This window comes from Isoptericola sp. NPDC055063 (genome assembly GCF_053608125.1).
Map to the genome: position 1 here is coordinate 1 of NZ_JBSGUW010000006.1, position 56,838 is coordinate 56,838.

General features: G+C 74.6%; 51 protein-coding genes and 5 tRNA genes (1 of these 56 only partly in view). 35 read left to right on the forward strand and 21 right to left on the reverse strand.

Annotation, left to right across the window (positions count from 1 at the left end; all coding sequences use genetic code 11):
* Positions 1-98: 98 nt before the first annotated feature.
* Both rdgB and rph read right to left on the reverse strand, forming a co-directional pair.
* On the reverse strand, positions 99-776 hold the full coding sequence (gene rdgB / locus ACWF41_RS08560) for an RdgB/HAM1 family non-canonical purine NTP pyrophosphatase (protein WP_380325699.1): 678 nt from the start codon (positions 774-776) through the stop codon (positions 99-101).
* Between the two features lie 2 nt (positions 777-778).
* Complete coding sequence (gene rph / locus ACWF41_RS08565; protein WP_380325696.1) at positions 779-1,549, reverse strand: ribonuclease PH; 771 nt, start codon at positions 1,547-1,549, stop codon at positions 779-781.
* A gap of 141 nt (positions 1,550-1,690) precedes the next feature.
* Between rph and ACWF41_RS08570 the strand changes: the two genes are divergently transcribed.
* The 5 genes from ACWF41_RS08570 to ACWF41_RS08590 all read left to right on the forward strand — a co-directional run bounded on the left by ACWF41_RS08570 (position 1,691) and on the right by ACWF41_RS08590 (position 7,124).
* Positions 1,691-3,367, forward strand: coding sequence for an ABC-F family ATP-binding cassette domain-containing protein (locus ACWF41_RS08570; RefSeq protein ID WP_380325693.1), 1,677 nt, complete (start codon positions 1,691-1,693; stop codon positions 3,365-3,367).
* Between the two features lie 109 nt (positions 3,368-3,476).
* A complete protein-coding gene (locus tag ACWF41_RS08575) occupies positions 3,477-5,093 on the forward strand; it encodes a beta-N-acetylhexosaminidase (protein WP_380325690.1) in 1,617 nt (538 codons plus the stop codon).
* Positions 5,094-5,170: 77 nt separating this feature from the next.
* Entirely contained in the window at positions 5,171-6,217 is a 1,047-nt protein-coding gene (locus ACWF41_RS08580; RefSeq protein WP_380325687.1) for a ketopantoate reductase family protein, read from the forward strand.
* Entirely contained in the window at positions 6,214-6,819 is a 606-nt protein-coding gene (locus ACWF41_RS08585; protein ID WP_380325684.1) for a CGNR zinc finger domain-containing protein, read from the forward strand. Before ACWF41_RS08580 ends, ACWF41_RS08585 begins: the two co-directional genes overlap by 4 nt.
* Positions 6,816-7,124: a DUF7677 family protein gene (locus tag ACWF41_RS08590; RefSeq protein ID WP_380325682.1), complete on the forward strand. Its 309-nt coding sequence runs from the start codon at positions 6,816-6,818 to the stop codon at positions 7,122-7,124. Before ACWF41_RS08585 ends, ACWF41_RS08590 begins: the two co-directional genes overlap by 4 nt.
* A 28-nt stretch (positions 7,125-7,152) precedes the next feature.
* Here the strand turns inward: ACWF41_RS08590 and ACWF41_RS08595 are convergent, their stop codons facing one another.
* Positions 7,153-7,725, reverse strand: coding sequence for an NUDIX hydrolase family protein (locus ACWF41_RS08595; RefSeq protein ID WP_380325679.1), 573 nt, complete (start codon positions 7,723-7,725; stop codon positions 7,153-7,155).
* 136 nt (positions 7,726-7,861) lie between these two features.
* On the opposite strand from ACWF41_RS08595, the gene trxA reads away from it, so the two are divergent.
* The gene (trxA, locus tag ACWF41_RS08600; protein WP_380325676.1) at positions 7,862-8,239 is read left to right on the forward strand and encodes a thioredoxin; all 378 of its coding nucleotides are present in this window, start codon (positions 7,862-7,864) and stop codon (positions 8,237-8,239) included.
* Positions 8,240-8,326: 87 nt separating this feature from the next.
* Positions 8,327-8,409, forward strand: a tRNA-Leu gene (locus tag ACWF41_RS08605).
* Between the two features lie 15 nt (positions 8,410-8,424).
* Here the strand turns inward: ACWF41_RS08605 and ACWF41_RS08610 are convergent.
* Positions 8,425-8,931 carry a peroxiredoxin gene (locus ACWF41_RS08610; protein ID WP_380326036.1) on the reverse strand — a complete coding sequence of 169 codons (507 nt, stop codon included), beginning with the start codon at positions 8,929-8,931 and terminating at the stop codon, positions 8,425-8,427.
* A gap of 164 nt (positions 8,932-9,095) precedes the next feature.
* Between ACWF41_RS08610 and ACWF41_RS08615 the strand changes: the two genes are divergently transcribed.
* From ACWF41_RS08615 to ACWF41_RS08660, 10 genes are all read left to right on the forward strand, one after another.
* Entirely contained in the window at positions 9,096-9,392 is a 297-nt protein-coding gene (locus ACWF41_RS08615) for a GroES family chaperonin (RefSeq protein ID WP_380326038.1), read from the forward strand.
* Between the two features lie 20 nt (positions 9,393-9,412).
* On the forward strand, positions 9,413-10,633 hold the full coding sequence (locus tag ACWF41_RS08620) for an acyl-CoA dehydrogenase family protein (RefSeq protein WP_380326033.1): 1,221 nt from the start codon (positions 9,413-9,415) through the stop codon (positions 10,631-10,633).
* 103 nt (positions 10,634-10,736) lie between these two features.
* Positions 10,737-10,812, forward strand: a tRNA-Lys gene (locus tag ACWF41_RS08625).
* Positions 10,813-10,890: 78 nt separating this feature from the next.
* A tRNA-Lys gene (locus tag ACWF41_RS08630) sits at positions 10,891-10,966 on the forward strand.
* A 218-nt stretch (positions 10,967-11,184) separates the two neighbouring features.
* Positions 11,185-15,198, forward strand: coding sequence for a metallophosphoesterase (locus tag ACWF41_RS08635; protein ID WP_380326031.1), 4,014 nt, complete (start codon positions 11,185-11,187; stop codon positions 15,196-15,198).
* Positions 15,195-16,496, forward strand: a complete 1,302-nt coding sequence (locus ACWF41_RS08640) for a HupE/UreJ family protein (protein ID WP_380346992.1) — start codon at positions 15,195-15,197, stop codon at positions 16,494-16,496. The genes ACWF41_RS08635 and ACWF41_RS08640 overlap by 4 nt, the downstream gene beginning before the upstream one ends.
* Positions 16,497-16,548: 52 nt before the next feature.
* On the forward strand, positions 16,549-16,980 hold the full coding sequence (locus tag ACWF41_RS08645) for a pilus assembly protein CpaE (protein WP_380326694.1): 432 nt from the start codon (positions 16,549-16,551) through the stop codon (positions 16,978-16,980).
* Positions 16,981-17,015: 35 nt separating this feature from the next.
* Positions 17,016-17,795: a tRNA (guanosine(46)-N7)-methyltransferase TrmB gene (gene trmB, locus ACWF41_RS08650; RefSeq protein ID WP_380326697.1), complete on the forward strand. Its 780-nt coding sequence runs from the start codon at positions 17,016-17,018 to the stop codon at positions 17,793-17,795.
* 143 nt (positions 17,796-17,938) lie between these two features.
* A complete protein-coding gene (locus ACWF41_RS08655) occupies positions 17,939-18,286 on the forward strand; it encodes a DUF485 domain-containing protein (protein ID WP_380326700.1) in 348 nt (115 codons plus the stop codon).
* Positions 18,286-19,944 (forward strand): solute symporter family protein, encoded by a 1,659-nt coding sequence (locus ACWF41_RS08660; protein WP_380326703.1) that lies wholly within the window; start codon positions 18,286-18,288, stop codon positions 19,942-19,944. The genes ACWF41_RS08655 and ACWF41_RS08660 overlap by 1 nt, the downstream gene beginning before the upstream one ends.
* An 85-nt stretch (positions 19,945-20,029) precedes the next feature.
* Here ACWF41_RS08660 and ACWF41_RS08665 read toward each other — a convergent pair whose 3' ends face one another.
* From ACWF41_RS08665 to ACWF41_RS08675, 3 genes are all read right to left on the reverse strand, one after another.
* Positions 20,030-21,073 carry a glycine betaine ABC transporter substrate-binding protein gene (locus ACWF41_RS08665; protein WP_380320684.1) on the reverse strand — a complete coding sequence of 348 codons (1,044 nt, stop codon included), beginning with the start codon at positions 21,071-21,073 and terminating at the stop codon, positions 20,030-20,032.
* Positions 21,074-21,175: 102 nt separating this feature from the next.
* A complete protein-coding gene (locus ACWF41_RS08670) occupies positions 21,176-21,901 on the reverse strand; it encodes an ABC transporter permease (protein WP_380320681.1) in 726 nt (241 codons plus the stop codon).
* Complete coding sequence (locus tag ACWF41_RS08675; protein WP_380320678.1) at positions 21,898-22,578, reverse strand: ABC transporter permease; 681 nt, start codon at positions 22,576-22,578, stop codon at positions 21,898-21,900. The genes ACWF41_RS08670 and ACWF41_RS08675 overlap by 4 nt, the downstream gene beginning before the upstream one ends.
* Positions 22,579-22,674: 96 nt before the next feature.
* Here ACWF41_RS08675 and ACWF41_RS08680 point away from each other — a divergent pair, with 96 nt between their 5' ends.
* Entirely contained in the window at positions 22,675-23,751 is a 1,077-nt protein-coding gene (locus ACWF41_RS08680) for an ABC transporter ATP-binding protein (RefSeq protein ID WP_380320675.1), read from the forward strand.
* Positions 23,752-23,760: 9 nt separating this feature from the next.
* Positions 23,761-24,666: an ATP-grasp domain-containing protein gene (locus ACWF41_RS08685; protein ID WP_380320672.1), complete on the forward strand. Its 906-nt coding sequence runs from the start codon at positions 23,761-23,763 to the stop codon at positions 24,664-24,666.
* 1 nt (position 24,667) lies between these two features.
* Here ACWF41_RS08685 and ACWF41_RS08690 read toward each other — a convergent pair whose 3' ends face one another.
* The 6 genes from ACWF41_RS08690 to ACWF41_RS08715 form a co-directional block, all read right to left on the reverse strand.
* Entirely contained in the window at positions 24,668-25,420 is a 753-nt protein-coding gene (locus tag ACWF41_RS08690; RefSeq protein WP_380320669.1) for an ankyrin repeat domain-containing protein, read from the reverse strand.
* Positions 25,417-26,709, reverse strand: coding sequence for an MFS transporter (locus ACWF41_RS08695; protein ID WP_380320666.1), 1,293 nt, complete (start codon positions 26,707-26,709; stop codon positions 25,417-25,419). The genes ACWF41_RS08690 and ACWF41_RS08695 overlap by 4 nt, the downstream gene beginning before the upstream one ends.
* Before the next feature lie 132 nt (positions 26,710-26,841).
* A tRNA-His gene (locus tag ACWF41_RS08700) sits at positions 26,842-26,914 on the reverse strand.
* A gap of 56 nt (positions 26,915-26,970) precedes the next feature.
* Positions 26,971-27,609 carry an oligoribonuclease gene (orn, locus tag ACWF41_RS08705; protein ID WP_380320663.1) on the reverse strand — a complete coding sequence of 213 codons (639 nt, stop codon included), beginning with the start codon at positions 27,607-27,609 and terminating at the stop codon, positions 26,971-26,973.
* A gap of 157 nt (positions 27,610-27,766) precedes the next feature.
* Complete coding sequence (locus ACWF41_RS08710) at positions 27,767-27,946, reverse strand: hypothetical protein (RefSeq protein ID WP_380320660.1); 180 nt, start codon at positions 27,944-27,946, stop codon at positions 27,767-27,769.
* Between the two features lie 205 nt (positions 27,947-28,151).
* Positions 28,152-28,225 (reverse strand) — tRNA-Arg (locus tag ACWF41_RS08715).
* Between the two features lie 99 nt (positions 28,226-28,324).
* Here ACWF41_RS08715 and ACWF41_RS08720 point away from each other — a divergent pair.
* Positions 28,325-28,756 (forward strand): group I intron-associated PD-(D/E)XK endonuclease, encoded by a 432-nt coding sequence (locus tag ACWF41_RS08720; protein ID WP_380320657.1) that lies wholly within the window; start codon positions 28,325-28,327, stop codon positions 28,754-28,756.
* A gap of 36 nt (positions 28,757-28,792) precedes the next feature.
* On the opposite strand, the gene ACWF41_RS08725 is transcribed toward ACWF41_RS08720, so the two are convergent.
* Positions 28,793-29,173, reverse strand: coding sequence for a winged helix-turn-helix transcriptional regulator (locus ACWF41_RS08725; RefSeq protein WP_380320654.1), 381 nt, complete (start codon positions 29,171-29,173; stop codon positions 28,793-28,795).
* Positions 29,174-29,308: 135 nt separating this feature from the next.
* On the opposite strand from ACWF41_RS08725, the gene ACWF41_RS08730 reads away from it, so the two are divergent.
* From ACWF41_RS08730 to ACWF41_RS08760, 7 genes are all read left to right on the forward strand, one after another.
* Complete coding sequence (locus tag ACWF41_RS08730; protein WP_380320651.1) at positions 29,309-30,214, forward strand: NAD(P)-dependent oxidoreductase; 906 nt, start codon at positions 29,309-29,311, stop codon at positions 30,212-30,214.
* Positions 30,211-31,077 (forward strand): NAD(P)-dependent oxidoreductase, encoded by an 867-nt coding sequence (locus tag ACWF41_RS08735; protein WP_380320649.1) that lies wholly within the window; start codon positions 30,211-30,213, stop codon positions 31,075-31,077. Before ACWF41_RS08730 ends, ACWF41_RS08735 begins: the two co-directional genes overlap by 4 nt.
* Before the next feature lie 96 nt (positions 31,078-31,173).
* Positions 31,174-32,835 (forward strand): GTPase, encoded by a 1,662-nt coding sequence (locus ACWF41_RS08740; RefSeq protein WP_380320646.1) that lies wholly within the window; start codon positions 31,174-31,176, stop codon positions 32,833-32,835.
* Positions 32,832-34,421, forward strand: a complete 1,590-nt coding sequence (locus tag ACWF41_RS08745; protein WP_380320643.1) for a GTPase — start codon at positions 32,832-32,834, stop codon at positions 34,419-34,421. Before ACWF41_RS08740 ends, ACWF41_RS08745 begins: the two co-directional genes overlap by 4 nt.
* 49 nt (positions 34,422-34,470) lie before the next feature.
* Positions 34,471-34,983 (forward strand): single-stranded DNA-binding protein, encoded by a 513-nt coding sequence (locus tag ACWF41_RS08750; RefSeq protein ID WP_380320640.1) that lies wholly within the window; start codon positions 34,471-34,473, stop codon positions 34,981-34,983.
* A 111-nt stretch (positions 34,984-35,094) separates the two neighbouring features.
* Positions 35,095-36,777 (forward strand): energy-dependent translational throttle protein EttA, encoded by a 1,683-nt coding sequence (gene ettA / locus ACWF41_RS08755; protein ID WP_380320637.1) that lies wholly within the window; start codon positions 35,095-35,097, stop codon positions 36,775-36,777.
* Between the two features lie 117 nt (positions 36,778-36,894).
* The gene (locus ACWF41_RS08760) at positions 36,895-37,872 is read left to right on the forward strand and encodes an aminoglycoside phosphotransferase family protein (RefSeq protein ID WP_380320634.1); all 978 of its coding nucleotides are present in this window, start codon (positions 36,895-36,897) and stop codon (positions 37,870-37,872) included.
* Between the two features lie 12 nt (positions 37,873-37,884).
* On the opposite strand, the gene ACWF41_RS08765 is transcribed toward ACWF41_RS08760, so the two are convergent.
* Complete coding sequence (locus ACWF41_RS08765) at positions 37,885-38,451, reverse strand: carboxymuconolactone decarboxylase family protein (RefSeq protein WP_380320631.1); 567 nt, start codon at positions 38,449-38,451, stop codon at positions 37,885-37,887.
* 161 nt (positions 38,452-38,612) lie between these two features.
* Here ACWF41_RS08765 and ACWF41_RS08770 point away from each other — a divergent pair, with 161 nt between their 5' ends.
* Genes ACWF41_RS08770 through ACWF41_RS08780 form a run of 3 tightly spaced genes read left to right on the forward strand, consistent with a single transcriptional unit; the run spans position 38,613 to position 42,896 of the window.
* The gene (locus ACWF41_RS08770) at positions 38,613-40,619 is read left to right on the forward strand and encodes a dynamin family protein (RefSeq protein WP_380320628.1); all 2,007 of its coding nucleotides are present in this window, start codon (positions 38,613-38,615) and stop codon (positions 40,617-40,619) included.
* Entirely contained in the window at positions 40,616-42,343 is a 1,728-nt protein-coding gene (locus tag ACWF41_RS08775) for a GTPase (protein WP_380320625.1), read from the forward strand. The genes ACWF41_RS08770 and ACWF41_RS08775 overlap by 4 nt, the downstream gene beginning before the upstream one ends.
* 49 nt (positions 42,344-42,392) lie before the next feature.
* The gene (locus ACWF41_RS08780) at positions 42,393-42,896 is read left to right on the forward strand and encodes an acyl-CoA thioesterase (protein ID WP_380320622.1); all 504 of its coding nucleotides are present in this window, start codon (positions 42,393-42,395) and stop codon (positions 42,894-42,896) included.
* 141 nt (positions 42,897-43,037) lie between these two features.
* Here the strand turns inward: ACWF41_RS08780 and ACWF41_RS08785 are convergent, their stop codons facing one another.
* From ACWF41_RS08785 to ACWF41_RS08795, 3 genes are all read right to left on the reverse strand, one after another.
* Positions 43,038-44,009 carry a DNA topoisomerase IB gene (locus tag ACWF41_RS08785; RefSeq protein ID WP_380327198.1) on the reverse strand — a complete coding sequence of 324 codons (972 nt, stop codon included), beginning with the start codon at positions 44,007-44,009 and terminating at the stop codon, positions 43,038-43,040.
* A 99-nt stretch (positions 44,010-44,108) separates the two neighbouring features.
* The gene (locus ACWF41_RS08790) at positions 44,109-45,032 is read right to left on the reverse strand and encodes an acyl-CoA thioesterase (RefSeq protein WP_380326469.1); all 924 of its coding nucleotides are present in this window, start codon (positions 45,030-45,032) and stop codon (positions 44,109-44,111) included.
* Between the two features lie 2 nt (positions 45,033-45,034).
* On the reverse strand, positions 45,035-45,442 hold the full coding sequence (locus ACWF41_RS08795) for a globin (RefSeq protein WP_380326466.1): 408 nt from the start codon (positions 45,440-45,442) through the stop codon (positions 45,035-45,037).
* 103 nt (positions 45,443-45,545) lie between these two features.
* On the opposite strand from ACWF41_RS08795, the gene ACWF41_RS08800 reads away from it, so the two are divergent.
* Complete coding sequence (locus ACWF41_RS08800) at positions 45,546-45,794, forward strand: glucose PTS transporter subunit EIIB (RefSeq protein ID WP_380326463.1); 249 nt, start codon at positions 45,546-45,548, stop codon at positions 45,792-45,794.
* 31 nt (positions 45,795-45,825) lie between these two features.
* Here ACWF41_RS08800 and ACWF41_RS08805 read toward each other — a convergent pair whose 3' ends face one another.
* Positions 45,826-46,875, reverse strand: a complete 1,050-nt coding sequence (locus tag ACWF41_RS08805) for a mechanosensitive ion channel family protein (protein WP_380326461.1) — start codon at positions 46,873-46,875, stop codon at positions 45,826-45,828.
* 341 nt (positions 46,876-47,216) lie between these two features.
* Between ACWF41_RS08805 and malQ the strand changes: the two genes are divergently transcribed.
* Complete coding sequence (gene malQ / locus ACWF41_RS08810; protein ID WP_380326472.1) at positions 47,217-49,361, forward strand: 4-alpha-glucanotransferase; 2,145 nt, start codon at positions 47,217-47,219, stop codon at positions 49,359-49,361.
* A gap of 85 nt (positions 49,362-49,446) precedes the next feature.
* Here malQ and pepN read toward each other — a convergent pair whose 3' ends face one another.
* The gene (gene pepN, locus ACWF41_RS08815; RefSeq protein WP_380322057.1) at positions 49,447-52,029 is read right to left on the reverse strand and encodes an aminopeptidase N; all 2,583 of its coding nucleotides are present in this window, start codon (positions 52,027-52,029) and stop codon (positions 49,447-49,449) included.
* Positions 52,030-52,253: 224 nt separating this feature from the next.
* Between pepN and ACWF41_RS08820 the strand changes: the two genes are divergently transcribed.
* On the forward strand, positions 52,254-53,285 hold the full coding sequence (locus tag ACWF41_RS08820) for a hypothetical protein (RefSeq protein ID WP_380322060.1): 1,032 nt from the start codon (positions 52,254-52,256) through the stop codon (positions 53,283-53,285).
* A 198-nt stretch (positions 53,286-53,483) separates the two neighbouring features.
* On the opposite strand, the gene ACWF41_RS08825 is transcribed toward ACWF41_RS08820, so the two are convergent.
* Complete coding sequence (locus tag ACWF41_RS08825; protein ID WP_380322063.1) at positions 53,484-55,496, reverse strand: M13 family metallopeptidase; 2,013 nt, start codon at positions 55,494-55,496, stop codon at positions 53,484-53,486.
* A gap of 63 nt (positions 55,497-55,559) precedes the next feature.
* Between ACWF41_RS08825 and ACWF41_RS08830 the strand changes: the two genes are divergently transcribed.
* Positions 55,560-56,027 carry a ribose-5-phosphate isomerase gene (locus ACWF41_RS08830; RefSeq protein ID WP_380322066.1) on the forward strand — a complete coding sequence of 156 codons (468 nt, stop codon included), beginning with the start codon at positions 55,560-55,562 and terminating at the stop codon, positions 56,025-56,027.
* Between the two features lie 14 nt (positions 56,028-56,041).
* On the forward strand, positions 56,042-56,838 hold the 5' portion of the coding sequence (locus tag ACWF41_RS08835) for an Fpg/Nei family DNA glycosylase (protein WP_380322069.1). It continues 220 nt past the right edge of the window; 797 of the gene's 1,017 nt are visible here — the first part of the coding sequence; it begins with the start codon at positions 56,042-56,044; its stop codon lies beyond the right edge, outside the window.

The following is a 56,838-nucleotide window of genomic DNA, read 5'->3' on the forward strand; positions in this document are numbered from 1 at the left end:
CTTTCTTTCTTACGCCGCGGTCATCCTCCGTGGTGGTGGCGAGTGCTGTTTTGCCTTTTTTTTGCGCCCAACCCCTCCCAAACCCCCCCTCCACAACGTCAGGACAGGGCTTCGGCGATCTCCGGGGCGAGGGCGCGGAAGGCCTTGCCGCGGTGGCTGATCGCGTTCTTCTCCGCGGGCGTGAGCTCGGACGACGTGCGCGTGCCGGGCGTGCCGTCGGCGGCCGGGTCCTGCTCGACGGGCACGTGGATCGGGTCGTAGCCGAAGCCGTGGGACCCGCGCGGGGCGCGCACCAGGGTGCCGGGCATCTCGCCGAGGCACACCTCCTCACGGCCGTCCGGGGTGACCAGCGCCGCCGCGCAGACGAACGCCGCCCCGCGGTGCTCGTCGTGCACGTCGCCGAGCTGGTCCAGCAGGAGCCGGAGGTTCGCCTCGTCGTCGCCGTGCTTGCCGGACCAGCGGGCGGAGAAGATGCCGGGCGCGCCCCCCATGACGTCGACGCTGAGGCCGGAGTCGTCCGCGACGGCGGGCAGGCCGGTCGCCGCGGCCAGGGCGCGGGCCTTGATGAGCGCGTTCTCGACGAACGACACGCCGTCCTCGACCGGCTCGGGGGCGCCGACGTCGGCCGCCGACACCACGGCCTCGTCGGGCAGGGCGTCCAGGCCGGGCTGGGCGCGCAGGATGGCGCGCAGCTCGACGAGCTTGCCGCGGTTGTGCGTCGCCAGCACCAGGCGGGCGCCGGCGGGGACGCTCACGCCCGAGGTGTTTCCGGTCATCGTCACAGCTCCTGGGCCAGCGCGGCGCGCTGGATCTCGGTGAGCTCGGCCGTGCCGGCGACGGCGAGGTCGAGCAGGGCGTCGAGCTCGGCGCGGTCGAACGGCGCGTGCTCGGCGGTGCCCTGCACCTCGACGAACGTGCCGGCGCCCGTCGTCACGACGTTCATGTCGGTCTCGGCCCGCACGTCCTCGACGTAGGGCAGGTCGAGCATCGGCGTGCCGTCGATGATGCCGACGCTGACCGCCGCGACCGAGTCCGTGAGGACCTTCTTGCCGCCGGTGACGTGCCCGTGGCGGGTGCCCCACGCGATCGCGTCGGCGAGCGCCACGTACGCGCCGGTGATCGCGGCGGTGCGGGTGCCGCCGTCGGCCTGGAGCACGTCGCAGTCGAGGACGATCGTGTTCTCGCCGAGGGCGGTCACGTCGACGACGGCGCGCAGCGCGCGTCCGATGAGGCGCGAGATCTCGTGCGTGCGGCCGCCGATCTTGCCCTTGACCGACTCGCGCTGGCTGCGGTCGTTGGTGGCGCGGGGGAGCATCGCGTACTCGGCGGTGACCCAGCCCTCGCCGGAGCCCTTCTTCCAGCGCGGCACGCCCTCGGTGAACGACGCGGTGCACAGCACGCGGGTCCTGCCGAACTCCACCAGCACGGAGCCCTCGGCGTTCTCGGTCCAGCCGCGGGTGATGGTCACGGGGCGGAGCTGGTCGGGCGTGCGGCCGTCGGCGCGGGGTGCCACGTCAGGCGTGCCGGCCTGGGAAGCGGGGGAAGTCATGCCGCCACCCTATGCGAGCGCCCACCGGCCCGGCCGAACAGGCAGCTGACACCGTGATGAGCCGTCCGTGGGCCCGATCACGGTGTCAGGTGCCTGTTCGGCGCCGCGGGCCGGGGGTGGGGCGGCACGTAGGGTTGTCCGGTGCAGCTCACCGCCACGGACCTCGCGTTCGCCTACCCCGGCCGCCCGGTGCTCGACGGCGTGAACCTGCGCGTGTCGGACGGCACCCGGCTCGGCGTCGTGGGGGAGAACGGCTCCGGCAAATCGACCCTGCTGCACCTGCTGGCGGGGGACCTGCGCCCGTCGCGCGGCGGGGTGCGGCGGCGCGGGAGCGTCGCGCTGGTGGAGCAGGAGCTCGCGGCGTCCTCCGGCGAGACGGTGGGCGACCTGGTGCGCGGCACGCTCGCCGGGCTGCGCGCGCTCGCCGCGGAGATCGAGAAGGAGGCCGCCGGCTTCGACCACGAGACGGGGGACCTGCGGCGCCTCTCGGGGCTGCTCGCCCGCGCGGAGCACCTCGCGGCGTGGGACGCGGACCGCCGGGTCGACGTCGCGCTCACCCGGCTGGGCGCCGTCCGCGACCTCGAGCGCCGGCTGGACACGCTGTCCGTCGGGCAGCGCTACCGGGTGCGCCTCGCCTGCCGCCTGGCCGAGCGCGCCGACCTGCTGCTGCTCGACGAGCCCACCAACCACCTCGACGACTCCGCGATCGAGTTCCTCACCGGCGAGCTCGTCGCGTGGCAGGGCGGGGTCGTGGTCGTGACGCACGACCGCGAGCTGCTCGACGACGCCGCGACCGCCATCCTCGACCTCGACCCGTCGATGGACGGCAAGCCCGTGCTCTACGGGCAGCCCGGCTACCTCGCCTACCGGTTCGCGAAGAACCAGGCGCTGCACCGGTGGCGGCAGCGCTACCGCGCGGAGCAGGAGCGGGCCCGCGTGCTGGCCGAGCGGCTGGACGCGTCCTACGAGGGGCTCTCCGACGAGTGGCGCCCGGAGAAGGGGTCGCAGAAGCACCGCCGCGCCACCCGCGCCCGGATCCACGTCAAGGCCGCCGACCGGCTGGTGCAGCAGCTCGAGGCGGAGGCCGTCGAGGTGCCGGTGCCGCCGGCCCGTCTGGCCTTCCCGGACCTGCCGTCCATGTCGCCGGGGTGGGACCCGGGCGACCCGCTCGTCGAGGTCCGCTCGCCGCGGGTCCTGGCCGACGACGGCGGCGTGCGGCTCGACCTGCCCGGCACCCGCGTCGCGGTGCCGCCGTCGGGCCGCCTGCTCGTCGTCGGGCCGAACGGCGCGGGCAAGTCGACGCTGCTGGCCGCGCTCGCGGGCCGGGTGGCGCTCGCCCGCGGCACGCGGACGGTGACTCCCGGCGCGCGCCTGGGCGTCGTGGCGCAGGAGACGGCGCTCGCGGGCGCTGGCGCGGCCCCCGCGCAGGCGCCCGGCGCCGAGGGCGAGGAGGCGGGGCCGCCGACCGGCTTCGACGCGTACGCGGCGGAGGCGCTGGAGCTGCTGGACCGCGGCGAGCTCGACCCGGAGCACGTGGTGCCGGTGGCCGCCCTGGGGCTGCTCGGCGAGGAGGACCTGGAGCGACCGCTCGCCGAGCTGTCGGCGGGGCAGCGTCGCCGGTTCGAGCTGGCGCGGGCGCTCCTGCACGCGCCCCACCTGCTGCTGCTCGACGAGCCCACCAACCACCTGTCCGTGGACCTCGTGGACGAGCTGACCCGGGCGCTGATCGCCACGCCCGCGGCCGTCGTCGTCGCCACCCACGACCGTCGCATGCGGGCCGACCTGGCCGACTGGCCGGTCCTCGACCTCGGGGCCTGAGCGCCCGGCCGTCGCGACGACGGACGGACCGGACCGCTCACAGGTCTAGACCACTCTCAGGATCTCTGGCAGGGTGCGACGTGCATCGAAGACGATCGAGAGGGTCACCATGTCAGCGCTGTCTGTTTCCCACCCGTCGCGCCGGTCCGTGCTCACGGCCGGTGTCGCCGTCCCCCTGCTCGCCGGGCTCGGCGTCCCGGCCGCCTCCGCGGCCTCCTCACCGGCCACCATGGCCCCGCCGCTCCTGCCCGCGCCGCAGAGGTACCGGCCCGGCGGGCCGGGGCTGCCGATCACCGCCGCCCGGCGTATCGCCCTCGTCGGCGAGCGGGCGGACGACCTGCGGTCCGACGCCGAGCTGCTGGCACGCGACCTCCGCCTCGCGGGCGCGCTCGACCGCCGCCTGGAGGTCGTGGCCACCACCCGGCCCCGCCGCACCGACATCGTCCTCGAGGTCGCCGACCTCCCGGAGGTCCCGCACCCCGAGGGGTACGTGCTGAGCGCCGACGGAGGGATCCGGATCTCCGCGCCCTCGAGCACCGGCGTGTTCTGGGGGACCCGCACCCTGGTCCAGCTGCTGCGCTCGGGTCGTCGGCCGAGCGGCGTCGTCGTCGACTGGCCGGAGCTGGACGAGCGGTCCCTCATGCTCGACATCGGGCGCAAGTACTTCAGCCCGGACTGGATCAAGGCGCTGATCGGCGAGATGTCCTACCTGAAGATGAACACCCTCCAGCTGCACATCTCGGAGGGGCTCGGGTTCGGGATCGAGTCCGAGACGCACCCGGAGATCGTGTCCCCGCAGCACCTCACGAAGGACGAGGTCCGCGACATCCTCGACTTCGCGCGGGCGCACCACGTGCGCGTGTACCCGGACGTGGACACCCCCGGCCACCTGGACCACGTCCTGTCCCTCCATCCCGAGCACCAGCTCGTGCTGGCCGACGGCACCCGGCACGCGGGATACCTCGACATCAGCCGGCCGGCCGGCAGGGCGCTCGTGCACGAGATCATCGAGGAGATGTGCGAGCTCTTCGACCCCACGGTGTTCCACATCGGCGGCGACGAGTACTTCCCCGCGCCCTGGCAGGGCACCGGACCGGACGTCATCTCGGACGCGTCCGCGCCGCAGCTGGTCGAGTACGCGCGGGCCGCCACGGGCAGCCCGTCGGCCACGGCCCTCGACGGTTACGAGGTCTACCTGAACGAGATCGGCGACCTGGTCCGCTCCCACGGGTTCACGGCCCGCATGTGGAACGACGACATCCATCCCGGTGAGGGCGTGTCGCGGATCGACCCGCGGACCCAGGCGGACGTCTGGATCCGGTGGAACACCAGCAAGCCGACCGCCGTCGACTATGCGGAGGCCGGGCACGCCCTCATCAACTCCAACGGCGACTACCTGTACTTCATCCTGACGTCGGAGGGGCTGGGGCAGGGGCCCTACAAGAACCCCCGCGGCATCTACGAGCGGTGGACCCCGCGCACCTTCATGGGCGCCGCGGGCAGCGCCGGCGACTTCGAGCTGCCGGAGTCGGTGCCCCTGCTCGGCTCCCACCTCTCCGTGTGGTGCGACTCGCCGGGCTCCATGACACAGGCGGAGGTCGCCGCGCAGCTGCAGGAATGGCTCCAGGTCTTCGCCCAGCAGGTCTGGGGGTCGCCCCGTCCGGTCGGCACGCTGGACGAGCTGCGCGCCCGCGTGATCTCGGCCGTCGGGGCGGCTCCGGCCTGACTCGCGGTAGGTCGCCCCCTCGTCGTTGTCACGGATATGCTGCCTGATATCCGTGACATCGACGAGGGGACGACGACGTGCCGCAGCAGGACCAGCCGAACGACCAGCCCAACGACGGGACGACGGGCGACGGGGGCGACCGGCTGCGGGTGCTGGTGCACGGCGCCGGCGGCATCGGGCTGTACGCGGCCGCGCGCCTCGCGGGCGCCGGCCATGACGTGACCCTCAAGGGGCGCGCGTCCACCGTCGCCGCCCTGGTCGACGGCGACCACGACGGAGGCCACGACGGAGGCCGGGGCGAGCTGCGCGTGCTGCGCGACGGCGCGGTGACCGCCGTCGCCGGAGTCCGGGTGACCGACCGTGTCCCGACGGGGGAGCCGTTCGACCTCGTGGTGGTCGCGACGAAGTCCTGGCAGGTGGCCGACGCCGCGCGCGAGCTGGTCCCGGCGGTCGGCCCGGGCACCCGCGTCCTGACGACGCAGAACGGCGTCGACGCGCCCGACCGCCTGGCCGCGCACCTGCCGGCGGAGGCGGTGCTGGCCGGGACCGTCGTCGTCATCGCCCAGCGCGTGGGGCCCGGGGAGGTCGAGGTCGTGGGCGGCGAGGCGACGCTCACGGTCGGGGCGCCGGGCCGCGGTACGCCCGACGACGCGGACCGGCGGGTCCTGGCCGCCCTCGAGGGCGCGAGGGTCGGCGCGCGCTGGACCGACGACGTGGCGAGCGCGCTCTGGAAGAAGCTCGCGCTCGTCGCGTCCTACGGGGGCGTGGGCGCGCTGGCGGGCGCGACGGTCGGCGAGACCCGCTCCACCCCCGAGACCCGGGACCTGGTGGAGCGCGCGATGCGGGAGGTGCTCGCCGTGGGCAACGCCGAGGGCGCCCACCTCGGCGACGCGGACCTCTCCGACATCCTGCGCACCTACGAGTCCGGCTTCGCGCCGGGCACCACCACCTCGCTGCAGCGCGACCTCGCGGCGGGCGTGCCGTCCGAGCTGGCCGACCAGAGCGGCGCCGTCGTCGCGCACGCGATCGCCGCCGGCGTGGACGCGCCCGTGCACCACGCCATCTACGCCTCCCAGCTGCCGCGGGAGAACGCCGCCCGCCGGGCCACGGCGGGGTCGTCGTGACGGGCGCCCCCGTCGTCGTGGCGGCCGGGTATCGCGCCGCGCGGACGCACCTCGTCCCGGCACTCTCCCTCGCGTGCGTGACCACCCTCGTCAACGAGTGGGGCACGGTGCCGCGCGAGACTTCCCCGCGGCCGTGGGCGGGCCACCCCGGGACCGGCTCGCCGGAGCGGCGGCTGCTGGCCGCGGAGTGGGGGTCGCGGCCGCCGTCCGACGCGGCGATCGCGGCGGCCGCGGACACCGTGCACCCGGTCTTCGCCGCCGCGTCGCCGGCCGAGCGGGCGCGCCGGCTCGACGCGCTCGTGGCAGCGCTCGGCGTCGTCCCCCGGGTGACGACGGCGCCGGCCGGGCCGGTGCTCGACTGGGCCGTGCACCGGCGGGCCGACCTCCTCGCGGCGGCACTGGCCGTGGCGCTGCTCCCCGCGCCCGTGCCGCCGGTCCGGGCCCCGCGGCTGGGCACCTGCGGGGCGGACGACTGCGCCGACGTGTTCGCCGACGTCTCGCCCCGGCAGGACCGCGCCTACTGCTCCACGCGCTGCCAGACGCGCCAGCGTGCGCGGGCGCACCGCGCCCGGCGGCGCACCGACGTACAGTCGCGCCCGTGACCACCTCTCTGTCCCCGGGCGCATCCGGCGCCCTCCGCAGGTTCGCGGGCTGGGTCGCCCGCGGCTCCGTCGGGTATCCCCTGCTCAAGGACGTCGAGTACTGGGACGTCCTGCGCGACGAGCCGAGCGCGATGGAGACCCTGTTCGCAGTCTTCGCCAACGTCCTCGAGCTCGACGGCGACGGCGAGCCGATGAACGAGAAGCACGCGGAGCGTCGCGCCGCGGCGTGGCTGCACCGCTACTGCACGGGCCGGATGCCGGAGGGCGAGGCGGAGCTGGAGGGCTGGGAGGTCGCGCTTCACTGACCGCAGCCACCGACCGCAGCCCGCCAGCTCACGAGACGCGGCCCACCCAGGCCATCGCCTGCTTCACGATGGTCCCCTGCCCGTGGATCATCTCCGCCTGCACGGTGTCGCTGCAGGCCTCCTCGGGCGTCATCCAGGCGAGGTCGAGCGCGTCCTGCTGGGGGCGGCAGTCGCCCGTCACCGGCACGACGTACGCCAGGGACACCGCGTGCTGGCGGGGGTCGTGGTAGGCCGTGATGCCCGGGGTGGGGAAGTACTCGGCCACCGTGAACGGCTGCGGTGAGGCCGGGACCTGGGGCAGCGCCACCGGCCCGAGGTCCTTCTCGATGTGGCGGAGCAGCGCGTCGCGCACCCGCTCGTGGTAGAGCACGCGGCCCGAGACCAGCGCGCGCGTCATCGTGCCGAGCGGGGTGACGCGCAGCAGCAGCCCGACGGCGACCACGTCGCCCGAGTCGTCGACGCGCACCGGCACCGCGTCGACGTAGACGAGCGGGAGCTGGGCGCGCACGGCCGCGAGGTCCTCCGGGGTCAGCCAGCCGGCGGGCTGCGGCTCGTCGCGGTAGAACTCGTCGTCACCAGGGAACTCGGCCGTGTCCGTCACAGGTCGTTTCTACCAGCCCGCACCCCGCCCCACCCCGCCGCAGCGTGCCGGCCCCGGTGCCCACGACGGGTGCCCCGGGAATACTGGGGAGCGTCCCGGCGCTGTGCGCAGGAGACCCCCTGATGGAAGGACACACATGGCCACCGTCGAGCTGACCGACGACACGTTCGAGAAGACCGTCACCGACAACGACATCGTGCTCGTCGACTTCTGGGCCGAGTGGTGCGGCCCGTGCAAGCAGTTCGGACCCGTCTTCGAGGCGTCGTCCGAGGAGAACGCGGACGTCGTGCACGCGAAGATCGACACGGAGGCGCACCAGCGCATCGCCGCCGCCGCGGGCGTGAGCGCCATCCCGACGCTCATGGCGTTCCGCGAGGGCGTGCTCGTCTTCAACCAGGCCGGCGCGCTGCCCGCCCCCGCCCTCAAGCAGGTCGTCGAGGCCGTCAAGGGCCTCGACATGGACGAGGTGCGCGCACAGATCGCCGCCGCGAACGACGGCGCCCCGCAGGCCTGAGCGCCGCGATGCCCCGCATCACCGACGACGGCCGCCCCGGGACTCCCGGGGCGGCCGTCGTGCGTCGCCTAGACTGACCCGCGCTCGGCCGGAGTGATGGAATTGGCAGACATGCGGCGTTTAGATCGCCGTGCCCCCAGGGCGTGCGGGTTCGACCCCCGTCTCCGGCACTCTCGCGACGACCCTCAGTCCAGCCCGAGGGTCTTGCGCACCCGGGCGACGTGCCCGGTCGCCTTGACGTTGTACTGCGCCACGGCGACGGTGCCGTCGGGGGCGACGACGACGGTGGAGCGGATGACGCCCACGTACGTCTTGCCGTAGTTCTTCTTCTCGCCCCAGGCGCCCCACGCCTCGAGCGCGGCGTGCTCGGTGTCGGCGAGGAGGGGGAACGTCAGGGCGTCGCGCTCGGCGAACGTCGTGAGCTTGTCCACGCCGTCGGGGGAGACGCCGACGACGGCGTAGCCGGCGCCCTGCAGGGAGGCGAGCGAGTCGCGGAAGTCGCAGGCCTCGGTGGTGCAGCCCGGCGTCATGGCGGCGGGGTAGAAGTACACGACGACGCCCTTGCGGCCCGGCTCGGCGAGCGCGTCGGCCAGCGAGAAGGTGCCGGTGGTGTGGCCGGTGCCGGCGGGCTCGGGCAGGACGGCGGGCAGCTCGAGGGCGGGGGCGGCGTCGCCGACGGCGAGACGGGTCACGGGGGCTCCTTCGGGGTGCGTGCTTCGGGCGGCGGGCGGTGCCCGACGACGGGTCGCGGGCGCGGGCTCGGCGTCGAGCCTAGACGCCCGGGTCGTCTAGCGTGGGGCCCGTGACCGACGCCACGCCCCGCACCACGTCCCCCGGCAAGCCGCTGCCCATCCGGATGCTCCACGACCGGCTGCTGGTGCAGCCGGAGGTGGACTCGTCCGAGCGGCAGTCGACGGCGGGGCTCGTGATCCCCGCGACGGCGTCCGGGCCCAAGCGGCTCGCGTGGGCCCAGGTGGTGGCGAAGGGCGAGCACGTGCGCCAGGTGGCCGTCGGCGACCGCGTCCTGTACGACCCGGAGGACCGTGCCGAGGTGGACCTCGGGGGCACCGACTACGTGCTGCTGCGCGAGCGCGACGTGCACGGCGTCACCGAGACCGACGACGACAGCGGGGCCACGGGCCTCTACCTCTGACCTCTGGGACAGTGGGGCGCATGACCGGCGACGACGCCCGACCCGCGGACCCCCTGGACCTCCTTGCGCTCGACGACGAGCTGAGCCCTGGGGAGCGCGACACCCGCGACCGCGTGCGGGCGCTGGTGGACGAGCACGTCCGCCCCCACGTCGCGGGGTGGTTCGCGGACGGCGTCTTCCCGCGCGACCTGGTGCCGAGGCTCGCGGAGGCGGGCCTGCTCGGCATGCACCTGCAGGGCTACGGTTGCGCCGGGCGCTCGGCGGTGGAGTACGGGCTCGCCATGGCCGAGCTCGAGGCCGGCGACTCGGGGATCCGCACGTTCGTGTCCGTGCAGGGCTCGCTGGCCATGTCGGCGATCGCGAAGCACGGGTCGCCCGCGCAGCGCGAACGGTGGCTGCCGGGGATGGCGGCGGGGGAGACGATCGGCTGCTTCGCGCTCACCGAGCCCGGTTCCGGCTCCGACCCGGCCTCGATGACGACGACGGCGACGCGCGTCGGGGACGAGTGGGTGCTGTCCGGCCGCAAGCGCTGGATCGGGCTCGCGTCGATCGCGGACGTCGCCGTGGTGTGGGCGCGCGCCGTGGACCCGGCCGAGGACGGCGAGAACGGCGAGGAGGCGAAGCCGCGGGTGCGCGGGTTCCTGGTGCCGACGTCGACGCCCGGGTTCGTCGCGACGCCGATCGAGCCGAAGCTCTCCCTGCGGGCGTCCGTCCAGTGCGACGTCGTGCTCGACGACGTGCGCCTGCCGCCCGACGCGATCCTGCCGCTGCACCCGGGCCTGGCCGGGCCGTTCGCGTGCCTCGACGAGGCGCGGTACGGCATCGCGTGGGGCGCGACCGGGGCGGCCCGCGACTGCCTGGACGCCGCGCTGCGCCGCGCCGGGGAGCGGGTCCAGTTCGGCCGCCCGCTGGCGGCCTTCCAGCTCACCCAGGCGAAGCTGGTGGACATGGCGCTCGAGGTCTCGCGGGGGCAGCTCCTCGCGCTGCGCCTGGGGCGGCTCAAGGACGCCGGGCGGCTGGAGCCGCACATGATCTCGGCGGGCAAGCTCGCCAACGTGCGCGGCGCGATCGAGGTGGCGCGGACCGCGCGCACCGTGCTCGGCGGCGACGGGATCACCCTCGAGCACTCGCCCATGCGGCACGCCGCCAACCTCGAGTCGGTGCGCACCTACGAGGGCACCGACGAGGTGCACACGCTGATCCTCGGGCGGCACCTGACGGGCGTGCAGGCGTTCCGCTGAATGCTGACAGCCCGCCAGGGCGGCTGTCACCGAGGTCACAGCGCTGACCGGGCACGACGGTTTCCCGGCACGTGCCGACGGCTGGTAATGTTTCTCACCGCCGGCGCCATTAGCTCAATTGGCAGAGCAGCTGACTCTTAATCAGCGGGTTCGGGGTTCGAGTCCCTGATGGCGCACCAGCAACGAGGTCCTCGCACCGCGAGGGCCTCGTCGTGCGAGGACCGTCCGGGCGCGAGCCGCGGGCGTCCTCTGGCCACGCGCCATTAGCTCAATTGGCAGAGCAGCTGACTCTTAATCAGCGGGTTCGGGGTTCGAGTCCCTGATGGCGCACCACCCAGCCCCGTCCGGCATCGCCGGGCGGGGCTTCGTCGTCCCTCCGTCCGTCGGTCCCACCCCGAGTCGGCGTCCAGACGTCGTCCAGTGTTCTCCCGGTCGCCTGCGGCACGCACCGGAGAGTTCACCCGGCCTGGGAAACCTGGTGCCCCGGGTGAGCCCGGGCTGCCTGCGGGAGCGCCCTTCCCTTCATCGACGACAGGAAGGACGGCACGCTGATGCGGCCGAACCCCTCAGGACGCGTGCGCGCGTCCACCGTCGCCGCGTGCGTCGTGGCGGCGTCGCTGGCGATACCGAGCGCCGGCCTCGCGCCGGCGGCGGCGCAGCCCTCGAGCCCGCCCGAGACCCCGGCCGCGAGCCGGGCGACGGACGTGGCGGGCGGCACGGACGACGGCCGGTTCCCCGGCTTCCCCGGCTGGCCCGACGCCCCGTCGTCGGACGGGGTCGCGAAGCACGGCACGCCGGGCAAGCCCGGGAAGCCTGGCACGCCGGGAACGGCGCCCACGCTGACGCCGCAGGACGGCGCCCACCTCTCGGGCACCACCCGGGTGGCGGCGGGCCCGACGACGGCGGGCGATCCCGTCGGGCGGATCACGGTGGACGGGGCGGACCTGCCCGGTACCGCCGCGACGACCGGCACGTCCGCGCTGACCTTCGACGTCGGCAGCAACTCCGCCGACGTGGCGTTCGGCAACTACCTCGTGGTCAACGGGCACCGCGTCGCGCAGGAGCGCACGTGGGTGTCGGAGCGCGTCGAGGTGCCGGTGCCCAACGATTGGCTGGTGCAGGGCACCAACACGGTCGAGATCCACGCCGGCGGGATCGACTCGTCGTGCGGCGTGAACTTCGACGACTTCGTGGTGTCGGAGGTGCAGCTCGAGCTCCTCGGCGAGACCGCGGGCGACACCGGGAACGCGTTCACCTACTCGATGGGCGACGGCTCCTGCGGCACCAACACCTCCTACGTCAAGGAGGCGACGGTGACGTTCGAGGTCGACGGCGTGCCGGGGGCCACCACGGGCCTCGCCGCCGACGTCGACACGACCGCGCTGGCGAACGGCGCGCACGAGATCGTCGCGACCACCCGGTCCGGCGCCACCGCGACGCACACCGTGCGGGTCAACAACTCCCCGGTCGGTGCGCCCGCGCTCTCCCCGGAGGACGGCGCGCTGACGCGCGGGGTCCGGACGGTCACCGCCTCCGCGGCCGCCGACCGCGAGGGCGGCACGGCGTCGCTCACGGTGGACGGCGAGCCCGCCGCCGGGCCGCGGACCCTCGGCGACGGCGTCTCGGTGTTCTCGTTCGACGTCGGCGCCAACTCGATCGAGACGCGTTACCAGAACCACCTGCTCGTCAACGGCACGCGGCTCGACCTGCGGGGGGAGGGCGGCCGCGACCTCGTCTCCGAACGGGTCCGGGTGGGCGTCCCGAACCGTGTGCTGCGCCCGGGGAAGAACACGATCGCGCTCGTCGCGGGGGACGTGTCCTCCTCGTGCGGCGCGAACGTCGACGACTTCACGGCGTCGGACCTCGCGCTGAGCGTCGCGGACGGCACGGTCACACCTCCGGCCGACCTTAAGGCGTCGTACGCCATGGGCGACGGGAGCTGCGGCTCCAGCGCCACCGCGCTGCCGAAGATCGAGCTCGACTGGACGATCGACGCGGCCGGCGAGACCGCGTTCCCGGCGCTGGGCCACGGCGAGGCCACCGTGTCGTTCGCCGTCGGGTCCAACTCGCTCGACGGGTCCGCGCACAACCTGCTGCGGATCAACGGCATCGAGCGCCGCATCGACCAGACGATCGTCGGCGGCCGCGGGGAGATCACGTTCCCGAACGAGTGGCTGCTGCCCGGCTGGAACGAGGTCGACGTCGTCGCCGGGGCGTTCGAGAACGACTGCAACCTCGACGACTTCACGGTCTCCGACGTCGTCCTCACGCCGGCCGCCGGCACGGCGCAGCAGCAGAACGCCGCGGCGTCGTACGCGCTCGGCGACGGCACCTGCGGGTCCAACCTCAACTCCTTCCGCCAGGTCGACCTGCACTTCCTCGTGGACGCCCCGGCCCGCGGCCTGCGCGCCGACGTCGACACCGCGGACCTCGAGGACGGCGAGCACGAGCTCGCGGCGGCCTCGACCACGGGGGAGCGCGCGACCCGCGTGCTGGAGACCGACAACACCGCGCCGAAGATCGCGTCCTCGACGCCGGCCGTCGGCGCGACGATCACCAGCGCCGTCCCGCTGGCGGTGGAGCTCGCCGACCCGCGCGGAGTGGTCGGCGACCCGCAGGTGACGCTCGACGGCGAGGCCGTCGCGCTCGGCGCGCCGGTCGGGCCCGGCCTGCCCGCCGGTGAGCACACGCTGCAGGTGGCGACCGCCGACTCGCTCGGCAACAGCGCCACGCGCGAGATCTCGTTCACGAGCGCCGGCGTCCCCGACGTCCCGTCCGACCTCGCCCCGGCCTCCGGGACGACGGGCGCCGGGACCTCGGTGAAGCTCTCGGCGCGCGTCGCCGGCCCGGACGGGGGCAGGGTCACCGCGACGTTCGGGCAGGCCGACGTGCTGCCGCCCGGCGAGGTCCGGCAGGGGACGGCGGCCGACGTGCCGGCCGAGCTGAACCCGCGCGGGGCGAGGAAGGTCTCGGCGAAGGGGATGGCCGCCGGCGACGGGAGGACGCTCGCGTCCCCGCAGGCCGACGACGTCGCCTACCAGCGCTTCGACGTGCGGCTGAAGACCTCCGAGGAGCACCCGGTGGTGCGCTGGAGCGGCACCGCCGACCCGGCCCGCGAGGTCTCCCTGCTGGTCTGGGACGTGCGGGCGAAGGCCTGGGACACGATCGCGGCGTCGCGCGGGCAGGCCGAGGGGGACACCGTCCTGGTCGCGCCGGCCGGCCCCGAGCACCGCGACCGCGGCGTCGTGCACGTCATGGTGGCGGCCACCGACCCGTTCGCGGACGACCTCGACGCGGGGCCGGAGGGCTTCGCCGACCCGGCCGACTACGACTTCTCCATCGCGCACATGACCGACACCCAGTACCTGTCCGAGGGCGCGGTCGAGCCGGACAGCGCCGAGGAGCGGGCCGTGTGGGAGTCCGCGTACGCGGGGGTCACCGACTGGATCGCCGAGAACGCCGACGAGCGCAAGATCGCGTTCGTGTCGCACACCGGCGACCTCATCGAGAACAACATCCGCGAGCCGAAGGACGACGCCACGCGCGACGAGGTGACCGGAGAGTTCGAGGTCTCCTCCCGCCAGCAGGCGAAGATCGACGGCATCCCCAACTCGGCCGTCGCGGGCAACCACGACAACTGGTCGGGGGCGGCGGGCGGCGCCGACACGTACAACCGGTACTTCGGCCCCGACCGCTACCAGGCCGCGGCCGAGTCGTGGGAGAACGCCGAGTACGGGTCGTGGCGCGAGGGCGACAACTCCAACCACTACGTCCTGTTCTCCGCGGGTGGGCTGGACTTCGTCGCCGTCGGCATGGGCTACGGCGTCACCCGCGAGGAGGCCGAGTGGGCCGACGGGATCTTCGAGCGGTACTCCGACCGCAACGGCATCCTCATGACCCACGCGTACCTCGCCGCCAGCACGCAGAAGGACGGCCGGGACGCGGGCTTCGCCGCGCCGGACGGCTCCCCGCTGTTCAAGTACGTCGTCCAGCCGAACGACAACGTCTTCCTCGTGCTCGCCGGCCACGTCCACGGCGTCACGACCAACGTGAAGCCGCAGGTCGGGCAGATCGCGGACGGCGTCGTGGAGCTCCTCGCGGACTACCAGGCGTTCACCGTGCCCGCCCAGCGGGTCGGCCTCGCCGGCATCGGCGGCCACGACCCGGCCGAGCGGCTGCGGTTCGGGGCGTCGTACTTCCGCCTGCTGCAGTTCGACGTCGACCGGGCCGAGATGAACGTGGACACCTACTCGCCGTTCCTCGACGACTTCGGCGCCGACGAGTGGGACCCCGACGCCCGCTACGACTCCACCGCGGACAACATGGTGCTGCCCGTGGACCTCACCACCCGCACCACGTCGTTCGTCACGGACTCGCTGGCCGTGTACGCGCCGACGCGGGTGATCGGCCGCGAGACGGTCGCCTCCGGCGAGGTCGCGTCGGTGCGCTGGGACCGCCTGAAGCGGGGCACCCAGTACGCCTGGATCGTCACGGCCACCACCCGCGGGGGCGGCGTCACCGCCGCCGAGCCGGCGATCCTCACCACCGGGGGCGGCACGCGGTGACCCTCCGCACCCGGGCCAGGACGGCGTCGCGTCGCGGCGCCGTCCTGGCGGCCCTCGCCGTCCTCGGCCTCACGGCCCTGGCGGCCCTCGCCGCCGTGGCGTCGGCGCCGGCCGCCGCCGCGCACGACGCCACCACCGACGCGTACGCGCGGGTCACGGCCGGCGACGGCGGCCACGTGCACGTCGAGCTCGACCTCGAGTACGACCTGCTCATGAAGTCCGCCTGGCTCACCGCCGAGGCGTACGACGCGCGCGGCGCCTCCGCGCAGGGCGCCCAGCTCGCGAAGCACGCCGACGAGGTCGCCGTCTACGTCGCCGAGCGGTTCCAGGTGGCGGCCGGCGACGACCGCTGCACCCCGGCCCTGGCCGGCGACCCGACGGTGGGCGACCGCGGCGGGACGTCCTATGCCACGGTGGTGCTCGACTACGCCTGCCCGGCCGGGACCGACGACGGCTCGGGGACGCACACGCTCTTCAGCGCGCTGTTCCCCGACTCCGAGACCTTCGTGCACACCACGGAGACGATGGTCGCCTTCGACCTCGACGACGAGCAGGGGTCCGCGGTGCTCACGCCGGCCGACCCGACCGTCACGACGGGGGAGCACCGCACGGCCCACCGGCTCGGCGCGTTCTTCGTGCTCGGCGCGGAGCACCTGCTGCTCGGCCCCGACCACCTGCTGTTCCTGCTGGCCCTCGTCGTCGGCTCGCGGCGCCTGCGCGACGTCGTCCTGGTGGCGACGTCGTTCACCGTGGCGCACTCGGTCACGTTCCTGCTCGCGGCGACGGGCGCCGTGAGCGCGCCCGGCGCGGTGGTCGAGCCGATCATCGCGATCTCCATCGCCGCGGTCGCGGCCGGGCACCTGTGGGCGCTGCGGCCCGGCGCGCCGCCGCAGCTCGATCCTCGGCTCGATGCCCGGCACGGCACCGGGCCCGACATCCTGCTCGGCACCCTGCGCGACGCGGCGCGCGAGCCGCGCGCCCGCTGGTACGACCTGAGCCGGGCGGACGTCGCCCGCCTGGCCGTCGTGTTCGCCTTCGGGCTGGTGCACGGGCTCGGCTTCGCCGGTGCGCTGGGGCTCGACGAGCCGTGGTCGTGGGGGCTGCTCGGGTCCCTGCTCGTGTTCAACGTGGGCATCGAGGCCGTGCAGCTCGCGCTGATCGCGGTGGTGTTCCCGCTGCTCGTGCTGCTGCGGCGCCGGACGCCGGGCACCGCGCGGTGGGTGACCGCGGTCGTCGCCGCCGGGGTCGCGGTCGTGGGGCTGTTCTGGTTCGCGCAACGGGTGCTCGGGCTGGGCTGACACGCCCGGCGACCGGCGCGCGCCGGGCCGCGAACGGGCGGACGATGGCCCGATGATCTCCACCGAGCTCGCGGCCCGGCTGCGCGACGCAGGGCTGGTCTGGCGCCCCGCCGACGGGGACCGGTTCCGGATCGACGCCCCCGAGCTGTCCGACGACGTCTTCACCGTCAGCACGATGACGATCCAGGCGCACGAGTTCCCGACGGGCACGATCCTCGGGTTCAACGGGACGACCGAGTGGGCGCTCGACTCCGTGGCCATCGAGGACGCCCTCTGGCTGCCGCGCGAGGACCAGCTGCGCGACCTGCTGCGCTCCACCTTCCTCGGGCTGCGGCGCACGACACGGGACGATGCCCAGGACGGCGCGCGGGACCGGTACGAGGTGGACGTCGAGCTGCTCGGCGAGCGGCGGACGTTCGCCGACGACGACCCTGCGGAGGCGTACGGCGCAGCGCTGCTCGCCCTCGTGGAGCTCAGCTCCTGACCGGTCTCCCGCCGGCGTCCGTCTACCCTTGAGCCGTGCCCGATCCCGTGACGTCCGAGTCCGTCGACCCGCGCTACCACCGCCAGCCGGTCAGCTTCGTGCGGCGCAGCGCGCGCCTCACGGCCGCGCAGCGCAAGGCCTGGGACACCCGGCGTGACCGCTACCTGGTCGACGTGCCCCGCGACCTCGCGGTGACGTCCGTCGACCCGGCGTGGCGGCTCGACCCGGCGCAGGTCTTCGGCCGGACGGCGCCGCTGGTCGTGGAGATCGGCTCGGGGCAGGGCGAGGCGATCGTGGCGGCCGCGGCCGCGCACCCCGAGCGCGACCACCTGGCCGTCGAGGTCTACACGCCGGGACTGGCGCAGGCCATCGTGCGGGCCGGGCACGCCGGCGCCGACCCGGGCCGCGACGGGGGCGCGCCCGGCAACGAGCTCGACAACCTGCGCCTCGCGCAGGCGAACGCCGCCGAGCTGCTCGCCACCGCGCTGCCGGAGGCGTCCGTCGACGAGCTGTGGGTGTTCTTCCCCGACCCCTGGCACAAGTCCCGCCACCAGAAGCGGCGGCTGGTCACCCCCGAGTTCGCCCGGCTCGCCGCGCGGGTGCTGCACCCCGGCGGGGTGCTCCGCCTGGCCACGGACTGGGTGGAGTACGCGGACCAGATGGTCGAGGTGCTCGACGCCAGCGGCGACCTTCGCAACGCGCACGGGGCGGGCACCCCGGCGCCGCGCTTCGACGGCCGCGTGCTGACCAGCTTCGAGAAGAAGGGCACGGCGGCCGGGCGCGTCGTGACGGACCTGGAGTACGTGCGCCGCTGACCCTCCCGCGGTCCGGCGAGTCCCCGACGCGCCGTTTTGTGGCTTGCGCCACATGCGCCCCCTCTAGCAAGGTGTGCCACGCGAAACGTTCTCGACCGGGGCAGCGTGGCCCCGGGCCGATCGCATGAGCCAACGGAGGCATCATGAGCGACCTGTCCACGGCGGAGCCGCCGCCAGGGGAGACCGAGTACCAGCGGGTGCAGCGGTCCGACGAGTTCCAGGGGCTGCGGCGCGCGTTCCGGAACTTCGTCTTCCCGATGACGGCCCTGTTCCTCGTCTGGTACTTCGTCTACGTCCTGCTCGCCAACTACGCCCACGACTTCATGAGCATCCGCCTGAGCGGGAGCAACATCACGGTCGGCCTGCTGTTCGGGCTCGGCCAGTTCGTCTCCACGTTCGTCATCACGATGCTCTACGCCCGCTGGGCCAACAAGAAGTTCGACGCGCGGGCGGACGCGCTGCGCCGCGAGATCGAGGAGGGCGAGCTGTGATCGGCATCCTGTCCACGTCCGTCGCGGGCGTCGCGGGCGCCCCCGTCGTCTCCGCGGCCGAGGCCACCGACGTCGGCAACCCCTGGGTGAACATCGGCATCTTCGCCGCGTTCGTGCTGGTCACGCTGGTGATCGTGTTCCGTGCCTCGCGGCAGAACAAGTCCGCCGCCGACTTCTACGCCGGCGGGCGCAACTTCACCGGGCCGCAGAACGGCACCGCGATCGCCGGCGACTACCTGTCGGCCGCGTCGTTCCTCGGCATCTGCGGTGCCATCGCGATCAACGGGTACGACGGCTTCCTCTACTCGATCGGGTTCCTCGTCGCGTGGCTCGTCGCCCTGCTGCTGGTCGCCGAGCTGCTGCGCAACACCGGCAAGTTCACGATGGCGGACGTGCTCTCCTTCCGGCTGCGCCAGCGGCCGGTCCGAATGGCGGCGGCGCTCGCCACCCTGCTCGTCGTCTTCTTCTACCTGCTCGCCCAGATGGCCGGCGCCGGCGGCCTCGTCGCCCTGCTGCTGGGCGTCGACAGCCGCGCCGGGCAGAGCCTCGTCATCGCCGTCGTCGGCGCGCTGATGATCCTCTACGTGCTGGTGGGCGGCATGAAGGGCACCACCTGGGTGCAGATCATCAAGGCGGTGCTGCTCATCGTGGGCGCCGCGATCATGACGTTCTGGGTGCTGGCCAAGTTCGGCTTCAACCTCTCCGACGTGCTCGGCGGCGCCGTCCAGGCGGCCGGCGAGGGCGGCGAGGCGCTGCTCGAGCCCGGCAAGCAGTACGGCATGACCGGCACCAGCAAGCTGAGCTTCCTGTCCCTCGCGCTGGCCCTGGTGCTCGGCACGGCGGGCCTGCCGCACGTGCTCATGCGCTTCTACACGGTGCCCACCGCCAAGGAGGCCCGCCGCTCGGTGGTCTGGGCGATCTGGCTGATCGGCATCTTCTACCTGTTCACCCTGGTGCTCGGGTACGGCGCGGGAGCGCTGGTCGGCCCGGACGCGATCCTCAACGCGCCGGGCGGCGTGAACTCCGCGGCACCGCTGCTGGCGTTCGCCCTCGGCGGGGAGATCCTGCTCGGCCTGATCTCGGCGGTGGCGTTCGCGACGATCCTCGCGGTGGTGGCCGGCCTGACGATCACGGCGGCGGCGAGCTTCTCGCACGACATCTACGCCAACGTCATCAAGAAGGGGAAGGTCAAGCCCGACTCGGAGGTGCGGATCGCGCGCTGGACGGTCGTGGTGATCGGCATCATCGCCATCGTGGGCGGCATCTTCGCCCAGAACCAGAACGTCGCGTTCCTCGTGGCGCTCGCGTTCGCGGTGGCCGCCTCGGCCAACCTGCCGACCATCGTGTTCTCGCTGTTCTGGAAGCGGTTCAACACGTCGGGCGCGCTGTGGAGCATCTACGGCGGCCTGATCTCCTGCATCGTGCTCATCGTCCTGTCGCCCACGGTGTCGGGCGACGAGAAGGCGATGTTCCCGTCCGCGGACTTCGCCGTCTTCCCGCTGACGAACCCCGGCCTGGTGTCGATCCCGCTCGGCTTCCTGCTCGGGATCGTCGGCACCTTCCTGTCCAAGGAGAAGCCGCACCCGGAGAAGTTCGCCGAGATGGAGGTCCGGTCCCTCACCGGCGCCGGCGCCGAGAAGGCCGTCGCCAAGCACTGACCGAGCACCGGGCAGCCGTCCCGGCGGCGACCACGACGAAGGGCCCCGAGGAGACCTCGGGGCCCTTCGTCGTGCCTGGGGCAGGTCAGCCCGCGGACGTCGCGAGCGAGCCGTCGGAGCTGAACACCAGGCCGAGCGTGATCTCGCCCTTCTGCAGCGCGGCCTTGGTGAGCGGGCCGCCGGCGTCCAGCGAGCGGAACTCGGAGAACGTCAGACCGTAGGTGTCCTCGAGGCCCGGCTGGCAGAACGGGCGCTCCGTGCACTCCGGCCCGGCGCCGAGCACCAGCCCGCCGCACGCGGCGGCCAGGTCGCTGAGGGTGGTGAGGTCGTGCTCCTCGGCGAACCCCTGGGTGACGGCGAAGGCGTTCTGGTCCTGGGCGGGCGACGGGGTGCCGAACTTCAGGCCCGCCGCGTCGCCGAGCTCGGTGAGCGCGGCCACGGTGGAGTCCAGGTCGCCGCTCGCCTTCGGCTCGGCGTCCGCACCGTTGGCGTCCTTGTTGAGGAACTCGGTGAGCGTGCCCACGTACTCGGGCACCATCTGGATCTGCTCGCCCTTCAGCAGCGCGGGCAGGTACGTCTCGCGGTTGCCGATGGTGGTGACGGTGGCGTCGTAGCCGGCGCTCTTGAGCACGTCGGCGTAGATGTTGCCCAGGGTGGCGCTCTCGGCGAAGTCGGCCGCGCCGATCGCGACCGTCACGCCCTTGCCGGCGGAGTCGTCCTGGGCGGCGATCCCGGCGTCCTGCACGAACTGGGCCGCGACGTCCTCGGACGTCTTGCGGTCGATGTCGACCGCCTTGTTCAGCCCGATCAGCGTGTCGGTGTCGAGCGCCGCGGACACCGTGTCGAGCAGCGGGATCAGGTCGGGCGCCTGGGACGCGAGGTCGGCGTTCACCGCCGGGATGATGTTGTCGACGGTCTGCAGCTTCTTGTCGTCCTCGAGCACCACGAGCGCGTCGCCGGGGACGGCCTCGCAGCTCGCGGCGGCGGCCGAGCCGGTCGCGGTGGACGTCGATCCGCCGCCCCCGGCCGAGCCGGGGTCGCCGCAGGCGGCGAGCAGCCCCGTCGCGCCGACGAGGGCGGCGAGGGCGGCCGTCGTGCGTCGCAGGGTGGTCGTGCGGTGGGAGGTCATCGTGCTCTCCGTCCGTGGGGGGACCAGCGTGGGATTCGGGTGAACCGCCCTATTCGACCGCGAGGGTCCGGGTCAGGCAACCGGTTTGCAGGACCCGCCCGCTCACCGCCGGGCGGCGGCGCGCAGCGGAGCGGGGGTGACGACGTGCTGCACGACGGCGAAGACGCCGTCGAGCACGAGGGCGAGGGCCGCGACCAGGAGGCCGCCGGCGAGCACCTGCCCGTACCGCTGCGTGCCCATGCCCAGCGCGATGATCTGACCGAGGCCGCCGCCCCCGGCGAGCGCCGCCAGCGGCACGGTGGCGCTGACCTGCACGACGGCGGTGCGCACGCCCGCCGCGACCAGGCCCGTGGCGAGCGGCAGCTCGACCCGGGTGAGCACCTGGCGGCCCGGCATGCCGAGGCCGATCGCGGCGTCGCGGGCCGAGGGGTCCGCGCCGCGCACGCCCTCGTACGTGTTGACCAGCAGGACCGGCACCGCGAAGAGGGCGGCGGCCACCACCGTCGCGCCGTCGCCGAACAGGCCCGCCGTGGCGAGCAGCAGGATGATGCCGAGCGTGGGGACGGCGCGGCTGGCGTTGGTCAGCCACACGGTGACGCCTCCGCCCCGGCGGCCGTGCCCCAGCGCCGCGCCGACGGGCAAAGCGACCACGGCGGCCACGAGCACGGCCGCGGCGGTGAGGGCCAGGTGCTCGCGGCCCAGCTCGAGGATGCCCCCGGGGCCCGTCCAGCTCAGCGGGTCGTTGAGGTAGGCGATCGCGTCGCCGACGACGCCGTTGCCCTCCGCCGCGACGACGGCCCCGACGACGGGTGCTGCCGCGGCGCTCATGCGGCCCTCCCGCGCAGCCAGGGCGTGAGGGCGCGGCCGGCGACCCACAGCACGAGGTCGAGGACGAGGGCGAGCAGGACGCAGGCGATCGTCGCCGTCATGATCTCCGCGCGGTAGAAGTTGTTGCGGAACCCCTGGAACATCAGCTGCCCGAGCCCGCCGTAGCCCACCACGACGCCCACGGTGACGAGCGCGACGGTGGTGACGGTGGCCAGCCGCAGCCCGGCCACGATGCTCGGCAGGGCGTTGGGCAGCCGGACCCGCGCCAGCACCTGCAGCGGGCCGTGCCCGACGCCCCGGGCGGCGTCCACGGCCGCCGGGTCCACGCCGTCGAGCCCCGTCACCGTGTTCCGCAGGATGACGAGCAGCGCGTACAGGACGAGGCCGAGCAGCACCGGCTGGCGGCCGATCCCCATGATCGGCGCGAGGATCGCGAACAGCGCGAGCGAGGGCACCGTGTACAGGATGGCGGCCGTGCCGAGCAGCGGGCCGGCGAGCCAGCGGACCCGGGAGGCCAGGAGCCCCAGCGGGATCGCGACGAGCGCGGCGATGGCGACCGCCTCGATCGTGAGGAGGGCGTGCTCGGTGGTGCGCGCCCACAGGACGTCGGCGTTGTCGGTCACGTACGACCAGGAGAACCACGGGTTGTCCGCGGCGGTGGCGACGGCGGTGACCATGGGCTCGACCGTAGCGGGCGCCCCCGACGCCGCGGCGGCCCACGCCCCGGCGCGCCGCGGGCCGGGGTGTCCGCGGCCCTCGATAGCCTCGCAGCCATGCCCGACCTCGCCCTCAGGCCCGCTCAGCAGCCCGCCCGGCTGTCCGCCGGCATCGAGCTCGACGCCGTCCGCAAGGCCTACCCGGACGGCACCGTCGCGGTCGACGGTCTGAGCCTGAGGGTCGAGCCGGGGGAGGTGCTGGCGCTGGTGGGCCCGTCGGGCTGCGGCAAGTCGACCACGCTGCGGATGATCAACCGCCTCGTCGAGCTGACGAGCGGGCGGGTCCTGGTGGACGGCGAGGACGTCACGCAGGTGGACCCCGTGGCGCTGCGCCGGCGCACCGGCTACGTCATCCAGGACGTCGGGCTGCTGCCGCACCGCACGGTCGAGGCCAACGTCGCCACCGTGCCGCGCCTGCTCGGCTGGGACCGGTCGCGCGTCCGCTCCCGTGTGGCCGAGGTGCTCGACCTCGTCGGCCTGCCCGCCGGGCAGTACGGCCGGCGCTATCCCCACCAGCTCTCGGGCGGCGAGCGGCAGCGCGTGGGCGTGGCACGTGCGCTCGCCACCGACCCGCCCGTGCTGCTCATGGACGAGCCGTTCGGCGCCGTCGACCCCGAGCGCCGCCGCGACCTGCAGACCCAGGTGGCGCGCATCCTGGGCGAGGTGGGCACCACCGTCGTGCTGGTCACCCACGACGTCGACGAGGCGGTCCGGCTCGGCGACCGGGTCGCGGTGCTGTCCCAGGGCGGCCACCTCGAGCAGGTCGCCTCGCCGTTGACCGTCCTCGCGCACCCCGCCACGGACCGCGTGCGGGACTTCGTCGGCGCGGGGGCGCACCAGCGGATGCTGGCGCTCGCCGAGGTGCGGCGCGAGGACCTGGAGGACGCGTCGCTCGTCGTGCAGCCCGCGCCGACGCCGGTCCCGCTCGGCGCGAGCCTCGCCGACGCGTTCGAGGCGGTGGCGGCCCTGCCGACGTCGTCCCAGGGGCGGGTCCCGGTGACCGCCGACGGCGGGGCCGTCGTCGGCTCGCTGACCGCCGCCGGGATCCTCGGGGGGCTGCGGCGCGCGGCCGACGCCGCGGCGCCCGACGCGCCCGAGGCGAGCGGCGCGCACCTGGGCGGGCCGGAGAACTAGGCTCGCCGCGTGACCACGAAGCGCATCGGCCTCGCCACCTGCTCCGCCCTGCCCCGGCTCGACAGCGACGACCGGCCGCTCCTCGACGCGCTCCCCGAGCTCGGCGTCGTGGCCGAGGCCGTCGTGTGGGACGACCCGGAGGTCGACTGGTCGGTCTACGACCTCGTCGTCGTCCGCTCCACCTGGGACTACTCGCCCCGCCGCGACGAGTTCCTCGCGTGGGCGCAGCGCGTGCCGCGCCTGGAGAACCCGGCCGACGTGCTGCGCTGGAACACCGACAAAGGCTACCTGCGCACCCTCGAGGAGGCGGGCGTGCCCGTCATCCCGACGATCTGGCTCGACCCCGACCGGCACCTGTCCAAGCGCGCCGTGCACACGCGCATGCCCGCCTTCGGCGACTTCGTGGTCAAGCCCGTGGTGAGCGCGGGCGCGCAGGACGCGGGCCGCTACCAGCCGGTCTCCGCGCAGTCGCGGGCGCTCGCGATCACCCACGCGACCGACCTGCTCGACGCCGGCCGTGCCGTGATGATCCAGCCCTACGTGACGTCGGTCGACACCGCGGGGGAGACGGGCCTCGTCTTCGTCGACGGCGAGCTGCGGCACGCCGTGCGCAAGCACGCGCTCCTGACCGGGCCTGCGGAGGCGAGCGAGGCGCTCTATGCGGCCGAGCGGATGGAGCCCGCCACCGCGACCCCCGACCAGGTGGACGTGGCCGAGAAGGCCCTCTCCGTGGCGCGCGAGCAGGTCGGCGGCGAGCGCCCGTTCCTCTACGCCCGCGTGGACCTCGTGACCGGCGACGACGGCACGCCCATGGTCATCGAGCTCGAGCTCACCGAGCCGTCGCTGTGGATGCAGCACTCGGGTACGGCCGCGACCCTGGACGCCTTCGCTGCGGCGATCGTCGCGCGGGCCTGACTCAGCGCTCCCGGTCGATCTCCGCGACGATCGCGTCGTAGCCGCGGTCGGCGGCGAGGTCGCGGGGGAGCACGCCCTGCCCGTCGCGGATCATGGGGTCGGCACCCGCGTCGAGCAGCAGCCGCACGACGGCGACCTGGTCGGCGGACCCGTCGCCGAGCACGATCGCCTCGTGCAGCGCCGTCCACCCGAGGTTGTTGACGTGGTCGACGGGCACGCCGGCGTCGAGCAGGAGGCCCACCGTCGAGACGTGCCCGTGCTCGCTCGCGGGGATGAGCGCGGTGCCGCCGTACCGGTTGGTGCTGGTGACGTCGGCGCCGTGCGCGATCGTCAGCGCGAGGATGTCGTCGAGGCCCTCCGCTCCCGCGTACAGGAACGCGGAGTCGGACATCGCGTCCTTCGCGTCCGGGTCGGCGCCGGCCTCCAGCAGCTCGCGCACGACGTCGAGCGCGCCCTGGCGCGTGGCGGTCACGACGGCGGGGCGGTCCGCGCCGTCGCGGGCGTCGGGGTCCGCGCCGTCGCGCAGCGCGGCTGCCACGGCCTCGACGTCGTCCCGCTCGACGGCGCGCAGGAGCTCGGCGTCCGTGGAGCCAGGCCGTGCGGGGGTCGAGGGACTGGACGACGGACGGGACACGGAGGCCTCCTGCGGGGCGGTGGAGTCGGGTGCCGCGCACGCGGCGAGGGACGCGGCGAGGGCCCCGACGGCGAGGGCCGTCAGGGCCGAGGGGAGGCCACGGCCCGGGCGGGGCGTCATGCCGCCTCCTCGGCGGCGGGGGCGCCGTCGTCGGCCCGGCCCAGGCGCAGCAGGTCGGGCACGGCGATCATGAGGATCCCGAGGGTGACGACGAGCGCGATCGCGGCGCCCAGCGCGGTGTGCTGCACGCCGACGCGCTCGGCGACGGTGCCGATGACCAGGGTGGCGGCGGGCATGACGCCGATCGCGAGCTCCTGCAGGCCCAGGGCCCGGCCGTGCACGGCGGGCTCGGTGGTCATGAGCAGCAGGGTGGTCTGCAGCACGCCGAAGGCGGCGCTGGCCAGGCCGATGACGACCATCAGCGCGAACGCCGTCGTGGGCTCGGTGACGAGCGAGAACGCCACCCAGGCCAGGCCCCACACGGTGGTGCCGACCACGAAGAGGGCGCCCTTGAAGCGGAAGTCGCCGAGCGCGGCGATGACGAGCGAGCCGATGAGCCCGCCCACGCCCGCGCAGGTGAGCAGCGCGCCGAGGCCGGCGGCGTCGAGCCCGAACGACTCCGAGGCGAAGACGGGCATGAACGACTGGTAGACGGGCCACAGGAAGACGTTGGCCGCCAGGGTGACCAGCAGGACGGCGACGGCCAGCCGGTGGCCGGCGATGGCGCGGAAGCCGCTGGTGACCATGCGCAGCACCGACGTCGACGCGTGCCCGCCCGGCCCGGTGCGGGTACGGAGCCGGCGCAGCGGCAGCAGGAGCAGGAGCGACGCGACGTACCAGGCGGTCGAGACCCAGAGCGCGGCGGGGGCACCGATCGCGGCGATCATGGCGCCGCCGAGCGCGGGGCCGATCACCTGGGTCATGTTCATCGCCATGGAGTTGAGCGCGTTGGCGTTCGAGAGGTTCTCCCGGCCCACGAGGTCGAGCACGAGCGACATCCGGGCGGGCTGGGAGGGCGACTGCCCGATGCCGATCGCGAACCCGCCCATGACGAGGGCCCAGTAGGGGAGCAGGCCGGCGGTCGCCAGCGCGGCGACCACGGCGACGGCGCCGGCGGCCCAGACGCAGGCGACGAGCAGCAGCCGGACGCGGTCGTAGCGGTCGGCGAGGGCGCCCGCGACGGGACCGAGGAGCATCGGGGCCAGGCGCGCCGCGGTGTAGACGGCGACGAGCAGCTCGGAGTGGGTGAGCTCGAAAGCGAGCCACCCGAGCACGAGGGTCTGCGTCCACACCCCGCCGAAGAAGAACAGGTTCGATGCCCACAGGAGCTGGAAGGGGCGGTTGCCGCGCAGGGAGGAGAACGCGGCGGCGGGGCCGGACGTGCGGGCGGGGGCGGCCTGCTGAGCCACGACGGGATGGCCTCCTTCTGCTCGAGGGCGGTCGCGGGGACCGTGTTCGACGGCCGGCTCGATGGTATACCGGATGCAGAGGGGCGTTGCTGGGCAAAAGAAAAAGCGCCCTGTCTCCAGGGCGCTTCTCAGGGTGGCTAACCGGGCTTGAACCGGCGACCTCCTGGACCACAACCAGGCGCTCTACCGACTGAGCTATAGCCACCATGACCGGACGCGAGCGACCGGCCGACCAGAACTATACCCGCTCCGCGGGGCTGGTCAGGACTTCGCGGTCCGTCGGGTGACCGACGTCTCCTTGATCCGCTCGGCGACGGCCCGCGCCGTCTTCGTGTCCGGCCCGGGCTGGGGCACGAGCAGGGCCTCGCGGTAGTAGCGCAGCTCGTCGATGCTCTCGAGGATGTCCGCGAGGGCACGGTGGCCGCCCTCCTTCTTGGGGGAGGCGAAGTAGACGCGCGGGTACCAGCGGCGGGCGAGCTCCTTGATCGACGACACGTCGACGATCCGGTAGTGCAGGTGCCCCACGAGCTCGGGCATGTCCCGGTCGAGGAACATCTTGTCCGTGCCCACGGAGTTCCCCGCCAGGGGGGCCTTGCCCGGGTCCGGCACCCACTCGCGGACGTAGTCGAGCACGGCCTGCTCGGCCTCGGCGAGCGTCGTGCCGGCGGGCAGCTCCTCGAGGAGGCCCGAGGTCGTGTGCATGTCGCGCACGAAGTCGTTCATCTGCTCGAGCGCGGCCGCGGGCGGCGCGACGACGACGTCGACCCCCTCGCCGAGCACGTTCAGCTCGGAGTCGGTGACCACGGCGGCGACCTCGACGAGCGCGTCGGCGCGCAGGTCCAGGCCCGTCATCTCGCAGTCGATCCAGACGATGCGTTCGTTCGGGTTCGCGGGGCTCACGAGGGTCAGCCTACGGTCCGTGGGCCGGTGGGAGGTCGGGGAACACGGCGAGGGCCCCGGTGCTCCGGACGGTTCGGAAGGAACGGTCCGGGCCTCGGGGCCCTCGTGGTCGCGGCGTCGGCGCGCCTGCGGCGTGGCGACGGTCGCGCGTCGGGTGTCATGCGGTCAGCCAGTCGAACAGCCACCGGGCGATGCTGGTGCGCTGCTTGCGGGCGTGCGGCTGCGTGCGCAGCTTCTGCTGCTGGTGCAGTCGGTGGACGGTGCGTCGGCGCTCGGCGTCGTCGAGACGCTCGCGCTGGATCGCCTGCACGAGAAGCAGGCTGTCCGTGGAATACATGGTGATGGTGTCCTTCGTGACGTGGGTCGTCGGTCCGGGCCAGGGACCACCCCCGCGACCGGTAATCCGACCGGCCGCGCGTCACCGCGGTGCATGAAGGAGTCTGCCGGGAAGCACTCGCCGGGCGCACGGCTTTTTCCCAGGTCACCACGTCGGCAGGGTGGCGCGACGTCGGTGTCGGCCACCTGCCGCGGTTGCAGATCGGTGCCCCCGGCAGGATTCGAACCCGCGACCCGGTCATTAGAAGTGACCCGCTCTGTCCAGCTGAGCTACGGAGGCAAGCGAGCCGAGTTTAGCCCAGGGCGTGTCGGCCCTGACCAGGTTCGACAAGGTAACGTCGGGTCGAACGACGGAAGACCCATCCACTAGTCTTGGCCGATGGCACCGCACCACACCAAGGACAAGGGCGACCTGGGCGTGGCCAAGGCGCACGCCGACATCGTGGGACAGGGGTTCGTGGTCCTCTTCCCTGCGACGGAGCACGCTCCGTTCGATCTCGTGGCGTATGCGGACGGTGCATTCCACCGGCTGCAGGTCAAGTACCGGGCGGCCCGTTCAGGAGCCATCACGGTCCACTTCAGGTCGGTGTGGAACGACCGTCAGGGCACCCATGCCGTGCCGACCGACAAGAGCGCGGTCGACGTCGTGTGCATCTACTGTCCGGACACGGACGAGTGCTACTACATCCGCCCGGACGACCATCGGGCGTCAGTGACCCTTCGGGTCGCGCCGAGCCGCAACGGGCAGACGAGCGGTGTCCTCGATGCTGCGACGTTCCGGAGCCTCGGGGACCTCGCTCGACGTCCTTGACGTCAGGGCGGCACGGCGGGCGACCGCACACGTCCGTCAGGGCCGGGGCATGGCCGCCGCGTCGGGGTGCTCGACCAGCTCGCGACTCTCGCGCCGGACGCGGTCGGAGCCCCATCGGCCGAGGGGCGCGAGGGCCTCGTTGAGCGCCCGCCCGTGCTCGGTGAGGGCGTACTCGACCCGCGGGGGCACCTCGGCGTACACGGTGCGGACGACGAGTTCGTCGGCCTCCATCTCGCGCAGGTGCTGCGTGAGCATCTTCTCGCTCACGCCGGGCAGCCCGCGCCGCAGCTCGGCGAACCGCCGCACCCCGTGCGCGTCGAGCTCCCAGAGGATGAGGCCCTTCCACTTGCCGCTGACCACGTCAAGTGCGGCGTCGATGCCGCAGACGTAGGGCCCGCTCCGCGTGCTGGCGGTCATGGTGCTCCCCGGGGCTCGGGCACTTACTTTTTGGCAAGTACCGCAGTTCTTAGTGCGTACTTCACGGTCTCGTTGTACCCCCTGAGCATGGAGGTGTCCGGTCCGAAGGACAACCCCCACCTGGAGGAGAGACGTATGACGCAGCACCTCGCGCCGGCCGGCCCGGCGCCGGTCACGGTGATCGGCCTCGGCCCGATGGGGCAGGCGATGGTCCGCAGCCTGCTCGCGGCCGGCCACCCCGTGACCGTCTGGAACCGCACGCCCGCCCGCGCCGACGGCGTGGTGCGCGCCGGCGCCGTCCTCGTCCCGACTCCTCGGGCCGCGCTCGCGGCCGCCGAACTCGTCGTCCTCAGCCTCACCGACTACGCCGCCATGGACGAGATCCTCGCGGGCGCGACCGACGAGCTCGCCGGCCGCACCCTCGTCAACCTCAGCTCGGACACGCCGGAGCGCACCCGTGAGGCCGCGGCCTGGGCGTCCGCGCACGGTGCCGGCTTCCTCACCGGCGGCGTGATGAACCCGGCGCCGGCCGTCGGCACGGAGGCTGCCTCCGTGTACTACAGCGGGCCGCGGGAGCTGCTCGACCGCCATCACGACGTCCTCGGGCGCATCGGCGAGCCCCGGTACGTGGGTGCCGACCCCGGGCTGGCGCAGCTGATGTACCAGGCGCAGCTCGACGTCTTCCTCACCGCGCTGTCCGCCCTGATGCACGCCACCGCGCTGGTCGGCACCGCCGGCGTCACGGCGCGCGAGTTCCTCCCCGAGGCGCTGGCCACCCTGACCGGCATCCCCGCGATGCTCGCGGCGGGGGAGGGCGAGGACGCGGGGTCGCGCATCGACGCCGGGCAGCACCCCGGCGCCCTCAGCTCCACGACGATGATGGGCGCCACCGCCGACCACGTGGTCGCGGCCAGCGAGGCGGCGGGGATCGACCTCGAGCTGCCGCGCGCGGTCCAGGCCCACTACCGCCGCACGATCGACGACGGCCACGGGGCCGACGGCTGGACGCGCATCCTCGACGGCATCCGGGACCCGCGGTGAGCCGCGGGGCGGAGACGGTCGCGGTGCTCGGCCTCGGCCACATGGGGCGCGCGCTGGCCGGTGCGCTGCTCGACGCCGGTCACGACGTCATCGTCTGGAACCGGTCGCCCGGCCGCGGCGCGGGGCTCGTGGACCGCGGTGCGCGCCGGGCGGGGAGCTCCAGGGACGCGGTCCTCGCCGCGCCGACGGTCGTCGTCTGCCTCTACGACCACGCGTCGGTGCACGCCACGCTCGACCCGCTCGCCGAGGAGCTGCGCGGCCGCGACCTCGTCAACCTCACCACGACCACCCCGCAGGAGGCGCGGGAGGTCGCGGCCTGGGCGGCGGCGCGGGGCGTCCGGTACCTCGACGGCGCGATCATGGCGACCCCTCTGATGATCGGTGCGCCCGGTGCGGAGGTCCTCTACAGCGGGGACGAGGACGTGTTCGACCGGTCGCGCCGCGTCCTCGACACATGGGCGACGAGCACGTTCGAGAGCACCGACCCCGGGCGGGCGTCGCTGCTGGACCTGGCGATGCTTTCGGGGATGTACACGATGTTCGCGGGCTTCCTGCACGGCGCTGCGATGGTCGGCGTCGACGGCGTGGACGCGCGGACCTTCGCGCGCCGCGCGGGCCCGTTCCTCGCCGCGATGACCGCGGCGTTCGCCCTGGACGCCGAGGTCGTCGACCGCGGCGACTACACGGCCCCGGTCCAGAGCCTCGACTGGTCGGACCTGGGACACCTGGTGCGGGCCAGCGAGGAGCAGGGCGTGGACCCGGCACCGATCGCGATGGTGGAGGAGCTCCGCCGTCGCCAGGTGGACGCGGGGCACGGGGCGGAGGGGTTCGAGCGCATCTACGAGAGCCTCCGTCGGCGCTGACGGCCGGGGGACGGATCGGGCGCGCGCCGCGCGGGGATCAACCTCGCGGCGGCGCGCGCGTTTGGCACGACCGGCCCCAGCGGGAAGGATGTGCCCGTGACTCCTTCCCTGGAAACCCGTGCCTCGCGCCGCGCCGCGAGCAGGAAAGACGCGGGGGCGAGCGAGGAGATCGGCGTCACCGTCCACGACGTCGCCCGCGACCTGCGCCGCGACGTCGCGGCCGTGGAGCTGCCCCTGCCGATCGACGGCGCCGAGGAGGCCGCGGCCTCCCGCGACCGGCTGCTGGCGCAGCTCGACGAGCACCTGCTGCCGCGGCTGAAGGAGCTGTCGTCCCCGGCGGTCGTCGTGGTGGCGGGGTCCACCGGGGCGGGCAAGTCCACCCTGTACAACTCGCTGCTCGGCGAGGCCGTCTCCGAGGCCGGCGTGCTGCGCCCCACGACGCGGGAGCCCGTGCTCGCCCACCACCCCCTGGACGCCGACGTCATGTCGTCCGGGCCGGTGACGGAGCTGTCGCGCGTCGTGCAGCACGAGGGCGTGCCGCGCGGCACCGCCCTGCTCGACGCCCCGGACCTCGACTCCTTCGTCCAGGCGAACCGGTCCACGGCGCAGCAGCTGCTCGAGGCGGCCGACCTGTGGCTCTTCGTCACGACCGCCGCCCGCTACGGCGACGCGCTGCCCTGGCAGGCGCTGGGCCGCGCGACCGAGCGCGGCGCGTCCGTGGCGATGGTGCTCAACCGGGTGCCGAAGGAGACGCTCACCACGGTGCGCGGCGACCTCCTGCAGCGCCTGCGCGAGCACGGGATGACCGACGTGCCGCTGTTCGTGATCCCGGACGTCGGCCCGCACGAGGGCCTGCTCGACCCCGCGGTCGTGCAGCCCGTGCGGCGCTGGCTGAGCATGCTCGCGGGCCCGGACCGTTCGCGGGCGGTGGTCGTGCGGACCCTCAAAGGCGCGCTGGGTGCCCTGCCCGGCTGGGTGACGTCGCTCGCGGACGCGCTCGACGCCCAGCAGGAGGCCGCGCACGTGCTGCGCCGCCGCGTCAGCGAGGAGATCCCCGCCGCGGAGCGGCTGGCGCGCGACGCCGTCGCCGCGGGGGTGGTGGCGGGGGCGTCCGTCGAGGCGCGGTGGCGCGAGCTGTCCGGCACCGCGGGCGTGGACCGGGTCAAGGTGCGCGGCGACCGGGCCCGCAGCACGCGCCGCGCCGGCCGTGCGCGCGAGGTCGCTCTCGACGGCCTGCGGTCCGACGTCGTGGACGCCGCCGCGCGCACCCTTGCCGCCTCCGGCTCGCGCGTGGAGGAGCGGCTGCGGGCGGTGCTCGCCGGGCCGGGCGCGCCCGCCGGCGGCGAGGCCGTGGCGCCGGACGGGGCGGTCCGCGCGGCGGCCCGCGAGGCGGACGTGCCCGGCCGGGTCGCGGCCTGGGCCGAGAGCGCGGACGCCGCCGTCGCGGACCTCGCGGGCGGGGCCCCGTCTCCCCGCGTGGAGGCCGCCGTGAAGGCGTTCGGCGCGCGGGGCGTGGCGACGCTGCTCCTGGCGTCGGCCGCCGGCAGCGACGACGCGGCCCGCCTCCTGGACCGCGTCCTCGGGGACGCGGCGAACGACCCGGTCGTGGCCCTGCGCGAGGACCTCGGCGACCGCGCGGCCGCCGTCGTCGACGCCGAGGTGCAGGCCGTCCTGGACGACCTCGCGCCGTCCGAACCCGCCGACGACGCGGCCGCGGGGCTGCGCGTGCGACTCGCCGAGCTCAGGAGGCTGACATGACCGAGGGCCCGACCCACGACGCGACCCTGCGTGCGCGCACCGAGGACCTCGCCGAGGCGTTGACGATCGCCGGCCCCCGCCTGGACGACGCGACGTCGAAGCGCGTCACCGCCGCGGTCGAGGGGGTGCGCGAGCGGCTCGCGCTCGGCGTGGACCACACGGTGGTGGCGTTCGCCGGGGGCACCGGGTCGGGCAAGTCGAGCCTGTTCAACAAGGTGTCGCGGCTGAGCTTCGCCGACGTCGGCGTGAAGCGCCCGACGACGGCCCGCGTCACGGCCTGCTCGTGGTCGGACGACGCCGAGGCGCTGCTCGACTGGGTCGGCGTGGACCGCGAGCGGCGGATCACGCAGGGCGGCGAGCTCGACGGCGAGGACGAGGAGAAGCTGGCCGGGCTGGTGCTGCTCGACCTGCCCGACCACGACTCGGTCGAGCCGGCGCACCGCGAGGTCGTGGACCGCGTGCTGCCGCTGGTCGACCTGCTGGTGTGGGTCGTGGACCCGCAGAAGTACGCCGACGACGCGCTGCACTCCGGCTACCTGCGCGAGGCCGTGGGCTCGGAGTCCTCGATGGTCGTGCTGCTCAACCAGGTCGACACCGTGCCCGACGCGCAGCGCGAGAACCTCCAGGCGGACCTGGCGCGCCTGCTCGAGGACGACGGGCTGCGCGGCGTGTACGTGCAAGGGGTCTCCGCGAAGACGGGCGAGGGCATCGACCAGGTGCGGAGGCTCCTGGAGGAGGCCTGCGCGCGACGGTCGGTGGCGGCCGGGCGCGCGGCCGCCGAGCTCGACGCGGCGGCCCGCCTCCTGCTGGCGCAGACGCCGGCCGAGGTGCCGTGGCAGATGGGCCCGGCGGTCGAGCGCGAGCTCGACGCTCTCGTCGCCGCCACGGGCCTGGACGCGGTGGCGACCCAGGTCGGCAACGCCGTGCGCAACGGGTACGGCCGCCCCGAGGTGCCGCCGCCGGACCGCGACGCGGTGGCGCTGTCGCGGGCCCGCTGGCTCACCCGCGCGGGTGCCTCGCTGCGCCCCGGCTGGCAGCGGTCGCTGGCGGCCTCGGTCGCGGGGGCGGACCAGCTGCGCACCTCGGTGGCGGGGGCGCTGCGGGGCGTCGTGCTCGACACCCGCGGCCCGTCGTCGGCGCGCACCCTGCGCCGCACGTCGTGGGTGCTCGGCGGGGTGGCCGTGGTGGCGGCCGTCGTCGCGGTGCTCGCCCTCACCGGCGTGCTGGACCTCGGCGACCCCTGGGGCGGCGTGCTCCTCGGGGGCGCGGCGGTGCTGGCGGTCGCCGCCGTCGCGGTGGCGTTCGCGGCGACGGGTGCGCGGCGCGCCCTCGCGCGCAAGCGGGAGCAGGCGGTGGCCTCGGCCGGCCGCGCCGCGCTCGAGCGGGTGCTGTCCGAGGGGCTCGGGGAGCCCACGCAGAAGCTGCTCGTCGAGCACCGCCGGGTGCGGGAGCTCGCCCAGGCGGCGACCGAGCTTCCGACGTCGCGGCCGCTCACCGGGTCTCTGAGGCTGCCCACAGGCGGCGAGCTGGCGGCGTCGTCCACAGATGCCGCCCCGAGGGGCGCGCACCGGGCACCGCGCGACTGATCCTGGGCGCACCGCCGGCGACCGTCGGCGCCGAGCCCAGGAGGAGCGCATGAACGAGGTCAGCATCACGGTCAACGGGTTCGTCGGGACGAAGCCGACGCTCCACCGGTCGCCGAACGGCGTGGAGTGGACCACGTTCCGGGTCGCGAGCACCCGCCGCGTGCGGGACGCCCGCAGCGGGGACTGGTCCGACGGCCAGACGCTGTGGTTCACCGTGAAGTCGTTCCGGACCGGGGCGCGGAACGTCGCCGAGTCGCTCGGTCAGGGCGACCCGGTGGTGGTCACCGGCCGGCTCTCCACCGAGGAGTGGACCGACAAGGACGGCAAGGAGCGCTGGCAGCTCGTCATCGACGCGCAGGCCGTCGGCCCGGACGTCACGCGCGGGCTGGCCCGGTTCACGCGCGTCGTCGACCGCGCCGCGGAGGACCCCGCGACCACGGGCCCCGGGCGGGACGACGAGGGGGACCGCGAGCGGGACCAGGAGGGGGAGCGAGCCGGGACCGGAGCCGGAGCTCGAGGAGGATCGGATCCCGGTCGGCGTGTGAGCGCGCCCGTCGCGTAGGCTGGTGGACCGGCCGCCATGCCGGTCCTCCAGCGTGCCCGCTGGAGCCTCGAACCTCTCGGACCCGACGCCTCGGGTCCGCCGCGCGATCGAACGGTGGAAGCAGAGCCAGTGGCTGAGTTCATCTACTCCATGTACAAGGCGCGCAAGGCGCACGGCGACAAGGTCATCCTCGACAACGTCTCGCTGAACTTCCTGCCCGGCGCCAAGATCGGCGTCGTCGGCCCCAACGGCGCCGGGAAGTCGACGATCCTCAAGATCATGGCGGGCCTCGAGCAGCCGTCGAACGGCGAGGCGCGCCTCTCCCCGGGGTACACGGTCGGCATCCTCATGCAGGAGCCGCCGCTCAACGAGGACAAGACGGTGCTCGGCAACGTCGAGGAGGCGGTCGGCCCGCTCAAGGCCAAGATCGACCGTTTCAACGAGATCTCCGCCCTCATGGCGGAGCCCGACGCCGACTTCGACACGCTGCTCGCGGAGATGGGCACGCTGCAGGAGGAGATCGACGCCGCCGACGCGTGGGACCTCGACTCCCAGCTCGAGCAGGCGATGGACGCCCTGCGCTGCCCGCCGCCGGACGCCGACGTCAAGGTCCTGTCGGGTGGTGAGCGCCGCCGCGTCGCGCTGTGCAAGCTGCTGCTGGAGAAGCCCGACCTGCTGCTGCTCGACGAGCCCACCAACCACCTCGACGCCGAGTCGGTGCTGTGGCTCGAGCAGCACCTGGCCACCTACCCGGGTGCCGTCCTCGCCGTCACCCACGACCGCTACTTCCTCGACCACGTCGCGGAGTGGATCTGCGAGGTCGACCGCGGCCGCCTCTACCCGTACGAGGGCAACTACTCCACCTACCTGGAGAAGAAGCAGGCCCGCCTCGAGGTGCAGGGCAAGAAGGACGCCAAGCTCGCCAAGCGCCTCAAGGACGAGCTCGACTGGGTGCGCTCCAACGCGAAGGGCCGCCAGACGAAGTCGAAGGCGCGCCTGGCCCGCTACGAGGAGATGGCGGCGGAGGCCGAGCGGACCCGCAAGCTCGACTTCGAGGAGATCCAGATCCCCGCGGGCCCGCGCCTGGGCAGCGTGGTCCTCGAGGCGAAGAACCTGCAGAAGGGCTTCGACGGGCGCCAGCTCATCGACGGCCTCAGCTTCACGCTGCCGCGCAACGGCATCGTCGGCGTCATCGGCCCCAACGGCGTCGGCAAGACCACGCTGTTCAAGACCATCGTGGGCCTGGAGCCGCTCGACGGCGGCGACCTCAAGGTCGGCGAGACGGTCAAGATCTCGTACGTCGACCAGTCGCGCGGCGGCATCGACCCGAAGAAGACGCTGTGGGAGGTCGTGTCCGACGGGCTCGACTTCATCAAGGTCGGCAACGTCGAGATCCCGTCCCGCGCCTACGTCGCGTCGTTCGGCTTCAAGGGCCCGGACCAGCAGAAGCCCGCGGGCGTGCTGTCCGGCGGCGAGCGCAACCGCCTCAACCTCGCCCTGACGCTCAAGCAGGGCGGCAACCTGCTGCTCCTGGACGAGCCCACCAACGACCTCGACGTCGAGACGCTCGGCTCGCTGGAGAACGCCCTGCTCGAGTTCCCCGGCTGTGCCGTCGTGGTCTCCCACGACCGGTGGTTCCTCGACCGGGTCGCGACGCACATCCTCGCGTACGAGGGCACGGAGGAGGACCCGGCGAACTGGTACTGGTTCGAGGGCAACTTCGCCTCGTACGAGGAGAACAAGGTCGAGCGCCTGGGCGCCGACGCCGCGCGCCCGCACCGCGTGACGTACCGCAAGCTCACGCGCGACTGACCCGCGCCCGCTGCGCCTCTCGACGCCCCCGGCCCCCGCGCGGTGCCGGGGGCGTCGTGCGTCCGGGGCGCGGGAAAGGGCTTGGGTCGCCGGACCGGCGGCGGGGATACTCCTGCGATGACCGCGACGACCTCCCGCAGCCGCCCCACCTGGCCCGACCTGCCCGCCGCGGTACGCGCGGGGATCGAGGCGCGGCTGGGGGCACCGGTCACGGGCTGGACGAGCCACGACGGCGGCTACTCCCAGGGCCTGGCGTCCACCCTCCGCACCGCGGAGGGTGCCGTGTTCGTCAAGGCGGTCGGCGCCGAGCACCCCTTCACGGTCGGCCTGTACCGGGAGGAGGCGCGGCGCGCCGCGCTGCTGCCGGACGGCGTGCCCACGCCCCGGTTCCTGTGGTCGGCGGACGTCGCGGGCGACGGCGGGGACGACTGGGTGGCCCTCGGGTTCGAGACACTGGCGTCGCGCGCGCCGCGCATGCCCTGGGTCGACGACGACCTGCGCGCCGTCCTCGACCTCGCGGGCCGCCTGGCCGAGCACCGGGTGGCCGCGGGTCTGCTGCCGGACTTCGAGACCGAGCTGCCGGCGGACCGGACGCAGCGCCTCGCCGCGGAGCTGCCGCGGGGGCTCGCGTCGTACGACCCGTGGCTCGCGGCGCACCTGGACCGGCTCGCCGACCTCGAGCAGGGTGCGCGGGCCGCGGTGGCGGGCGACGCGCTGGTGCACGGCGACCTGCGCGGAGACAACGCGCTCCTCGTCGACGCGCCGCTCGTCGATCGCCCCGGTGGCGCCGCGGGCACCCGCGCGCTCGCGGTCGACTGGCCGAACGCCGCCCGCGGCGCGGCGTTCTGCGACCTGGTGGGGATGCTGCCCGCCATCCGGCTCGAGGGCGGGCCGACCCCGGAGGAGGCGCTCGCCCTCCGCCCGCTGCCCGCGGGGACCGCGGAGGGCGCCGTCACGGCCTACCTCGTGGCGCTCACGGGGTACTTCGTGCACTCGTCGCTGCAGCCGCCGGTCCCCGGCATCCCGCACCTGCGCGCGTTCCAGCGCGCCCAGGGTGAGGTGTGCGTCGCGTGGCTGCGCCGTCGTCTGGCCTGAGACGGCGGGGCGTCAGGAGGACGCGAGCGGCAGCTCGCAGACGTCCGAGTACCCCTGGCTGCGCACCCCCGCGGCGGAGAACGAGCGCGACCGCATGTTCTCCACCGCGACCATCTCGGTGAGCTCGACCAACGCCGGCGCCCCCAGGCGCGCGAGCAGGGCGGCGACCATCTCGTCGGTGACGGTCGGCGGGGTGGCGGTCACCGCCTCGGCGTAGGCCATGACGTCGCGCTCCAGCTCGGTGTACACGTCGGCGTCACGCCACCGCGGCACCTGGCTCACCTTGCGCGGGTCGAGCCCGTCCTCGCGCGACAGGAAGTAGCCGAAGTCGAGGCACCAGCTGCAGCCCACCGCGGCGGCCGTGGCCATCTCCGCGAGGGTCTTGAGGGTCGGGTCGAGCGCCTTCCAGCGGGCGACCTTCATCTCCAGCCCGAACATCGCCCGCATCGCCGGCCGATGATGGGCGAGGACGTACGCGCTGTCGGGGACCTGTCCGAAGGTCCGCCTCGCGTACCACGCGATCGCGCGGCCGTAGAGGCCCGAGAGCTCCTTGCGGGGGATGCGGAACGTGCTGGACACCTGACGCCTCCAAGGACGGCCGTGGGTGGTGCGGTCCCGGCGTGCGCGGCACGCCGTCGTGCCCTCCCATGGGACCACCGATCGGCGCCCGGGGCGCCGTCGTGTGCGCATCGTCACAGGTCAACCCTGCACGGATCGTCGGCGGTGGGCACACTGGGCTCATGACCGACCCGGACCCGACGCCCCCTGCACCGCGGGACGAGGCGACCGCCCGGGAGCTCGTGGACGCGCTGGAGGTGCTGCGCGCGCGCCTGGGTGGCGTGCGGCTGCCGCTGGAGACCCCGGGCGTCGCTGCGGCGCGCACGGACCGGCGCCGGGCCCTCGACCAGCTCGACGACTACCTGCTGCCGCGCCTGCGCGCCGAGCGGGCGCCGCTGCTGGTCGTGGTCGGCGGGTCCACCGGTGCGGGGAAGTCGACGCTGGTCAACTCCCTGCTGGGCGAGCCGGTCTCCGCACCGGGGGTGCTCCGGCCGACCACCCGTGCCCCCGTGCTGGTGCACCACCCGCTCGACGCGCGCTGGTTCACCACCGACCGGGTGCTGCCGGGCCTGGCGCGCGTGACGTCGTCCGGCGATGCCCGCGACGGCGGGAGCACCCCGGCGCACGCCGAGCGGCCGGTCGAGGGCGCCGCGGCGCTGCGGCTGGTCGCGAGCGACGCGCTGCCCCAGGGCCTGGCCCTGCTCGACGCGCCCGACGTCGACTCGGTGGAGGTCGCCAACCGGGAGCTGGCCGCGCAGCTGATGGGCGCCGCCGACCTGTGGCTCTTCGTCACGACGGCGGCCCGGTACGCCGACGCCGTGCCGTGGGACCTGCTGGGGCAGGCCGCCCGCCGCCGCGCGCAGGTCGCGATCGTCCTGGACCGGGTGGACCCGGGTGCGGAGGTCGTGGCCGAGGACCTGCGCCGCATGGTCGCCGAGCACGGGCTCGAGGATGCGCGCGTCTTCGTCCTCGGCGAGGCGGCGGAGCAGGGGCCGGACGCGCTCGTCGACGGCCTGCTGCCGGAGCCGGCCGTCGCGGAGATCGCGACCTGGTTGTCCGGGCTGGGCGGCGACCCCGAGGCGCGGGCCCGCGTCATCGCCGCCACCCGGGACGGGGTCGTCGACGACCTGGTGCGCCGCGCGGTCGCCCTCGCCGAGGCGGCGGACGGGCAGGAGGTGGCCGACGCCCGGCTGCGCGACGCCGCGCGCCGCTACCACGCGGAGGCGCTGGACCAGGTGGAGGCGGCGACGTCGGACGGCGCGCTGCTGCGCGGCGAGGTGCTGGCCCGCTGGCAGGACTTCGTCGGCACCGGGGAGTTCTTCCGCGCCGTCGAGGCGGGCGTCGGGCGGGCCCGCGACGCCGTGGTGCGGTTCTTCCGCGGCCGGCCCAAGGAGGGCCCGCAGGTGGAGCAGGCCATCGCGCACGGCCTGGAGTCCGTGATCCTCGACGCCGCGGAGCAGGCCGCCGAGCGGACGTACGCGGCCTGGCGCGGCGACGCGGCGGGCGCCGCGCTGCTGGACGGCCTCGACCTGGCCCGGGTGCCCGCGGCGCTGCGCACCGAGGTCGCCGAGCAGATCCGCGGCTGGCAGGAGGACGTGCTGGAGCTGGTGCGCGAGCAGGGCGCGGCGCGGCGCGGCACGGCGCGGGCGGTGTCGTTCGGCGTCAACGCCCTCGGCGTCAGCCTCATGGTGATCGTCTTCGCCTCCACGGCGGGGCTCACCGGCGCGGAGATCGGCATCGCGGGCGGCACCGCCGTCGTCGCGCAGAAGCTGCTCGAGGCCGTGTTCGGTGACGAGGCGGTGCGGCGCCTCGCCGCGCAGGCGAAGGAGCGGCTGCAGGCCCGCGTCGAGACGGTGCTGCGGGGCCAGGCCGCGCGGTACACCGCGCAGCTCGACGCGCTCGGCACCCAGGAGACGGGCGCGGCAGGCGTCCGGGACGCCGCGCACCGGGTGGCGGCCGCGGCCCGCGCCGAGCGCGCGGCCCGCACGGTGCCGGACGAGGGCTCCACGCGCCCCTGGAGCGGCGGCCTGCTGCGCGGGGCGGGGACGCTGCGCCCGCCCGAGGGGCCCGGTCGTGTGGACTCGGCCGACGACGGCGGCCGCGACGCGGAGGCCGGCGGCCCCGCGCGCCACGCGGGCTGGTGGTCGCGCTGGCGCGCCCGCGACCGGCGCGAGGAGGGGGACGCGTGAGCCGGATCGACCTGGCGGACCGGACGGCGGCCCTCGAGACGGCCGTGGCCTCGGCCAGCGGACGGCTGGACCGCGCGCTGCTCGACGAGGCGCGCGCCGTGGTCACGCGGGCCCGCGAGCGGGGCGGCCTGTCGGCGGAGCACACGGTCGTGGCACTCGCGGGCGCCACGGGCTCGGGCAAGTCCAGCGTGCTCAACGCCGTCGCCGGCGAGGAGATCGCGGCGGTCGGGGTCCGGCGCCCGACGACGTCCCACCCCGTCGCCGCGGTGTGGGGCGACGGGGCCGGACCGCTGCTCGACTGGCTCGAGGTGCGGCGCCGGCAGGAGATGGCGCTGCCCGAGGACGAGGAGGACGGCACCCGCCCCGCCCGGCGGGGGCTGGGACGCCTGCGCGGGCGGCGTGCGCCCGCCGGGATCTCGACGGGGCTCGTGCTGCTGGACCTGCCGGACCACGACTCGGTGGTGGTGGAGCACCGGGTGCGGGCGGACCGGCTGGTGGAGCGCGCGGACCTGCTGGTGTGGGTCGTCGACCCGCAGAAGTACGCCGACGCGGCGCTGCACGAGGGCTACCTGCGGCCGCTGGCGGGCCGTGCGGAGGTGGTCGTGGTCGTGCTCAACCAGACCGACCGGCTGACCGCCGCGGAGACGGACGCCATGCTCGCCGACCTGCGACGCCTGGTCGCCGCCGACGGGCTCGACGGGGCGCGCGTGCTGGCCGTCTCTGCCGCTACGGGGCAGGGGATGGACCAGCTCAAGGGCCTGTTCGCCGAGGCCGCGGCGCGCCGGGAGGCCGCGACCGCGCGGCTCGCGGCGGACGCCCGGGCGGCCGCGCAGGCCATCGTCGACGCCTGCGGGTCCGGCCCGGCGCCCCGCGCGGGGGAGCGGGCGGCGGGCACGCTCGTCGACGCGCTCGAGGCCGCGGCGGGCGTGCCCACCGTGGCGGACGCGGTCGCGGCCGCGAACCGGCGCGACGCGCACCTCGTGACGGGCTGGCCCGTGACCCGCTGGGTGTCCCGCCTGCGGCGCGACCCGCTGCGCCGCCTCGGCCTGCGGCGCGGTGGGGAGGACGGCCGCGAGAACGGCGGACCCGGGCGGGGCGCCCCCGAGCGGCCGGACCTGGTGCGCAGCTCGCTGCCGACGGCCCGGCCCGCGGTGCGCGCCGCCGCCGCGTCCGCGGTCCGCCGGTACGTCGACGAGGTGACCGACGGGGCCCCCGACGCCTGGGTGCTCGTGGCGCGCGCCCGGGCGCAGGACGGGACGGACCGGCTGCCGGGCGACCTCGACCAGGCGGTGGTCGGCACCCGGCTGGAGGCCTCGCGCCGGCCGAGGTGGTGGGCCGTCGCGGGCTTCGCCCAGTGGCTGCTCCTCGCGGCCGCCGTCGTGGGCCTGCTGTGGCTCGCCGCGGCCGCGGTGATCGAGTACTTCCGGCTGCCGCCGCTGATCCTGCCCGTGCTCACGGTGGACCTCACCGGCTCGGGCGGCGGGGTGCTCGAGATGCCGTGGCCCACGCTCCTCGCGATCGGCGGCCTCCTGCTGGGCCTGCTGCTCGCGCTGGTCGCGCGCGGCGTCGCGGCGGTGGGCGCCGGGCGCCGGGCCGCGCGCGTGCGCCGCCGCCTGCGCGAGTCGGTGTCGGGCGTCGCGGACCGTCTGGTGCGGGTCCCGGTGGGCGACGAGCTCGGCGCCCTCGCCCGCTGCCGCGCCGCCGCCGCGATCGCCGCGGGCTGACGGCGGGACGATTCCGGGGCGGGCCCGCCGTCGTGCGACGATGCGAACCATGACCCGACTGCACGTCCCCGTCCCGCTGCGCTGGTCCGACCTCGACGCCTACCAGCACGTCAACAACGTCGCGATGTTCGGCCTCCTGGAGGATGCCCGCATCACCGCGTTCTGGCGCCACGCGGATGCGGCGGACGGCGAGGAGTGGCCCACGGCCATCCTCGACACCGGCCCCCACGCGACGTCGCACACGTTCGTCGCCGGGCAGCAGATCGAGTACCTGCGGCCGCTGGGCTTCACCCGCACCCCGGTCCGCGTCGAGATGTGGATCGGCACCATCGGCGGGGCGAGCCTGGAGGTCTGCTACGAGGTGCACGACGGGGCGCCCGCCGGCTTCCCGCGGACGGCCCCGGCGTCCGGCGCCGCCCCGTACGTCAAGGCCGTCACGACGATCGTCGTCGTGGACGCGGCGAGCGGGAAGCCGCGGCGCGTGACCGCGGACGAGCGCGCCGCCTGGGAGCCGTTCCTCGAGGAGCCCGTCGCCTTCCGCCGCCGCGGCTGACCCGCCGAGGTGGTCCCGATCCTGCCGAGGTAGTGGTCCAGTCCACTACCTCGCGGGGGTTGACCCGCGGGGGTGTTCCCGATCTGGCCGAGGTCGTGGCCCAGCCCCTTACCTCGCGGGGATCGGGACCACCTCGGCGGGTCAGCCCAGCAGGTCCAGCACGGCGCGCTCGGCGCCCGAGCGTGTCCGTGCCGGGCCGATCGTCTCGCCGTGCTCCCACAGGTCGAACAGGCGCGGGTCGATGTACGACGCGCGGGCGACGGCGGGCGTGTTGCCGAGCTCGTCGGCCACGTCGCGGACGATCTCGGCGACCACTCGCGCCCGGCCGCGTCGGGACCGGGGCGCCTCGCCGACGTCGGCGAGCGCCCGCGCGGTGAGGACCGTGGCGTGCCAGGTGCGGAAGTCCTTGGGCGTCGCGTCCTCGCCGAGCCGCTCCTTGACGTCGGCCTGCACGTCCGCGCTGGTGACGTCGTGCCAGCCGTCGTCCTCGCGCCATGCGAGCAGGTCGACGCCCCCGCGGCGCCTCTTGAGCGTCGTGACGAGGCCGGCCACGACGGGGTCCGCCACGAGGACGTCGCGCAGCTGCCCGGACTTGGCGGGGTAGCGGAAGTGCACCGTCCCGTCGCGCCGCACGGTGGCGTGCTCCTTGCGGATCGTCGCGAGGCCGTAGCTGCCGTGCCGGGCCGCGTAGACCTCGCCGCCGGCGCGGAAGTACGCGTCGTCGAGCAGCCGGAACGCGAGCGCGAGGACAGTGCGCCGGCCCGCGCCCGGCCGGCGCAGGTCGCGCGTCACGCCCGCCCGGGCGGCGGGCAGGCGACGGCCGACGTCGAGCACGTGGTCGTGCTTGCGCCGGGACCGCCGCTCCTGCCACTGCGCGTGGTAGAGGTACTGGCCGCGCCCGGCGTCGTCCCGGCCGAACGCCTGCAGGTGGCCGTCGGCGTGGCGGCAGATCCACACGTCCGTCCACGCGGGAGGGATCGCCAGGTGCGTGCAGCGGGCCACCTCGGCCTCGTCGTCCAGCGGCGCGCCCCCGACGTCGAGGAACACCCAGCCGTCGCCCTTCGCGCGGCGCGAGTAGCCCGGCGAGGACGCGGAGACGTGGCGCAGTCGCACGCGCACAGTGTGCGGCGCGGCGGCGGTCCCCGCACCGCCGCCGCGGGCGGTGGTGCGGGGACCGAAGGGTCAGGCGGGCGGTGGTCCGTCGAGCGCCGGTCAGCCGGGCAGCCGGACCATGCCCTCCTGCGCGATGCTCGCCACGAGGTGGCCCTCGCGGTCGTAGACGCGCGCCAGGCCGAGGCCGCGCCCGCCCTGTGCGCCCGGCGACTCCTGCACGTACAGCAGCCAGTCGTCGGCGCGGGCGTCGCGGTGGAACCACATCGCGTGGTCGAGGCTCGCCATCGGCACGGTGCCGCCGACGTCGGTCCACGACTTCCCGGCCTGGCGCAGCACGGGCTCCAGCATCACCTGGTCGCAGGCGAACGCGAGCAGCGCGCGGTGCAGCAGCCGGTCGTCGGAGGCGATCGCGTGCCGGGCACGGACCCACACCTGCTGGGTGGGCTTGGGGTCCGGGTCGGGGCCCAGGTACAGCGAGCCGCCCACGTGCCGCAGGTCGAACGCCGACTCGTGCGACCAGAACTTCGCGGCGGGGTGGTCGATGCCGTCGAGCATCTCGATCGCCGACGGGACGTCCTCGGGCGCGGGGACGCCGGCCGGCGCGGGCTCCGCGGCCTCGTAGCCCGGCTGCTCGGTCTGGAACGACACCGTGAGCGACAGGATCGGCTTGTTGTGCTGGATGGCGTGCGAGCGGCGGGCGCTGAACGACCGGCCGTCGCGCAGCCGCTCGACGGCGAAGTCGATCGGGGTGTCCAGCGTGCCCTCGCGCAGGAAGTACGCGTGCAGCGAGTGGGGCAGGCGGTCGTCGTCGACGGTGCGCCCGCAGGCGAGCAGCGCCTGGGCCAGCACCTGGCCGCCGTACACGCGGCGGGCGGGGCCGGGGACGCTGTCGCCGCGCCACAGGTCGTCCTCGCCGCGGGGACCCCAGCCGTCGACCTCGCGCAGGTCGAGCGCGGCCAGGAGCCGGTCCAGGGCGTCGGGGATGGCGCCCGAGGCGGGATCGGTGGTCGTCGTCTCGCTCACGCTCACTCCTCGAAGGTGTTGATCATGGAGTGCGCCGCGCGCTCCAGGTAGTCCCACAGCTGGGACTCGTGGATCGGCGCCAGGTCGAGCGCGTCGACGGCGGTGCGCATGTGCGCGAGCCAGCGGTCGCGGGCTTCCGGGTTGACCTTGAACGGCGCGTGCCGCATGCGCAGCCGCGGGTGGCCGCGCTGCTGGCTGTACGTCGTCGGCCCGCCCCAGTACTGCTCGAGGAACAGCGTGAGCCGCACCTTCGCGGGCCCGAGGTCCTCCTCCGGGTACATGGGACGCAGCACCTCGTCGTCAGCGACGCCCTCGTAGAACACGTCGACGAGGCGCTCGAAGGTGGCGTGCCCGCCGACGGCGTCGTAGAACGTCTCCGGAGGGGTCGCGGGTGAAGTCTGGTCCGTCACCGGGCCATCCTCCCAGACCTGGCGGGGCTGCTTCTCCCGCCCGGGCGCCCGGCGCGTTAGGGTGGTCACGGACCTGCAACGACGCACTCCACGGGAGGCCCCCATGACCATCGCCCCGAACAAGGCTGACGACATCCTCGCGGCGCTCGGCGGCAGCCGGAACGTCGTCGAGCTCGAGCCGTGCATCACCCGGTTGCGGGTCGAGGTGAGCGACCCGGCCCTCGTGGACGAGCCGGGGCTCAAGGCGTCGGGCGCGTTCGGCGTGGTGCGCTCGGGCCGCGTGGTGCAGGTGATCGTGGGGCCGGAGGCCGACGACCTCGCGGCCCAGATGGACCCGCTGCTCGTCTCCTGACCGCGCTCGTCGCCTGACCGGTCCGGCGTGGTCAGGCGTCGGAGGACTTGTCCAGCGCGGGCAGCTCCGACGCCTCCTCCAGCACGGGCAGCACGCCCGCCTCGCGCAGCTGCGCCTGCGCGAGGCGGCGCAGCTCGCGCGAGACCTCCCACTGGTCGCCGGGGCGGGTCTGCGCGTGCAGCGTGAACGTCAGGGTGGCGTCGTTCACGGCGTCGACGCCGCGCACGGACGGGGCCTCGAGCAGCACGGACGACAGCTCCGGGTCGGCCTGGAGGGCGTCCGCGGCCCGGCCGAGAGCGGCGCGCACCACGTCGACGTCCGAGCCCACGGGGACGCGCACCTCGGCCACGGCCCGGGACCACTGCTGCGTCATGTTGCCGGCCCGGAGGATCTCGCCGTTGCGCACGTACCAGAGGGTGCCGTCGAAGGCACGCACCTGCGTGACGCGCAGCTGCACCTCCTCGACGGTCCCGGTGGCTCCCGACCCCAGGTCCACCGTGTCGCCGACCCCGAACTGGTCCTCGACCAGCAGGAACACACCGGAGATGAAGTCCTTCACCAGGCTCTGGGCGCCGAAGCCCAGCGCGATGCCGACGACGCCCGCGGACGCGACCAGGGGGCCGACGTTGACGTCGAACTCCTGCAGCACCATCAGCGCCATGATCGTGCCGACCACGATGTTGGCCGTCGAGCGGAGCACCGACCCGACCGTCCGGGCACGCTGCGCGCGCCGCTGGCTGGCCAGCGGGTTCGCCATCGCGATCGCGTCCTCCACGAACGGCGTGCGCTGCAGGTAGCGTCGCCAGGTCGGCGCGGACTCCGTGGCCGTGGTGCCCGAGCCGGTCGCGATGCGCTCCGTGACGTGCGCGATCACCCGGCGCAGTAGCACCAGCACGACGATGCCGATCGCCAGGATGACGAGGACGTGCAGCGGCCAGTCCGTGAACCACTCCCAGAACTTGGTCCAGCCGTCGGCCGCGGCCTTCATCCCCTCGTCGACGATCCCGGTGTTCGTGGGCGTCGGCTCGGGGGACACCGCCGCCGGGGCAGCGGTCCGGAGGGAGAGGATCGCGGGAGTCACCCGACCACGGTAACGAGCGTCGCCGCCCGGAGGAAACGTCCGCGGGCCCCGGACGCCGCCGCGTGGGCGGACGGCCTGGTCGGGCGGGGGATGGCAGGATCGTTCCCGTGAGCAAGGACAAGCCGACCACCCACGAGTCGCCCGACGACGCGCGCACCGAAGCACCCGAGGCGGCGGCCGAGTCCTCGTCCGGGTCGGCGGCGGCGTCCACCGCCGCCGAGGAGCGCGGGGAGCCCGCTGCGCAGGACGCGGAGAAGGGCGACGTGAAGGCCGAGGCGCTACCCGAGGACGAGCCACCGATCGACGCGCCTGCCACGCCCGACGCGCCCGGCCCGTCGACGATCGCGGACGAGCCGGACGACGCGCTGCGCGAGCTGGCCGAGGCGTACGGCGTCCTCACCGAGCACCACGGCTTCGGCGGGGAGGTCGTGCAGGCCCCGGCGTCGACGCTGGTCTCCGTCCTCGGCGCGCTGGGCGTCCCCGCGGACTCGCCGCAGCAGGTGTCGCACAGCCTGCAGCGCGCCCGCGACGACGAGTGGCGCACGGTGCTGCCGCACACGGTCGTCGTGCGCCAGGGCGACGGTGCGCAGGTGCCGGTCCACGTCACCGACGGCGCGGCCGTCCACGTGTGGCTGGAGGTGGACGGCGCGGAGCCCGCGGCGCGCGACCACGCGGTGCGTCCCCGCCGCGACCTGGAGCAGCTCGACGTCTTCGTCGAGCCCCGCACCGTCGACGGCCGCCGGGTGGGGCGCGCGACGTTCGCGCTGCCGGCGGACCTGCCGCTCGGCTGGCACGCCCTGTACGCCCTGACCGAGGGGCACGAGACCCGCACCACGGTGGTCGTCACGCCCGGGCGGCTGGAGCTGCCGGCGGGCCTGGAGGACGACCAGTGGTGGGGCTTCCTCGTCCAGCTGTACTCGGTGCGCTCGAGCACGTCGTGGGGCGTGGGCGACCTGGCGGACCTCGCCGACCTGGCGTGGCTGACGGCGCACCGCGGCGGGGCCGACTTCGTGGGCGTGAACCCGCTGTCGGCCACCGAGCCCGTGACGCCGCTGACCCCGTCGCCGTACCTGCCCACCAGCCGCCGGTTCCTCAGCCCGCTGTACGTGCGGGTGGAGGACATCCCCGAGACGGCGTACCTGTCCGCGGCGGACCGCTCCCTCGTGGAGTGGGCGGCCGACCCGGTGCGCGACCTCGTCGCCGACCCCGGGGCGCTGGACCGCGACGCCGTGTGGGAGGCCAAGAAGGCCGCGCTCGAGGTGGTGTTCACCGCGCCGCGGCGCGCGGCGCGCGAGGCCGCCTACCAGGAGTTCGTCGCCGAGGAGGGCACGGGGCTGCGCGACTTCGCGACGTGGTGCGCGATCGTCGAGCACCTCGGCTCCCGCCCCCGGCCGGACGAGCTGGGCGACCCGGCCTCACCGGCCGTCGCGGCGCTGCGTGAGCAGCTCGCCGAGCGGGTCGAGTTCTACGTCTGGCTGCAGTGGGTCGCCGACGAGCAGAAGCAGACCGCCCAGCGCGTGGCGCGCGAGGCCGGCATGCGGATCGGGATCATGCACGACCTCGCCGTCGGCGCGCACCCGCAGGGCGCGGACGCGTGGGCGCACCGCGACGTGCTGGCGCGCGACGTCTCCGTCGGCGCGCCCCCGGACATGTACAACCAGCAGGGACAGGCCTGGTCGCAGCCGCCGTGGAACCCGCGCGCCCTCGCGCGGGCCGGCTACGCGCCGTACCGGGACATGCTGCGCACGGTGCTGCGGCACGCGGGCGCCCTGCGCGTGGATCACGTGCTGGGGCTCTTCCGGCAGTGGTGGGTGCCGGAGGGCTCCTCCCCGGCCGCGGGCGCGTACGTGCGCTACGACCACGAGGCGCTGCTCGGCATCCTGTGCCTCGAGGCGCACCGCGCGGGCGCCGTCGTCGTGGGGGAGGACCTCGGCGTCTTCGAGCCCTGGGTGCGCGACGAGCTCGCCGCGCGCGGGGTGCTCGGCACGTCGGTGCTGTGGTTCGAGAAGGAGGACGGGCGGCCGCTGGAGCCGGAGAAGTACCGTCGTGCGTCGCTCGCCACCGTCGGGACGCACGACATGCCGCCCGCCGCCGGGTATCTCGCCGGGGAGCACGTCGACCTGCGCGAGCGCCTCGGCCTGCTCGCCGACGACGCGCAGGAGCTGCGGGCCGCCGCCCGTGCCGAGCGCGACCAGACGGTGCTGGCGCTCGCCATGCGCGGGCTGGTCTCCGAGCACCCGTCGGAGCGGGAGATCGTCGAGGGCCTGCACCGCTACCTGCGCCGGTCGCCCGCCGCGCTCGTCGGCGTGCAGCTCACCGACGCCGTCGGCGAGCGGCGCACGCAGAACCAGCCCGGCACCGACCAGGAGTACCCGAACTGGAAGGTGCCGCTGGCGGACGGCTCCGGCAACGTGGTGCTGGTGGACGACCTGTTCGAGAACGCGCGCCTGCGCTCCCTCGTGCAGGCGGTCCGCACCGCGCGGTAGCACCGCCTCTGACGGACGGGAACACGCAGACGGAACCCCGCCCGGTCGACCGAGACCGGGCGGGGTTCCGTGCGTCGGGGCGGCGTCAGGCGGCGTCGACGACCTGGGCGGCGAGCGCGCGCTCGGTGCCGGCGAGCTGCTCGACCACCATGCGGCGCAGGGCCGCCGGGGCGTCCGCGTGCGCGTCCAGCCAGCCGCGGACGGCGTCGCGCAGCGCGGCCGACGCGAGCGGCGCCGGGTAGAGGCCCTCGATGAGCTCCTCCGCGATGTGGTACGTCCGCGTGGTCCAGATCGGCAGGAGCGCGTCGACCCAGCGGGCGGCGAACGACTCCAGCACGGCCGGGTCCGTCACGTGCGCGAAGCCCGCGGCGGTGGAGCGGATGATCGCGTTCGGCACGTCCGCCTGGTCGACGACCGACGCGAACGCGGCCTCCTTGCCGGCGACCGTCGGCCGGGCGGCGCGGGCCCGGGCGGCGGCCTGGCGGCCGGTCGCGGTGTCGTCCTGCGCGAGGGCGGCGTCGATCTCGGCGTCGTCGGCCACGCCGAGCAGCACGAGGCTCTCGAGCAGCTCCCACCGCAGGTCGGTGTCCACCTCGAGGCCGTCGAGGACGACGGACCCGTCGAGCAGCCCGCGCAGAGGCGCCGCGTGCTCGGACGTCGAGGCCAGCGCCGCGAAGAACTTCACGAGCTGCAGCTGCAGGTCGGAACCCGCCTCGGCGTCCTGCGCGAGCGCCCAGAGGCGGTCGCCGATCCGCGCCAGGGTCGCCGCACGGCGCTCGGGAGCCACGTACGACCGGGCGGCGAGGCCGAGCTGGTTCATCGTGGTGCGGACCGTCGTCGACTCCGTCTCGGCGGCGATGTTGCCGAGCACCAGGTCCACGTACGACGACGCGGGGGTCTCGCCGTCGCGCACCGCGTCCCAGACCGAGCCCCAGACGAGCGATCGGGCCAGCGGGTCGCTGATGTGCGACAGGTGCTCGACGGCGACCGCGAGGGACTCGTCGTCCAGGCGGATCTTCGCGTACGCGAGGTCGTCGTCGTTGAGGAGCACGAGCGCCGGACGCTCCTGGCCGACCAGCTCCGGCACGTCGGTGCGCTCGCCGTCGACGTCGATGACGACCTGGTGGGTGCGTTCCAGCGCCACCGAGCCGTCCGTCTGCTCGACCAGGTCGTAGCAGCCGATGCCGAGGCGGTGCGGGCGGATGGTCGGGTAGTCGGCGGGCGCCGACTGCAGCACGGCGAAGCCGGCGATGCGGCCCTCGGCGTCGACCTCGATCTCGGGGCGGAGCGTGTTCACGCCGGCCGTCTCCAGCCACGCCTTCGACCACGCGGTAAGGTCGCGGCCGCTCGTGGCCTCGAGCTCGACGAGAAGGTCGCGCAGCTCGGTGTTGGACCACGCGTGCTTGCGGAAGTACGCGGAGACGCCGGAGAGGAACTCCTCGCGGCCGACCCACGCGGCGAGCTGCTTGAGCACCGACGCGCCCTTGGCGTAGGTGATGCCGTCGAAGTTGACCTGCACGTCCTCGAGGTCGCGGATCTCCGCGACGATCGGGTGGGTGGAGGGCAGCTGGTCCTGGCGGTAGGCCCAGGTCTTCTCCATGGCGGAGAACGTGGTCCAGGCGGCCTCCCACTCGGTGGCCTCGGCGGTGGCGAGCGTGGACGCGTACTCGGCGAACGACTCGTTCAGCCAGAGGTCGTTCCACCACTTCATCGTGACGAGGTCGCCGAACCACATGTGGGCCAGCTCGTGCAGGATCGTCACGACGCGGCGCTCGCGGATCGCGTCGGTGACCTGGGAGCGGAAGACGTAGGACTCGGTGAACGTCACGCAGCCCGGGTTCTCCATCGCGCCCATGTTGTACTCGGGCACGAAGAGCTGGTCGTACTTGTCGAACGGGTACGGCACGCCGAACGTCGACTCGTAGAACGCGAAGCCCTTGCGGGTGGTCTCCATGATGTAGTCGGCGTCGAGGTGCTCGGCCAGCGACGAGCGGCAGAACACGCCCAGCGGGATCGTGCGGCCGTCCGACGACGTGAGCTCGCCGCGCTGCACGGCGTAGGGGCCGGCGACCAGGGCCACCAGGTAGGACGAGATGCGCGGGGTCGGCTCGAACGTCCACGTCGCGGTCGGGACGGCGGCGTCCGTCGCGTGCGTGGCGGTGGCCGGCTCCGGCGTCGGCTGGTTCGACACGACCTCCCAGACGGCGGGGGCGGTCACCGTGACCTGGAACGGCGCCTTGAGGTCCGGCTGCTCGAAGGTGGCGAAGACGCGGCGGGCGTCCGGCACCTCGAACTGCGTGTAGAGGTAGACCTCGCCGTCGACCGGGTCGACGAAGCGGTGCAGGCCCTCGCCCGTGTTGGTGTAGGCGCAGTCGGCGACGACGCGCAGCTCGTTGGTCGCGGCGAGGTCGGCGAGCGCGATGCGCGAGTCGGCGAACACCTCGGCCGGGTCCAGCGTGCGCCCGTTGAGCACGACCTCGCGCACGGACGGCGCGACCAGGTCGACGAAGGTGCTCGCGCCCGGGGTGGCGGAGAACCGGATGACGGTGGTGGACGCGAACGTGGTCGGGCCGGTGGTGAGGTCGAGGTCGATGGCGTACGACTCGACGTCGGTGACGACGTCGGCGCGCTCGATCGCCTCGGCGCGGGTCAGGTTCTCTCCGGGCACGGGTTCTCCCTCGTTTCAAGGTGGTGCAGCGCGTGATGGCCGCGCAGGCTCGCGCACGATGATGCCACCTCGAACCAGGGCCGACGCACGGAATTCCCCCGTTCCGCGGGGGACGGGTTCGACCGTCGAGACCGGATCGTGACATCCTGCCCGGTGCGTCGTCGCGGCGAGGATGCCCGGCACACCGCCCGACGACGCCCGAGGAGTGACTGGAGGGAGTCCAGATGTCCGGCACCGTTCCGCCGCCCCCGCCGGGGCACGACGGCAGGCCGCCGACCGTGCCGCCGCCCGCCGGCGTGCGCCGCGTCGCGTCCGCGTACCAGCGCCCGTCCGCCGTCGACCCGATGGCGGAGGTGCCGCTGCAGCAGGTCACCGCGCCGTCCGTCGCCGCCGCGCCCCCGGCGCCGACCGCGCACGCCCCGGTCCCGCCGCCCCCGGACGCCGCTCCGAGCGTCCCCGCGAGCCCCGTGCCGGCGCCGGCGTACCAGCCCACCCAGCAGATCCCGCCCGCGTCGTACGGGCAGCAGCCCGCCTACGCGCCCGCACCGGCCGCCGCCGGGGCCGGCTACGAGTCGGCGTACCAGGCCACGCCGGCGTCCGTGGCGGCCACCCAGGTGCAGCAGCCGGTGTACGCGCAGCCCGCGCCCGCGCCGCCGGCCCCGGGCGGCACGTACCCGGCGGGCGGCGCCGTCCCCCCGCCGCCGCAGCCGCCGCGCCGTCGCCGGCTCTCGGCGGGCTGGATCGCGTTCATCGTGGTCGACGTCGTGCTCATCGCCCTGGCCGCGGTGTTCGCCGTGCAGATCCTGACGTCGTCGTCCCCGAACCCGCCCGAGGCGGGGGCCGACCCGATCACCACGCCCACGCCGTCGGTCTCGGCGTCCGAGGACACGCCGATGCAGGGGGCGGCCGTGGCGCAGCTCGCTTCCCCGTCGAAGAACATCACCTGCACGATCTACGCGGACGGCGTGTCGTGCGGCATCGCCCAGCTGAACCAGCAGCCCGCTCCCGTGGACGGCTGCGACGGCACGGTCGGCTACGTCGCGACGGTCGACTCCGACGGCCAGGTCGAGCTGCCCTGCGTCCCCGCCTCCCAGCAGCCGAAGACCGCCGGGGGCGACGCCGACGTCCTCGACTACGGCGAGTCGCGCACCGAGGGCGACTTCACCTGCACGAGCGAGAAGACCGGCATGTCCTGCATCCACGACCCCACGGGCAAGGGCTTCTCCCTCGCCCGCGCCGGCATCGGGCAGCGCTGACGCCGCCGACAGACCGACACCCCTCCACCGCTGGAACGCGGGCCGACGACGGGCGGCGCGAAGGCGGGGGAGGGGTGTCGATGTCGCGAGGCTGGCCGGGCCTGGCGGGAGGCCGCGAGGGACGAGCGGCCGGATGGTGCGCCTCGCGAGAAGCACACCCCGGCGCGCCGTCCCCAGCCGCCGACACCTCGCCCGGCGTCACCAGATACGCACGCGCTCCTCGGGGGCGAGCCACAGTGCGTCGTCGGGGCCGACGCCGTAGGTGGCGTGGAACTCGTCGAGGTTGCGCACCACGCCGTTGCAGCGGAACTCGTTGGGCGAGTGCGGGTCGGTGGCGATGCGGCGCACCATCTCCTCGTCGCGGCCCTTGGACTGCCACACCTGGGCCCAGCCGAGGAAGATCCGCTCGAGCCCGGAGAGGCCGTCGACGACGGGGGCGTCGTCGAGCGAGCCGCCGAGCGCGATGCGGTACGCCTTGATCGCGATGGACAGGCCGCCGAGGTCGCCGATGTTCTCGCCGATGGTGAGCGCGCCGTTGACGTGCGGGCCGTCCTCGGGCAGCTGCGCGGGCCGGAACGCGTCGTACTGGGCGATGAGGGCGGAGGTCCGCTTCTCGAACTCGGTGCGGTCGGTCTCGGTCCACCAGTCCTCGAGGCGGCCGTCGCCGTCGTACTTGGAGCCCTGGTCGTCGAAGCCGTGGCCGATCTCGTGCCCGATGACGCCGCCGATGCCGCCGTAGTTCACGGCGTCGTCGGCGTCCGGGTCGAAGAACGGGGGCTGCAGGATCGCCGCGGGGAAGACGATCTCGTTCATGCCGGGGTTGTAGTACGCGTTGACGGTCTGCGGCGTCATGAACCACTCGTCGCGGTCGATCGGTCGGCCGATCTTGCCGAGCTCGTGGTCCTGCTCGAAGGCGTGGGCCCGGCGCACGTTGCCGACGAGGTCGGCGGCGTCGACCTCGAGCGCGGAGTAGTCCCGCCACTTCACGGGGTAGCCGACCTTGGGCGTGAAGCGCTCGAGCTTGGCGAGGGCCTTGACCTTGGTCTCGGGCGTCATCCAGTCGAGCTGCTCGATGGACTCGCGGTACGCGGCCACGAGGTTCGCGACCAGCGTGTCCATCCGCTCCTTGTGCTCCGGCGGGAAGTGCCGCTCGACGTACTGCTCGCCGACGGCCTCGCCGAGCGCGCGCTCGACGAGCGCGACGCCGCGCTTCCAGCGGTCGCGGACCTCCTGCGCGCCGGACAGCGTGCGGCCGTAGAAGTCGAAGTTGGCCTCGACGGTGTCCTCGTCGAGGTAGGCGGCGCGGGCGGTGAGCAGGTGGTACGCGGCCCACAGCTTCCAGTCGGCGAGCGGCTCGGAGCGCCACAGCTCGGCGAACCCGGTGGCGAACGACGGCTCGCGCACGACGAGCGAGTCCAGCGACCCGGCGGGGGCGCCGAGCGCGGCGGCCCAGGCGCGCCAGTCGAAGCCGGGCGCCTGCTCGACGAGGTCGGCGAGCGTCATCGGGTTGTAGGTGAGGTCGGCGTCGCGGTCGCGCACGACGTCCCAGTGGTGTGCGGCGAGCTTGGTCTCGAGGGCGAGCACGCGGGCCGCGGCGTCCTCGGGGTCGGCGGCCCACGCCGAGCTCGCCGTGACGCCCGCGATGCGGAGCATGCGCGCCAGGTGGGGGAGGTACTTCTCCCGGACGGGGGCGTACTGGTCTTCGCGGTAGTACGCCTCGTCCGGCAGGCCGAGCCCACCCTGCACGAGGTACGTCACGTACGTCTCGGGGTCCTTCGCGTCGTTGTCGACGTAGAACGCCACGGCGCCGCCCCCGCCCGTGCGCTGGAGCGCGCCGAGCACGTCGACGAGCTCCGCCGACGAGGTGGCGTCCACGATCTGCGCCAGCTCCGGCGCGACGGGCGCCGTGCCCAGCTGCTGCACGCGGTCGGTGTCGAGGAAGCTCGCGTACAGCGCGCCGATCTTGGCGGGCGTGGACGCGGGGTCGAGGTCCTCGGTGGCGGCGAGGTCGGTGATGATGGCGCGGACCCGCTCCTCGGAGAGGTCGTGCAGGGCGCGGAACGCGCCGTCCATGGCGCGGTCGGCGGGGATCTCGTGCTGGGCGAGCCAACGCCCGTTCACGTGGCGGTAGAGGTCGTCCTGCGGGCGGACGCCCTGGTCGAGGGCGGAGAGGTCGATACCGGACCGCAGCCCGGTGGCGTCGGCAGTCATGGCGTCACCCTACGGCGCCCCGTCCTCGTGTGGGACGGTCCCGTCGTGGGGGAGAATGGGGCCATGCGTCTGCACATCGCCGCCGATCACGCCGGATACGAGCTCAAGTCCCACCTCGTCGACCACCTGCGCGCCGCCGGGCACGACGTCGTCGACCACGGGGCGCACGAGTACGACCCGCAGGACGACTACCCCGCGTTCTGCATCGCCGCGGGCGAGGCGGTCGTGGCGGAGCCGGGCTCGCTCGGCATCGTCATCGGCGGGTCGGGCAACGGCGAGCAGATCGCCGCGAACAAGGTCGTGGGCGTCCGCGCGGTGCTTGCCTGGTCGCTGGAGACCGCGCGCCTGGGCCGCCAGCACAACGACGCCAACGTCATCGCCGTCGGCGGGCGCATGCACCCCGTCGAGGAGGCGACGTCGTTCGTCGAGGCGTTCGTCGCGGAGCCGTTCAGCGGCGACGCCCGCCACCAGCGCCGGATCGACAAGATGGCCGCGTACGAGGCGTCGCACGACGTGTCCGCCATCTCCTGAGCTGATCGACCGACGTGCCCGAAGGCCACACCGTCCACCGCCTCGCGCGCGCCCTGGACGGGCTCTTCGGCGGGCAGCCGCTCGCCGTCTCGAGCCCGCAGGGCCGGTTCGCGGGCGGTGCCGCGCTGCTCGACGGCCGCCGCGTGGCGGCCGTCGAGGCGTGGGGCAAGCAGCTGTTCTGCGCGTTCGCGCCCGTGGGCTCGGACGACGACGCCGCCGCGGCGGCCGACGACGTGCGCTGGCTGCGCGTGCACCTGGGCCTCTACGGCGCGTGGACGTTCGCGGGCGACGGCAGCGCCGACGTCGTGCACGCGATCGGCGCGCCGCGCCGCCGCATCGGCGAGCGGGAGACGACGCCGGACCTCCCCGACCCGATCCATCCTGGTGCGGACGAGCAGGCACCCGGGGCGGGGGACTGGACCCCGCCGGCGCCGCGCGGCGCGGTGCGGCTGCGCCTGGTGGGCGCCCACGCCGTCGCGGACCTCACCGGGCCGACGGCGTGCGAGGTGCTCACGGACCGCGAGAAGGCGGCCGTCGAGGCGCGCCTCGGGCCGGACCCCATCCGCGACGGGGGCGACGGGTCCCGCACGGCCTTCGTCGAGCGCGTGCGGCGCTCGCGCGTGACGGTCGGTCAGCAGCTCATGGACCAGGCGGTGATCGCCGGGGTCGGCAACATCTACCGCGCCGAGGCGCTCTTCCGCGCCGGGCTCGACCCCCTGCGGCCGGGGCGCGACGTGCCCGCGGCCGCCCTCGCCGCGATGTGGGACGACCTCGTGGTCCTCATGCGCGACGGGGCCGCCACCGGCGCGAT

Excerpts from the sequence above, each read along its gene's own strand:
- rdgB (WP_380325699.1), bottom strand. The coding sequence starts at position 776 with ATGACCGGAAACACCTCGGGCGTGAGCGTCCCCGCCGGCGCCCGCCTG.
- rph (WP_380325696.1), bottom strand. The coding sequence starts at position 1,549 with ATGACTTCCCCCGCTTCCCAGGCCGGCACGCCTGACGTGGCACCCCGC.
- ACWF41_RS08575 (WP_380325690.1), top strand. The coding sequence starts at position 3,477 with ATGTCAGCGCTGTCTGTTTCCCACCCGTCGCGCCGGTCCGTGCTCACG.
- trxA (WP_380325676.1), top strand. The coding sequence starts at position 7,862 with ATGGCCACCGTCGAGCTGACCGACGACACGTTCGAGAAGACCGTCACC.
- ACWF41_RS08615 (WP_380326038.1), top strand. The coding sequence starts at position 9,096 with ATGCTCCACGACCGGCTGCTGGTGCAGCCGGAGGTGGACTCGTCCGAG.
- ACWF41_RS08620 (WP_380326033.1), top strand. The coding sequence starts at position 9,413 with ATGACCGGCGACGACGCCCGACCCGCGGACCCCCTGGACCTCCTTGCG.
- ACWF41_RS08635 (WP_380326031.1), top strand. The coding sequence starts at position 11,185 with ATGCGGCCGAACCCCTCAGGACGCGTGCGCGCGTCCACCGTCGCCGCG.
- ACWF41_RS08645 (WP_380326694.1), top strand. The coding sequence starts at position 16,549 with ATGATCTCCACCGAGCTCGCGGCCCGGCTGCGCGACGCAGGGCTGGTC.
- ACWF41_RS08655 (WP_380326700.1), top strand. The coding sequence starts at position 17,939 with ATGAGCGACCTGTCCACGGCGGAGCCGCCGCCAGGGGAGACCGAGTAC.
- ACWF41_RS08665 (WP_380320684.1), bottom strand. The coding sequence starts at position 21,073 with ATGACCTCCCACCGCACGACCACCCTGCGACGCACGACGGCCGCCCTC.
- ACWF41_RS08670 (WP_380320681.1), bottom strand. The coding sequence starts at position 21,901 with ATGAGCGCCGCGGCAGCACCCGTCGTCGGGGCCGTCGTCGCGGCGGAG.
- ACWF41_RS08675 (WP_380320678.1), bottom strand. The coding sequence starts at position 22,578 with ATGGTCACCGCCGTCGCCACCGCCGCGGACAACCCGTGGTTCTCCTGG.
- ACWF41_RS08680 (WP_380320675.1), top strand. The coding sequence starts at position 22,675 with ATGCCCGACCTCGCCCTCAGGCCCGCTCAGCAGCCCGCCCGGCTGTCC.
- ACWF41_RS08690 (WP_380320669.1), bottom strand. The coding sequence starts at position 25,420 with ATGACGCCCCGCCCGGGCCGTGGCCTCCCCTCGGCCCTGACGGCCCTC.
- ACWF41_RS08710 (WP_380320660.1), bottom strand. The coding sequence starts at position 27,946 with ATGTATTCCACGGACAGCCTGCTTCTCGTGCAGGCGATCCAGCGCGAG.
- ACWF41_RS08720 (WP_380320657.1), top strand. The coding sequence starts at position 28,325 with ATGGCACCGCACCACACCAAGGACAAGGGCGACCTGGGCGTGGCCAAG.
- ACWF41_RS08725 (WP_380320654.1), bottom strand. The coding sequence starts at position 29,173 with ATGACCGCCAGCACGCGGAGCGGGCCCTACGTCTGCGGCATCGACGCC.
- ACWF41_RS08730 (WP_380320651.1), top strand. The coding sequence starts at position 29,309 with ATGACGCAGCACCTCGCGCCGGCCGGCCCGGCGCCGGTCACGGTGATC.
- ACWF41_RS08745 (WP_380320643.1), top strand. The coding sequence starts at position 32,832 with ATGACCGAGGGCCCGACCCACGACGCGACCCTGCGTGCGCGCACCGAG.
- ACWF41_RS08750 (WP_380320640.1), top strand. The coding sequence starts at position 34,471 with ATGAACGAGGTCAGCATCACGGTCAACGGGTTCGTCGGGACGAAGCCG.
- ACWF41_RS08760 (WP_380320634.1), top strand. The coding sequence starts at position 36,895 with ATGACCGCGACGACCTCCCGCAGCCGCCCCACCTGGCCCGACCTGCCC.
- ACWF41_RS08770 (WP_380320628.1), top strand. The coding sequence starts at position 38,613 with ATGACCGACCCGGACCCGACGCCCCCTGCACCGCGGGACGAGGCGACC.
- ACWF41_RS08780 (WP_380320622.1), top strand. The coding sequence starts at position 42,393 with ATGACCCGACTGCACGTCCCCGTCCCGCTGCGCTGGTCCGACCTCGAC.
- ACWF41_RS08800 (WP_380326463.1), top strand. The coding sequence starts at position 45,546 with ATGACCATCGCCCCGAACAAGGCTGACGACATCCTCGCGGCGCTCGGC.
- ACWF41_RS08820 (WP_380322060.1), top strand. The coding sequence starts at position 52,254 with ATGTCCGGCACCGTTCCGCCGCCCCCGCCGGGGCACGACGGCAGGCCG.
- ACWF41_RS08825 (WP_380322063.1), bottom strand. The coding sequence starts at position 55,496 with ATGACTGCCGACGCCACCGGGCTGCGGTCCGGTATCGACCTCTCCGCC.
- ACWF41_RS08830 (WP_380322066.1), top strand. The coding sequence starts at position 55,560 with ATGCGTCTGCACATCGCCGCCGATCACGCCGGATACGAGCTCAAGTCC.